Source organism: Acidobacteriota bacterium (assembly GCA_040752915.1).
GTDB lineage: Bacteria > Acidobacteriota > UBA4820 > UBA4820 > DSQY01 > JBFLVU01.
The window spans coordinates 1-45,707 of sequence record JBFMHB010000019.1; the positions used below are offsets into that span (position 1 = coordinate 1).

Here is a 45,707-nt window from a genome sequence, read left to right on the forward strand (position 1 = left end):
GCCGCCCCGGGCGGCCTCGACCGCTCCGCCCTCCGCCCCTCCAAGGGAAGAGCCCAAACCTACACCCGCAGAGCCTCCCAAGCCTCCGGCCCCCGTGCCCCCAGCGCCGCCCAAGGAGACCGCCAAGCCTGCGCCCGCCGAGCCCGCCAAGGCCGCCCCCCCGCCCGAGCCGCAGAAGGAGGCGCCCAAGCCCCCCGCCCAGGAAGGCGTGGCCTTCGGAAACTACATCCTCATGGACAAGATCGCCGTGGGCGGCATGGCCGAGCTCTTCAAGGCCCGCCAGAACGGGCTGGAAGGCTTCAAGCGGATCGTGGCCATCAAGCGGATCCTTCCCCACCTCGCCGCCAACCAGGAGTTTGTGACGATGTTCACGGACGAGGCCAAGCTGGCGGCCCAGCTCAACCATCCCAACATCGGCCACATTTACGATCTGGGCAAGCTCGAGGACTCCTACTTCATCGCGATGGAGTACGTGGACGGGCGCGACCTCCGCACCATCCTCAAGGAGCTCGACAACCATCAGGCCCGGATGCCCTACCGGGTGGCCGTGTTCATCGCCCAGAGGGTCTGCGCGGCTCTCCATTACGCCCACACCGCCAAGGACGTGGACGGAAAGCCCATGGACCTGGTCCACCGGGACGTGTCCCCGCAGAACATCATCATCTCCACCACCGGCGAGGCCAAGCTGGTGGACTTCGGGATCGCCAAGGCCGCCTCCAAGGCGAGCCACACGCAGTCCGGCGCGCTCAAGGGGAAGCTCCTCTACATGTCCCCGGAGCAGGCCTGGGGCAAGACCATCAACCACCAGGCCGACATTTTCGCGCTCGGCGTGGTGATGTGGGAGATGCTCACGGGCCGCAAGCTCTTCTACGGCGATTCCGAAATGAGCATCCTGGAAAAGGTCCGTGAGGCCAAGGTGGAGCCCCCGCAGAAGTACCGCGAGGACTTGCCCGAAGAGCTCGAGCGCATCGTGCTGAAGGCCCTGGGCAAGACCACCGAGGAGCGGTACCCCTCGTGCCAGGCCATGATGGCCGACCTGGAGCGGTTCGCGTACGACGAGTGGGAGACCCTTCCCTCGGCCTACGACGCCGCGGCCTTCCTGAACGGGTTCTTCCCGGACGTCTACAAGCGGGAGATCCTCGACAACCTCAAGAAGGAGCCCGAGGCCCAGGAGGGCAAGAGCGCCCGGGGAGGGAAGATCCCCAAGTCCCAGCGCGGCCGGCCGGCCCCCCTGAAAAAGGACAAGGCGCCGGCTCCCGAGCCTCCGCCGGCGCCCGTCAAGGCCGAGGAGCCCCCCAAGGCCGTCCCGGCCCCCAAGGCGGTCCCGTCCGAACCCAAGCCGGCCCCCGCTCCCGCGGAGCCGAAGCCGGCCCCGGCGGCACCGCCCACGCCCGCCAAGAGCCTCGACGAGACGACGGGAAGCCGGATGTTCGGGGACGTGGTGGAGAAGCCCTCCGGCGGGATGAACAAGAACCTCCTCATCGGCGGAGGGGTGGCCGCGGCCATCCTGGTCGTTGTCGTCGGGTTCTTCGCTCTCCGCGGGAAGAAGCCCGCCGCCCCGCCCGTGCCCGAACCGACGGGAAGCCCGGCAGCGGCCGCCCAGCCCGGGCCCTCCGGCGCCTCCCCGGCCACCCAGCCGGCGGCCCCGCCGCCCGTGGTGGCGACCCCCGTCCCGGCGACCCCAGCCGCCGGAGCGCCCCCCGCCACGGAAGCCGAGATCGCCGCGGCTCGCCGGAGCGCCACGGGCGCCGTGAACGCCTTCAACAAGGCCGTGTCCGACCTGGAGCAGGCCGGGGCCGGTCAGTACGTGGCCGATTCCCTCGCCTCGCTCAAGCAGAGCCAGCAGAACATCCAGAACCTCATGCGGCGGGCGAAGACGCCCGAGGAGTTCAAGGCCGCCGAGGATGGGGCCAGGCAGGCGGTGACCCTCGCGGGACAGGTCAAGACCCAATTCGAGCAGGCGAAGGCCGCCGCGGACCAGGAGGCGGCGAGAAAGGCCGCCGAGGCGGAGGCCGCGCGCAAGGCCCAGGAGGAGGCCGCCCGTAAGGCTCAGGAAGAGGAGGCCGAGCGGGCCGCCCAGGCCGGGAAGATCAAGGCCGGCGACTTCGTGGACCTCTGGGCCGTGGACGTGAAGCCGCGCGAAACCAAGAAGGTGCCGGTGGCCTACACGCCCATGGCAAGGCAGAACAAAGTCCAGGGAACGGTGTACGTGGAGGTCTCGATTTCCGAAACGGGTGACGTGACCGCCGCCAAGGTGGTGCGCGGGCTGACCCCCGACTACGGCCTCAACGACGCCTGCGTCCAGGCGGCCCTGCAAACCAAGTACTCCCCGGCCATCAAGGACGGGGTGCCCGTCAAGACGACGTTGACCTATCCTGTGGTCTTCAAGATCCAGAGCCCGTAGCGAAGAAGAGGGATGGAGGTGGCCGTGACCCTGACCGACAAGCAGAAGAAGTTCTACGAGGACGCGCACAAGCAGACGAAGGAAGAGATCAAGGAGATCGACGCCCAGATCGAGGACGAGCTGGCCAAGGTCAAGGAGCGTCTGGCGGCCCTCCAGGAGGCCAAGAAGGCGGCCCTCCAGATGCACGCCGCCGCCTGCATGCGCCTGAGCCTGAAGAACGAGTTCGAGGAGGAAGCGGACTGACGAAGCCGGGGACGCGGGAGAGGCGGCGGGACGATCCCGCCACCGAGGCCCCCCCCGCGAGCCCCACATCCTCCGTCCGAGGTGCCCCTCCGGGGTGAAAAGGGAAGGCCGTGAAAATCGGCCGCGGCCCAGCCACTGTGAGCGGCGACGAAAGCGGCACGACGCCACTGCCCGCGTGAGGGTGGGAAGGCGCCGCGAGTAGGAAGACCCGCGAGCCAGGAGACCTGCCTCCAGGACGCACGTTGGGTTCCCTCTCGGGAGGGGGCCTCGCCGCGCGCCCCGGGACCCCCCGGATTGAAGGGAAGGTCCCATGAGGCGCGCGCATTCGTTTTCCGATCCGGTCCCGCCGCAAAACCCGTCCACGGGGAGATCGCCCCTCGGGGCTCTCGCCGCGCGCCTCCTCCCGGCGCTTCTGGCCCTGCTCCTGGCCTGCGCCCCAGGCGGCGGAACTCCCGCCGGCTCCACCCGATGGGTGAGCCTGGCCCCCAGCATGACGGAGATCCTCTTCGCGATCGGGGCGGGCCAGCAGGTGGCGGGCGTCTGCGAGCCGGCGGACCGCCCCCCGGAGGCGGCCTCCCTTCCCCGTGTGGCTTCCTGGGAGCGCCTGGACGTGGAGGCCGTTGTGGCGCTGAGGCCCTCGGCGTGCTTCACGGTCACCGGCATGCAGACGCCCTCGGCCCTCGCGAGCCTGGAACGCTTCGGGATCCCGGTCTACGCCTACCAGATGGAGAGCCTGGAGGACGTGTTCTCGGCGGTGGAATCGGTGGGAAGGCGCACGGGCCGGGCGGGGGACGGCCGGAGGCTGGCGGAGGCGTATCGGGCGCGGGTGAGGGCGGCAGGCCGGAGGCTCCCCCCCGGTCCCCCCGAGCGCGCCCTCGCGGTGGTGGGTCTGAATCCTCTCGTGGTGGCGGGCGGCCCGAGCTTCTTGACGGGGGTCCTGAAGGCGGCCGGCTTCGAGAACGCCCTCGGAGGCCGCGGCGAGGGTTATCCCGTCGTCTCTCTTGAGGATGCGGCGGCGGCGGCGCCGGATGCCGTCGTGTTCCCCGAGGGCGAGATGTCCCCGGAGGCCGTCCGCCGCTTTCTCGAACGGCTCCAAGAGGCTTCGGGCCGTACGGCCCGGGCCATTCCGGTGCCTGCGGACCTTCTGGTCCGGCCCGGTCCCGGGTCCGTGGAGGCCGTGGAACGGCTGGCCCGGCAGCGCAGGGCGGGGGGCGCCCCGTGAACCGCCGGGAAGGCTTCGCGCTCGCCCTCTCGGCCTGCGCCCTGGCGGTTTCCCTGGCGCTGGCCCTGGGGCTTTCCCTTCCCGGCGGGGGGGCGGAGTCCGCGCGCATTCTGGTCCACGTGCGGGTGCCGGAGGCCGCCGTGGCGCTCCTCGTGGGCGGGAGCCTGGGCCTCTCCGGGCTCCTCTACCAACTGGTTCTCCGGAACCCCCTGGCCGACCCCTACGTGCTGGGCGTGGCGGGCGGCGCCACCTTCGCGACGGTCCTCGTCCTCTTGTTGAGCGCGGGCACCGCCGCCATGATGGGCCTCGGCCTCCAGGCCGGGGCGGCCTTCGCCGGAGGCATGGCGACGCTGGTGGTTCTGATGCGTCTCTCCGAGGGGCGGACCGAGTCCCTCCTGCTCTGCGGCGTGATCGCCAACACGGCCTTCGCCGCGGGGGCGCGCCTCCTCACCGTCTGGCTCTCGCCCTCCGAAATCGCCACCGTAACGGCCTACCTCGTGGGCTTCGTCCCCACCCCCCCCTGGGTGGCCCCCGTCCTGCTCGCCCCTCCGGCCGCGTACGCTTTCGTCCGCTTCTCCCGGGCAGGCCGGGGGCTGGACCTCTTGTTGCTCACGGACGAGGAGGCAACCTCCCTGGGCCTGGCCGTGCGCAAGGTGCGGCGGGAGGCCCTCGTTCTCGCCACCCTCCTCGCATCGGCCTCCGTGGCGCTGTGCGGAATGCTGGGATTCGTGGGGCTGGTGGTCCCCCACGTGGCGCGCCTTCTGGCGGGCCACCGCCACCGCGCGCTCGTGCCCGCGTCCTTCCTTCTCGGAGCCTCGTTTCTGCTTGCCGCCCACGCCGTGGGAAAGGCCCTGTCCGGCGTGTGGTTCCTGCCCGTGGGGGTCTACACGACCCTCGTGGGCGCGCCGCTCTTCCTGTACCTCCTGGTCCGCTCCACCCGGAGGGCCTGGCCGTGATCCGCCTGGAAGAGGTCCGCCACGGGTATGCGGAACGCCCCGACGTCCTGAGGGGGTGTTCGTTGGAGGTGGCGGCCGGGGAGGTGGCGGCCGTGGCGGGTCCGAACGGTTCGGGAAAGAGCACCCTCCTCCGGGTGGCCGCCGGGGTCCTGGCCCCGCAGGGGGGGCGTGTTCTCCTCGACGGCCGTCTTGTCCCGGCGTGGCACCGGCTGGAACGGGCCAAGCGCCTGGCCTACGTTCCCCAGAGCCCCGTGCTCCCGCCCGAATGGACCGTCGCGGACCTGGTGGCCCTGGGGGACTATCCCCACCGCGAAAGGCCTCCGGCGCCGAGGCCGCTCCAGGAAAGGCTCGGGGAGGTGAAGGACCTGCTGAGTCTTGGAGAGGTCTGGTTTCGACGGGCGGGAGCCCTCTCGGGCGGGGAGGCCCAGCGGGTGGCCCTGGGCCGCGCACTGGTTCAGGACACGCCGGTCCTGGTCTTGGACGAGCCCGCTAGCCACCTGGACCTGAGCGGGCAGATCGCCCTCTTCCGGCTCCTCAAGTCCCTGGCCGGGAGGGGCCGGGCCGTCCTCCTGGCCACCCACGACATCACCCTCTCCCTCCTCTTCGGCCACCGTCTGCTCATTCTGAACGGGGACGGGGTTCTGAAGCCCTTCCCCGAGGCGGAAGAGGCCCAGGGGCTCCTCCTTGAACGGGCCTTCGGCGTGCCCTTCGCGGGGATGGAGGTGGAAGGGGTGACCTGCTGGTATCCCAGGATCAACGCATGACCACGAACCGCCCGGGGACGCCCGGGCCCAGATCCGGCGCGAGAAGCGCGGAAGGAGAACAGACCATGGCGGGACGGAGGGGAATCGCGGCGGCTCTTCTTCTGGGCGGGCTCTGGGCGGCGGCCCAACAGCCTTCTCGGTTGTTGGAGAACTACCAGACGGAGATCACCGTGTACGGGGAGCGGCTTCCCGGGGAGGAGAGGCAGATCCTCGACACGGCGGCCCCCGTGGTGGTCGTTTCCCGGGAGGCCATCGAGGCCTCGGGAGCGCGCACCCTCCAGGAAGTCCTGTCCCAGATCCCCGGCGTCACCCTGCACAACCAGACGGGGAACGCCGCCGAGAGCACGGTGGACGTGCGCGGCTTTCCGCAGGGGACGAGCCTGGCCATCTTCCTCGACGGCGTGCGGCTGAACGACCTCCAGGACAACGCCGTCCGGTGGGACCTGATCCCGGTCGGGGACGTGGAGCGCATCGAAGTCTACTCCGGAGCGGCGGCGCCCCTGTACGGCGGGGGTGCTCTGGCGGGGGTCGTGAACGTCATCACGCGGCGCCGGCCCGGCTTCCCCCGCCTGGATCTTACGGCGGGGGCGGGGTCCTTCGGGGCCTGGGAGACCCTGGTGCGCGCCTCGGGAAGCCGGGGTCCGGTGGAACTCTACGCGGCGGGCTCCCGCCGGGGCGAGCAGGGCTGGCGCCAGAACGACGGCCACCGCCTCGACGACGGGATCCTTCGCCTGAACGTCCAGCCCTGGGATGAGCACGAGTTTTCCCTGCTCCTCAAGTACTCCGGGGGAGCCCAAAGCGCCCCGGGCGCCCTGACGGGGGAAGAGCTGAGCCGGGACCGGGAGCAGACCCCCTTCAACCTGTACGACGGCACGCGGGGACGCCACCGACTGGCGGCCCTCGGGTACCGGGGGAAGGCGGGCGGGTGGAGCGTGGCCGGGCAGGCGTACGGCCGGTTCCACGACCGGGACACCCTCACGACGGGCCGATTCGGCTCCGGCTTCCTCGCTTCGGGCCGCGAGCGGCTGAGAGGGGCCACGGTCCAGGCCTCGCGGTCCGCGAGCTGGGGCGAGGCGGCCTTTTCCTTCAGCGGGGGCGCCGAACTTTCGCGGGGCACCTTCGAAGGCCGCGGGTCCTTCACGGACATCTTCGGAAAGAACCCTTCGCCGGCTTCGGACACGAGGACCCGCCAGCGGTCAGAGGGGGTCTACGCCCAGGCCGAGGCGGCCCGTGGAGCGTGGCAGGCCCTCTGCGGAGTCCGGACGGACAGGGCCCGCTACGACTACACCGACCGGCGCGCTCCGTCCAACGACGTCCGCCGGACCTTCCGGGAGACCACGTGGCGGGCGGGGCTCCTCTACCGGACGGGGGAGGCCTCCTCGGCCTTTCTGACCCGCTCTCAGGGATACCGCATCCCCTCGGTGGTGGACCTCTTCGCCTATCCCGGCTTCTCCTCCAATCCCGACCTCGAGTCCACCCGTTCCTCCGATTGGGAGGCGGGATGGCGGTACCTCTCCCAGGGGCGCCGCTTCAAGGTGACCGTGTACCGGATGGAGATGCGCGACGAGGTGGTCTTCGTCCTGACGAACCCCCAGTGGTTCATCGGCCAGAACCGGAACGTGGGCCGCTCCTTCCGGCGAGGCGTGGAGGCCGAGGCGGAGTGGCCCCTCCCCGCCGGCTTCCGCGCCTTCGCCTCGGGTTCCTACCAGGACGCCGAGGTGACCGCGGGGCCCTACGCCGGAAAGCGCCTGCCCATGGTCCCGAGGGCCCAGGGCACGGCGGGCCTCCAGTGGAATGGCGGCGAATGGACCGTGCGCCTGGCGGCCACCTGGGTGGGCCCCCAGCTCCTCGACAACGACCTCACCAATCAACGAACTCCCCTCCCCGGCCATGCCGTGGCGGACCTTTCCGCCCGGTGGGCGCACCGGGCGCTCACGGTCGAGGCGGGGGCGTACAACTTCCTGGACAAGACGTACTCCGGACGCGGCATCACGAACGGGATGACCGACTACTTCACGCCCTCCGCGCCCCGCTCCTTCCGCCTCGCCCTGACCTGGAGCTTCTAGCGGATGAGGCCCCCCGCCGTGCCTCGCCTCGGGCCCGCACGCTCCTTGCGGTGGGTCCGCGGGGGCGTGCCAAGTGCCTGATGGGACTTCCGGCGCGATGGATGGCGGAGGTCGACCCTGCTACTGGTAGTCGGCCAGGCAGGTACGGTTCGTATCCACGAGCACGAGGTCCGGCTTGAAGGCCAGAGGGAATTCCTGGCGGGACCCTTCGGGCTTGAGAAAGAACAGGTACTCCCGAACCTTCTTCTTCCCTTCCGCGGTCTGGATGGGGATGGGCAGGGTGAGCTTCGAATCCTGGCTGCCTTGGACCACGAGCTTGTCCCCCTCCACCTTGGTGGTGACCTTGACCTTGGGCAGGACGCTGCTGTGGAGCCATTGATTGAAGTACCAGCCCAACTGGACCTTCAGGTGGCGCTCGAAGGCCTCCTGCACGTCCCGGGTGGAGAGGAGCTTGCCTTTGGAATGCGTCACGAGGTCCTTGAGGGCCTCGTTGAAGGACCCCTCGCCCCCAGGAGTAAAGCAGGCCATCTTGGAGAGGTTGAGCAAGGTCCAGGCTCCCTTGTAGTAGACGACGGCCCCGTAAGCCGAATCGGGATCCAGCGTCGTGTACAGACGGGGCCCCAGGCTGATGGGGCCAAAGGAGATGTAAGGTTTCTTGAGAACGTCGGAAAGCTTCGTAAAGGTGTGAAAATCGTGGGAGAGATACTTCTTCATCGTGTCCATGCCGGAGCGCTCCCTCAGACACACCAGGGAGGCGTACTCGGCCATGGATTCGGAGATCCATGCATCCCGATAGGTGAGGGGCGCCACTTGGTTGTACCACCACTGGTGGGCCACCTCGTGAGCCACGACCTGCTCGGGCCACGAGGAGCCGGACCTGTTGAACACACCGTACGAGAGCATGATCATGGAGGGGAAGCCCAGGTTCGTGTAGCCGCTGGTGAGGCCCGCCTTGAGCGTCTTGTAGGGAATGGGTCCGAACATCTTCGTGTACCGCTCCAAGGCGTCGGCGATCTCATCCGCCACCTCGTCCCGGTTGCGCGTGATGTAGGTCGTGTTGGCGTTATCGGGCAACGCCACGTCCACCTCGATTCCCGCGGCGGTTCTCTTGGAATGCTTGAACTTGCCGAAGAGGAAACTGGCGAGGCGCACCTTTTCCGGCATGTCGTAGGTGAAGACCTCCCTCTCGCCCTGAACGCGGTGGTCGGTCAGGTCTCCCACTCCCAGGCATTCGTAGTTCTTGGGGACGTCGGCGGAGAACCCGAAGGTAAACCCGTCGGCATCGGAGAGTGAGGGGAACCACCCCGAATCGTCGTGCAGGGCCACGATCCCGAACTCGGAGAAGCAGAGTTCGGCCGTGTACCGGACTTCCAGAGTCAAGTCTTCTGGGGTTCCTTCCGGGAGACCCACCAGGAGGTGCGACTCGTGGTAGAAGTCTTTCTTCGAAAAGGCTTCCTTGATGAAGGGGACTTCGGCGCCGCCCGCGAGATTCAACCGGGAAATCTCCAGGCGCGGACTGCACGTGAACAGCAGAGAGCGGACGGGCCGGAGGAGCTTCATGTGGATGCGCACGAGGGTCCCATCCATCGCCTCACAGGAGCCGTCCAGAACCATCGAAGCCTCGATTCGGCGAACATCGGCAGGGAACTTGGCCCCGACCTCCGAGGGCGTCTGCAGCGGAGTGAGGGCTCCGGCGGCGTTCCGGTGGAGGCTGACCGCCGCGTCCCACCACCACGCCTCCACATGGGGAGGGTGGCCAAGGCGCCGCAGGGACACTTCCTCGGTCTCGTTGGAATCGAGCACGTACGCCCAGACGTCCCCGTCCATCCGGAAGAGGACGGCCACGTCTCCCTCTCCGTGCAGGGCGCGATTCAAGACGGTGTCGAGCCAGGACATGCCACCCGCGTGGAAGGCGTTCTTGTACCTCCGGTAGTCCGCTTGCCCTTCCATGGAGTACCCGCCCACTCCAGGGAGCGGAAGATCCGGGCACGGACCCAGGGGCAGGATGAAGAGGCTCTCCACCGGCTGCCCCGACAGGGCCTCACGGCCGATGAACATCTTCAGGTGTTCCCGCTCGACGGGGTCCGAGACCGAGAAATCTATCCTCGCATCGCCCTCGAAGTAGAGTCCCCCCGGCTGGCCCGTGGAGCGGTCCTCCCCGAACAGCGTCCCGGGGCCAAGCGATGCCTTGAAGGCGGGCCTCGCGATGGTCAGGCCCTCGATGGCCTCCCGCGCCAGGGGTTGTGGCTCCGTGAGGAAGCGGTAGGATTTCAACAGGTCGGGGGAGGACCCCTTCTGGATGGCCCGGTTCCAGGTCATGTCCACCGCGTAGGAAGCCACCCAGGCCAGCGTAGCGAAAGCCGCGAACCAAGCTCGGATCATCGCGCCCCCTCCTTCATCCTCTTCTGTGACCCAAATCCCCCTTGCGAAGTGGCTCCCATCATGCCACAAGGAGAGACGAGGGGCTACTCCTCCGGGGCTTCGGAAGGGCTTGCACCAAGTGGCCCCGGGAACCTTTTTTCCCCTTCCGTCGTCATGTGAGGGTGTGGAGGAACGATGGAGAGCGCGACGCCCTCGCCGGACCTGTTTCTCGCGCGGCGCGCGGCCGCGGGGCACGAAGACGCCTGGGCGGACCTCGTGGACCGGCACGGCCGGCGCCTCTTCAACCTGGCCTTCCAGTTCACGGGAAACCGGGAGGAGGCGGAGGATCTCACCCAGGAGATCTTCGTCCGACTCTACCAGAACCTCCGCAGCTACCGCGGGGAAGTCCCCTTTCTGGGCTGGGCCCTGCGGCTCTCCCGCAACCTCTGCATCGACCATTACCGCCGCGCCCGCAGGGAGCGGCGCTGGCGCCAGGTGGCCGGGGCCGTCCTGGACCAGATCCCGGCAGGGCGGGACTTCGAGGCCGAAGCCCTTCAAAAGCAATACCTCGAGGCGGTGTACGGAGCCCTGGCCGACATCCCGGAAGAGCACGCCGAGGCGGTGCTCCTGTGCGATCTCCAGGGGCTCTCCCATGAGGAGGCCTCGGCGTACCTGGACGTTCCGCTCGGAACGGTCAAGTCGAGGCTGTTCCGAGGACGCCAGCACCTGACGGAACTCGTGCGCGGGCGGCTGGGCCTCGACAAGGAAAGCCCGAGAGCCGCACCGCGGGCCACGAAAGGGGGACCGCCGTGTTGAACCCCTCTTGCCGCGCCTACCGGGAGGGGCTGGCGCCGGGAGAAACCGGTGGCCACGGCCTCGAGTGCGCCGCGTGCGCCCGCTGGGCCGCCGACGTAGGGAGCCTGCGCAGGGCGGGCGCGGACCTGCCCCTTTCCCCCGCCCTGCGGGCCCGGCTCCGTGAGGTCCCGGCAAGGCCCGTTCCGGACTGGAGGTCCGGCGTTTCCGGTCCCCATCCCCAGATCCCCCTCCCGCCGGGCCTGAAGGCCTCCCTGATCCGGATCCCCTTCGACGGCGCGGGCAGACGCCGGCCGCCCGCTCCCCCGGTCCGCACGCGGGAAACCGTGGCCGCGAGCCTCCTCTTTGCGGCCTTTCTCACCCTCGGCCTCGGCGATAGGGTCCGGCTCCGTCGGGAAGAGTGGCCCCCCGTTCTCGCGTGGGCATGGGGAGCGGGCGGAGGCCTCCTCTCGGACGCCAGCCAGCGCGGGACGGACACGATCCTCGGAGCCGGGGCCACAATCCTCAGGGGGTGCGTGGCCGCCAACGGGACCTTGAGAAGGGCCTTGGGACGTCTGGCCGGTCCCGCGGAAGAGCCTCCCGCCTCCGTTCAACCTCCCCCAGCCGGCGCGGGAAAGCCCGTCCGGCCATCCGCAGAAGACAGGAAGGAGAACCCCGATGGAAGCCGCCCGACCCGCTGATTCCGCCCTTCCCGAGGTGAAGGCCCCGACCGCCCCGGACCGCCCGCCCCTTCTGAAGAAGCCCCTGCTGGCCGGGCTCCTCGCCCTCTTCCCCGGGGTGGGGAACCTGTACAACGGGCTCTACCTTCGGGGCGCCCTCTTCTTCGCCGTCGTCGCGACGCTCCTGGCCATCGGCTCCGAGGGGGAGCACCCGGTCCTCGGGTTCGTGGTGGCCTTCGCCTGGATCTTCAACGTCCTGGACTCCTACCGCCAGGCTCAGCTCATCAACTACGGGTACGCCCAGGACCTGGGACTGGAAGATCTTCCGGCCCTGCCCAAGGCCGGCCAGGGAGGTCTCGCCGCCGGAGTGCTCCTCTTCGTCCTTGGCGCGGCGGCGAGTCTCCAGATCTACTTCGACGTGGACCTGTCTTGGCTCCTGGAATTCTGGCCCCTCGGCCTCATGGCGGCGGGCGGCTGGCTGATCCTGTCCTGGTACCGCGAGAGGCGCCGCCGGCAGGATGCCGAGGAGAATCCCGCCTAGCCCATTTGCTCCCGATCCGTCCGCCAAGGGCCGCGGCGATCCCTTTCCCTCCCGCTGGGGTGAAATCGCTCACTTCCGGGACGGAAGCGTCCGCCGCGGTTCTACCTTTGACTCGCCCAAGGCCTTGTGTTAGATTCACATACCTTTACAGATGAGAGAGGCGGGGCCTTCACGGTGAGTACGTTCGGCGGTGTCGGGGAAACGGGACGGCATCCATGACCTTTCAGGGCTCCCTGAGGGAGTTGCACCTCCCGGATGTCATCCAACTCGTCGCGGTTTCGGGGAAGACGGGCGCCTTCCAGCTCGTGAAGGGCCGGGAGGAGGGCCTCATCTACCTGGAGGCCGGACGGATCGTCCACGCCACCCTCGGGGACCTGAGCGGCGAAGAGGCGGTGTATGCTCTGGCCACCTGGGGCGAGGGGAGCTTCCGGTTTCTCCCGGGAGAGGTGCCGCCCGAGCGCACCGTCACCAAGAACAACACCAACCTCCTCATGGAGGCGGCCCGCCGAATGGATGAGTGGCGGGTCCTCAACAAGAAGATCCCGTCCCTGGACCACGTGCCGCGCTTCCAGGTGCCCGAGGGCAAGCAGGGCCAGATCAACCTCAACACGCAGGAGTGGCTGGTCCTGAGCAAGATCGACGGAAAGACCGGGATCTCGGAAATCGCCCGCCGCGTGAATCTCCCCGCCTTCGAGGTGGCCAAGCTTCTGTACGGGCTCGTCACCATGGGGCTCATCACCCTGGAGGAGCCGGCTCTCGAACCCGCCGGGCCTTCCGGGGAGAACGCGGCCATGAGCGCCGTGGAGAACGGCGTCGCGGTGGATTCGGACGACCTCCGGAAAGAACTCCACGGCCTCCTCCGGAAGTTGAGGGAAGAGGCCCAGATCGCCATGGGAGAGGTGGGGTGGAGCGTGATCCTCCGGGCCTACCGGCGCGCCAAGTCCGACCTCGAGAGCGGCCGGGGCACGGAGGCCGTTCAGACCATGTGCCAGGAGATCCTCAGCCAGGCGGCCCACCTGGAAGGGCCCGAGTCCCAGCGCCACCTCGCCGAGCGCTTCCGGGACGTCCTGGCCGAATGGAACGCCAAGGTCTCCTGAGGCCGGCTCGGCGGGGCCTTTCTCCCCCTTACCCTTCAGAGGACCTCGCCCCATGAAACTCCTCGTGCTCGTCCGCCACGGTGAGACCGAATGGAACTCCGACAACCGCGTCCAGGGATCCGTGGACGTGCCCCTGTCCGAAAGGGGGAGATCCCAGGCCGCGGCCCTCGCGGTGGCCCTCGCCTCGAGGGGGGCGACCTTTCCCGTGGCCTACACCTCCGACCTGGGCCGGGCGCGGGAGACGGCCCGAACCGTCCAGGAGCGTCTCGGGGTTCCCAGGTTGGTGGTGGATCCGCTCCTGCGGGAGATGCACTGCGGGGAGTGGGAGGGGCGCTCCATCGACGAATTGAGGAGGGCCGAACCGGAGGCCTATGACGCCTGGATGGACGACCCGGTCTTTCGGATTCCGGGAGGGGAGTCGGTCCAGGACGTTCGGGAGCGGGTGGACCGCTTCTTCGAGGCCCGGGCTGAGGAACTCGCGGCGGCCGACCACGTCCTTCTCGTGGCCCACGGGCTCCTCAACCGGATGGTCCTCTCCCGCGTCATGGGGATCCCGCCCCAGCGCGCGAGGTACTTCGCCACGGACAACGCCTCCGTGAGCCTGTTCCGCTTCACCCGGGGGCGAGTGTTCTGCGACGGCTGGAACATGGGCTGTCATCTGGACGGGGAGTAATCAGGTAAGTGAGTAAGGGAGTAGGTGAGTAGGGGAGTAGGTGAGTAGGGGAGTGGGGGAGTAGGGGAGTACTCATCCGAGAGGGAAGGGGTTGGCCCCTTCCCTCTCGGCGCTCGGCCGGGCAAAGCCCACCGCGGCGGGCTGGTATCGTAAGGAGCCCCGCGGCATTGGCCTCGCTGCTCTCCCATCCCCGCTTCGAAGCTGCCCTTTGCGGAGCGTCAACCCTATTGGCGTCGGAGCAGTAAGGGAGCAGGGGAGCAGGGGAAGATGGTAGAGGGACCATCGCCGCCCGCCCCTCGCCCTCCGCGACGCTTCCCCACCCAGCCCTCCATCGAAAGGACCTGGGAACGCAGGGAGGGCCCCTTTCCGCGGGGCCCCCGCGTGTGCTTTAATTCTGAGCCATGCTGACAGCCCTCGCGATATGGCAGGAAGAACTGGCGGATGCCATCCGGGACCGGCTCGGAACGGCCTGGCGGCCTGACCGGATCCCCATCACCTTCCCTCCCAGGCCCGAAATGGGCGACGCGGCCTCGCCGGTGGCCTTCGCGCTGGCCAAGTCCCTCCGGCGCAACCCGGCGGATCTGGCGCGGGAGCTCGCGCCGGCCACCCTCACCGGTGTCCGGGAGATCCGTGCGGCCGGGGGGTACCTCAACCTGTACCTGGACCGGGCGGACGCCGTGGACCGCCTGCTTTCCGGGAAATTCCTCCCCTACACCTCGGGCGACAAGGTCATCGTGGAGCACACCAACATCAATCCCAACAAGGCCGCGCACGTGGGGCACCTGCGCAACGCCGTGCTGGGAGACACGCTCGTGCGCTGCCTCCAGTACCTGGGCCGCCGGGTGGAGGTGCAGAACTACATCGATGACACGGGCGTCCAGGTGGCCGACGTGGTCGTGGGCTTCCAGCGGATCCTCGGATGGGACCTCATGCGCTTGAAGGCGGCCCTGGCGGGCTCCCTCGACGTCCCCTTCGATTCCTTCTGCTGGGACCTCTACGCCCGCGTGGCTCCCTGGTACGAGGCCTCCGAGGAGAACAAGAAGGCCCGATACGAGACCCTCCACCAGATGGAGGAGGGGAACAACCCGACGGCGGAGATGGCCGCCCTGGTGGCGGAAGAAATGGTCCGGTGCCACCTGGCCACCATGGCGAGGCTCGGGGTCACCTACCAGGTCCTGCCCCACGAGAGCGACATCCTGAAGATCGGGTTCTGGCAGGCCTGCTTCGAGAAGCTCAAGACCTCGGGCGCCATCCACCGGGTTCCCGACCAGTCGGAGGACAAGAACCGCGGGTGCTGGGTCATGGCGCTCCAGGAATCGGAGGAGTTCAAGGGCCTGTCGGACGCCGACAAGGTCATCGTGCGCTCCAACGGCACCGTCACCTACATCGGCAAGGACATGGCGTACCAGCTCTGGAAGTTCGGCCTTCTCGGCAGGGACTTCCATTACCGGCGCTTCCGGACGCCCGTCGGGGAGGTGTGGCGGACCGACGCTTCCAAGTCCGACCCCGGCGCCCCCTCTTTCGGCGGCGGGGAGGCCGTCTACAACGTCATCGACGTGCGCCAGTCCTACCTCCAGAAGATCGTGAAGGAGGGCCTGCGGCAGATGGGCTACGAGGCCCAGGCCGATCGCTCGATCCATTTCGCCTACGAAATGGTGGCGCTCTCCACCGCTTTCGTGCGCTCCGAAATGGCGCGCGGGGCTTCTCTCCAGGTCTCCGAGGAGGACCTCCAGAAGCCCTTTGTGGAAATGTCCGGCCGCAAAGGCCTGGGGTTCCAGGCGAACCATCTCCTGGACCGTCTGGAGGAAAGGGCCCGGGAGGAGATTCTGAAGCGGGAGCCCGGCCTGTCCGAGGCCGAGGCGGGCGAACGCTCCCGCGCCCTGTCGGTGGGGGCGCTCCGGTACTACATGGTGCGTTATGGGAAAAACGTGATCATCCCCTTCGACCTGGACCAGGCGCTGGCCTTCGAGGGCGACACGGGGCCGTATCTCCAGTATGCCTGCGTGCGCGCCGAGAACATCCTCAGAAAGGCCCGGGAGGCGGGCCTGGAGGTGCCCGATCCGCGGGACCGGTCCGCCGCCAGAGAGGCCGTGGCCCATTTCGACGAAGAGGGGTGGGGGCTGGTTTCCCTCTTCCTGCGGGTGCCGATTCAGGTGCGGACCGCGGTAGACGGGTTGGACCTGAACATCGTGGCCCGCCAGTACTTCGACGCGGCCCAGGCCTTCCACGGCTACTATCACCAGTTTCCCGTGCTCCAGGAGGCGGATCCGAAGAAGCGGTTCGCCCGGCTCTACACGGTCGCGATCTTCGCGCGCCTTCTTCGGAGCGGCCTCGAAACCCTGCTGGGCATCCCGGTTCCCGAAAAAATGTAGGCGGGAGCGGAAACTCCGGCGCGGCAGGACCGATCCGCAGACGCCGTCCGGCGCCGCCCGATGCGGGGAGGGCGCAGGATTCCAAGAACCGCGTCTTTCGCTTCACCGTGCCCCCCTCCTCTCCTTCTCCACTTCGTGGTACTTTGTCTCCATGAAAAAGACGCTCATCATCGTGAATCCGGCGGCGGGCAGGGGGAAAGCGCTCAAGGCGCTTCCCGCCATCGAGGCGGGGTGCCGCGAGATGGGACTGAAGTACGACGTGGTCCGGACGGAGGGCCCGGACGACGCCACGCGGCTGGCCCAGGAGGGGGCCAACGCCTCCTACGACGTGGTGGCCTGCGTGGGGGGGGACGGCACGGTCAGCGAAACGGGCCGAGGACTCATCGGCACCGACTCGGCCCTGGCCCTCCTGCCCGCGGGAACGGGAAACGACTTTGCGCGCGCCCTGGGTGTCTACCGGAAAATGGACCTCGCGATCCGCACCCTGAGGGACGGCATCATGAAGCCCATCGACGTGGGCCGGTTCGGGCCCCACACGTTCCTCAATACCGTGGGCGTGGGTTTCGACGGCCAGGTGACGGCGGACAACCAGAAGGTCAAGACCCTGACGGGCATCCTTTCCTACCTGGTGGTGGTCCTCAAGAACCTCCCGACGTACAAGAACCCGCACTTCAAACTGAAGGGCCGCGACTGGGAGTTCCAGAGCAAGGGGGTCCTGGTGGAATTCGGGAACGGGCAGTGCGCCGGGGGCGGCTTCTTCCTCACGCCCCACGCCGACCTCCACGACGGCCTGATGGACGTGACCCTCCTGGGCGATTACGGGCCCATGGAGCGCTTCGTCGCGCTTCCCATGGTGCTTCTGAGGCGCATGGAGATGCTCAGCGGAGTCAAGACCTTCAAGACCGACATTCTGGAGATCTCGGTGGATCGGCCCACCTACATCCACGTGGATGGAAACCTGAAGACGCTGACGGAGCCAGCCACCGTGGAGATCCTCCCCCTGGCGCTCAAGGTGATGTTCCCGCCCGCCGCGTGACCCCTCTCCCCGGCGCGGGCCAGGGGGCAGGAGAGAGGGAAAGGAACCGCGAAACGGCCCCTTCCCCCACCAACTCACCTGCTTACCTACTCACTTCTTCATCCAGAGGCCGGGGCAGAGACGCCCCCGAGGCCACGGCCGTGCCGAGACAACCCGCCTCCCCGGGCCCCGCCACCCGCGCCGGGAAGCCTCCCCCGGCCCAGCCTTGTCCCTCAAGAACGGGGCGAATCGGGGGAGCGCGGAGCCTTGACAAGTGAGGGCTCGGGAGTTAAATTATATAACTAGTTGGTTAGACCAACTGGTCGGTTGAGTAGGAGGAGCCATGGAGGACGCGGTCAGGAAAGTGCGGAGGCCCATGAATCGGGACGTCCGGGGGGCCATTCTGGACGCCGCGGCGGGGGAGTTCGCCGCCCGGGGTTTCGAAGGGGCCCGGGTGGATTCGATCGCCCACGCGGCCGGCGTGAACAAGGCCATGCTCTACTACTACCACCGGAACAAGGAAGGCTTGTACGAGGATGTGCTTCTCCGGAACTTTGGCCGTGTCCAGGAGGCCCTCGATGCGGCGCTCCAGCGTCCCGGCACTCCCGAGGACCGCCTGCGGTCGGCCGTGGCGGCCTTGCTGCGGGTTCTGCGGGAGGTGCCCGAACATCCCGCGATCATGCTTCGGGAGGTAGCCTCGGGCGCGCCCCATCTGCCTCCGCCGGTGCTGGAGCAGATGGCCGGGCTGTTCCTCCGAATGCGCGGTCTCCTCCGGGAGGGGCAGGACCGCGGGGACTTCCGTCCGGTGCATCCCCTGGTGGCGCACCTTCAGATCGTGGGCGCCATCATCTTCCTTCAGGCCAGCGGCACCCTTAGGGAACGGTTCAGCGAGGTTTTGGGACAGCCAGGTCTCCTGGACGTGGGGATCGAGGACCTGTCCAGGGAACTGTCCGATCTCATCCTGTTCGGCGTCGGCATGCACGGGGCTCCCTCGAAGCCCTCCGCTTGGGAGAAGCGCCCATGAACAAGAAGAAGCTCATGGCCGCCGCGGCGGCCCTGGTCGTGTTGGCGGCGGCGGTGGCCCTTTGGAGGGCCTGCTCTTCGCCTCGCGAGGGGGTTCTGGTCCTCTCGGGGAACATCGAAGCCGTGGAGGTTCCGGTCGGCTTCCGGGTGGGCGGGCGCCTCGCCGAACGCCTCGTGGACGAAGGCCAGGGAGTGGAAAAGGGCCAACTGCTGGCCCGCCTGGAATCCGCCGATCTGGACGCCCTCCTCGCCCAGCGCGAGGCGGAGGCGGCCGCGGCGCGGGCCATCCTTCGGGAATTGGAAAGGGGCTTTCGCTCCGAGGAAGTGGCCCAGGGTCGGGCGGCCTACGCGGCCGCGGCGGCGGAGGCCGAAAGGCTCGAGAAGGACCTGGAGCGCCAGAGAGCCCTCTTCGAACGGGAGGTCATTTCCAGGCGCGAGTTCGATGCCGCCAGGGCCGTCTCCCAGGCCGCCTCGGCGCGGCGGAGCGAGGCGGAGGAGCGCCTCAAGCTGCTGGAGCGGGGGGCCCGGAGCGAGCAGGTGGAGGCGGCGAAGGCGCGACTCGCGGCGGCGGAAAAGGCCCTGGACCTGGCTCGCGTCCAGAGGGGATTCGCGGAGTTGTATTCGCCCCTTTCGGGTCTGGCGCTGGCCAAGCACGCCGAGCCGGGGGAGGTGCTGGCCGCCGGGTCGCCCGTGCTGACGGTTTCCGACCTCGGCCGGGTCTACCTCCGGGCCTATCTGGACGAATCCGACCTGGGGAAGGTCAAGCTGGGGCAGAGCGTCTCCGTCACCACCGATTCCTACCCGGGCAAGACCTACCCGGGCACCCTCGCCTTTCTGTCCGACGAGGCCGAGTTCACCCCGCGAACGGTCCAGACGCCCAAGGAGAGGGTCAAGCTCGTTTACCGGGTCAAGATCGATCTGGCCAACCCGGATCAGGAACTGAAGCCCGGCATGCCCGCCGAAGCGGAGGTCCTCCGCGAGGCGGGGAGAAACCGATAAGGTGCACAGGCCATGAGCGCTGGCGCGCCGCACGGCGCCCTATGCCCACTTCCGGTCCCGGTCCCGTTCCGGTCCTCCCAACCCGTCCGGGGGAGGAGGGGACCATGAACCGAATGGCCCCGCCCCAGGGAAGTCCTCGCGGGATGGATGGCCCCGCCATCGAAGTGGCGAACCTCCGCCGGACCTTCGGAGAAAACGAGGCGGTGGCCGGCGTCTCCTTCTCGGTGTCCAGGGGAGAAATCTTCGGGCTCGTGGGGCCCGACGGGGCGGGAAAGACCACCATCCTGCGGATGCTGACGGCGGTGCTCGCGCCCACCTCCGGGGAAGTCCGGGTCCTCGGGCTGGACGCGGTCCGCGATGGGGAGGCCATCAAGGACCGCATCGGCTACATGAGCCAGCGCTTCGGCCTCTACCCGGACCTATCGGTGGACGAGAACGCCGCCTTCTACGCCGATCTCTACGGCGTGGGCCGGGCCGAGCGCGACCGGCGGATGGCCGAACTGCTCCGCTTCTCCGGGCTGGCCCCCTTCCGTTGCCGGAGGGCGGGGAACCTCTCGGGGGGAATGAAGCAGAAACTGGGCCTCTGCTGCGCCCTGATCCACTCGCCCGAGGTCCTCTTTCTGGACGAGCCCACCAACGGCGTGGACCCCGTGTCCAGGCGCGACTTCTGGCGGATCCTGTACCGCCTTCTGGGGGACGGCGTCACCATCCTCGTCTCCACGGCCTACCTGGACGAGGCCGAACGCTGCTCCAGGGTGGCGCTTCTCCACGAGGGGCGCGTGATCGCCTGTTCGACGCCCGAGGGCGTGAAGGCCCTCTTTCCGGGAGTCCTCCTCTCCATCCGGACGCCCCACGCGCGCCGGGCCGCCGGGCTCCTGAGGGAAGCGGGCCTGAGCCACGTGGCGGCGTATGGCGACCGCATCCACGCCGCCGTCGGTGAAACGGGCGAGGGCGAGCGGATCGTGGCCGAAGTCCTCACCGCCGGAGGCGTGAGTTTCCAGGGCGTGCGCCCCGCCGAGCCCTCCCTGGAGGATGTTTTTATGGCCCAGGTGGCGCGGCGCGGGGTGGATGCCCGGGAAGGAGGGGCCTAGCCGTGGGGCACGCCGTGGCGGTACGTCTCGAGGGGCTCACGAGGCGGTTCGGGGAGTTCACGGCCGTCCGCGCCGTGAGCCTCGAGGTGGCGCAGGGGGAGATCTTCGGTTTCCTGGGCCCGAACGGAGCCGGAAAGTCCACGACTATCCGGATGCTTTGCGGCCTCCTCGCCCCGACCTCGGGGCGGGGGTCGGTGGCGGGCTTCGACGTCTCCGCCGAGGCCGAGAAGATCAAGGCCCACATCGGCTACATGAGCCAGAGGTTCTCTCTTTACGACGACCTGACGGTGGAGCAGAACATCGACTTCTTCTCCGGGATTTACCGCATTCCGAAAGGGAAGCGGGAGGATAGGAAGGCGTGGGTCCTGAACATGGCGGGTCTCGGTACGCTCCGGGGCCGCCTCACCGGTTCCCTGCCGGGAGGATGGAAACAGCGCCTGGCCCTGGGCTGCGCCCTCCTCCACGAGCCGGCCATCCTCTTTCTGGACGAGCCCACCTCGGGGGTGGACCCCGTCAGCCGGAGGAACTTCTGGGACATCATCCACGTGGAGGCCGATCGGGGGACCACCGTCTTCGTCACCACCCACTACATGGAGGAGGCCGAGTACTGCGACCGGCTGGGCCTCATCTATCGCGGGGAGCTCGTGGCGGCGGGAACCCCTTCCGAGATGAAGGAGCGCTTCATGGGCGACGCGGTCCTAGAGGTCCGGTGCGACCGGCCCCAGGAGGCCCTCGCCGTGATCGAGGGCGTCGAGGGCGTGAAGGACGCGGCCCTCTTCGGGCGGGACGTCCACGCCGTCGTCGCCAGCGCCCGGGACCTTGTCCCCCTGGTCCGCGGGCGGCTGGAGGCTTCCGGTTTCAGCGTTTCCTCCATCGAGCCGGTCCCGCCCTCCCTCGAGGACGTCTTCGTCTCCCTCATCGAACGGCGGGACCGGGAAGAGGCCTCACAGAAGGAGTTCTCGCAGTGACGCCGAAGCGCGGGACCACCCGACTCGGAGGCCATCCGTGAACTTGCGCCGCACATGGGCCGTGGCGAGGAAGGAGTTCCTCCACGTGATGCGGGACCCAAGGGCCCTCGGCATCAGCATCGCCCTCCCGATGGTCCTTCTCCTCCTCTTCGGGTACGCGCTCACGCTCGACGTGGACGATGTCCCCCTCGCGGTCTGGGACCAGAGCGGCACGCCCCAGAGCCGGGACCTCGTATCGAGGTTCGAAGCGTCGCGGTACTTCACCCTCGAGAGCCGCGCCTCCCGCTACGAGGATATCGAGAGCGCCCTGGACCGCGGCGAGGTCCTGGCGGCCCTCGTGATTCCGCGGAATTTCGCGGAGAACCTGGCGTCGGCGGCGGGGGCCGAGGTCGCGTTCCTGGCGGACGGCGCGGACGCCAACACGGCCACGCTCGTCCTCTCCTATGCGGACGCGGTCCTCTCCTCCTACGGCCGCGAGGTGAGGAGGAAGCAGTTCGAGAGGGCCACGGGCCTCGTCCAGGCACCGCCCATCGAGGTGCGGTCCCGGGTCTGGTACAACCCGGAGATGGAATCGAAGCACGCCATCATCCCGGGCCTCATCGCGGTCATCATGATGATCATCGCCGCTCTCCTGACCTCGCTGACGGTGGCGAGGGAGTGGGAGACGGGCACCATGGAGCAGCTCATCTCCACGCCCCTGAGGGGCCCGGAACTCGTCGTGGGGAAGCTCGTCCCCTACTTCGCCATCGGCATGGTGGACATGGCGCTTTCGGTGGCCGTGGGCCGGTACCTTTTCGGCGTGCCGTTCCGGGGCTTTCCGCCCCTCTTGGTGGCCATGTCCGCCGTATTCCTCGCCGGCGCCCTTTCCCTGGGGCTCGTCATCAGCATCCGGGCCAAGAACCAGCTCCTGGCGAGCCAGGTCGCGTTTGTCGTGACCTTCCTCCCCGCGTTTCTTCTCTCGGGCTTCATGTTCGACGTGGCCAACATGCCGAAGGCCCTTCAGGCGGTCAGCTACCTGATCCCCGCGCGGTATTTCATCAACCTGCTGCGGGGCCTGTTCCTGAAGGGAGTGGGCATCTCGGTCCTGTGGCGCGAAGGGGTCTTCCTGTTCCTCTTCGCGGTGGGGATGACCGTTCTGGCTCTCCGGGCGTTCCGGAAACGCCTGGAGTGACCTGAAGGAGATTCCGTGGGCGAGCGCCTGAAGCACATGCTCATCAAGGAGTTCATCCAGATCGCGAGGGATCCGCGGATGCGGGCCATCCTTCTGGTGATCCCCGTCGTGCAGGTGCTCATCTTCGGGTACGCGGTGACCACGGACGTCCGGAACGTCCGGACGGCGGTCTACGACCTAGACGAGACCCCCGCGAGCCGCGAACTCCTTTCGCGATTCGGGGGCTCCGGGTACTTCGATTTCGTCGTCCGCGTGCACAGCGAGTCGGAAGTGGCCGACCTCCTGGACCGGGGGGAGGTCAAGGCGGTCCTTCGGATGAATCGCGGTTTCGGGGGGGACCTTGGGGCGGGCCGCACGGCGCGCGTCCAGATTCTGTTGGACGGCACCGATTCGAATACGGCTTCGGTCATCCTGAGCTATGCGGCGCGCATCGCCGCGGACTTCGGCGCCGAGATCCTGTGGGAGCGCGCGCGCAGGACGCCGGGGGGAGCCGTGACTCCCTCGGCCGTGGCCATGGCGTCGCGCGCCTGGTTCAACCCCAATCTCGAGAGCCGCAACTTCTATGTGCCGGGCGTCATCGCCCTGCTGGTGATGGTCCTCTCCATTCTTCTCTCGAGCATGGCCGTTGTTCGGGAGAAGGAAATCGGCACCATCGAACAGATCATGGTGACCCCCATCGGCCGGGCGGAGTTCATTCTGGGCAAGACCGTTCCCTTCGTGCTGATCAGCCTGTTCGACGTGGTCTTGATCAGCGTGGTGGCGGTCTTCTGGTTCGACGTCCCCATCGTCGGCAATCCCCTCCTTCTCCTCGTTTCCACGGTCTTCTACCTGATGGGGACCCTGGGAGTGGGCCTCTTCATCTCCACGGTGAGCCTAACCCAGCAGCAGGCCATGATGACCGCCTTCTTCTTCATGCAGCCGGCCATCCTTCTCTCCGGATTCATCTATCCCATCGCCAACATGCCCGAGGCGGTCCAATGGCTCACGTTTCTCAACCCGCTCCGGTACTTCCTGGTCATTCTCCGAGGCGTCTTCCTCAAGGGGGTGGGCCTTGAGGTGCTCTGGCCCCAGATGGCGGCCCTGGCGGTGCTGGGGGCCTCGCTCCTCGCCCTGGCCGCGCAGAGGTTCAAGAAAACCCTCGCCTAAGGAGGCGTCCCATGCGTCACGTCCCTTCACGCGGTTCACTCGTCCTCTTCGTCCTCTTCTCCGCGGCGGCGGCGGCGCCCAACCCCTCGCCCGCCCAGGAGCCGCCGGCGGAGCCGATGGGCATCGAAGCCTGTGTTCAGGAGGCGCTGAGGGCGAATCCCCTCCTCGAGGCGGCTGGACACGGGCTCCTCGCGGCAAGGGAGGCGGAGAGCGCGGCCCGTTCCGCCTACCTTCCCCGCCTGGATTTTCAGGCCGCCTCCCGGCGCTTCGAGAGCCGGGCCTTCCTGCCCTCCGCCCTCACCGGCGAAGCGGCTCCCGCGGGGGGCATTTCACCCGTCATCGGCCCGGTCAACCAGCACTCCCTCGCGATGAAAGGCACGTACACGCTCTTCGACGGCGGACTGAGGCGGGCCGAGGCCGCCCACGCCGCGGCGGGGACTTGGGGCGCTCTGCACGCGCGCGAGGAGGCGAGGCAGAAGGTGGTCCTCTCGGTCCACAAAGCCTTCTACGGTGCGCTGGCGGCCCAGGAGTCCCTCGGCGTGGCGGAGAAGGTCCTGGAGCGCGCCTTGCAGCACGAGCGCATGGCCCTGGCCCGAAGGGAGACGGGGGACGCGCCCCTGGCCGACGTGCTGAGGGCACGGGTCCGGACCTCCGAGGCCAGGGTGGCCCTCCTGCGGGCTTCCTCCGACGTCTCCGTGGCCATGGGAGCGCTGAACGCGGCCATGGGCCGCCCTCCCCAGACGCCCCTTTCGATTCGGCACGATCCGCGGACACCGGCCGATGCCCCCCTTCCCTCGGTCGGAGAGGCCCTCGCCGCGGCCCTTTCGGAGAGGCCCGAACTGGACGGGGCCGTTCAGCGCGTGGAGGCCGGGCGGCGCCGCGTGGAGGCGGCTCGCAGCGCGTTCGTTCCGAAGGTCCGGCTGGAGGGTTCCTACGGACGCCTCGACCAGGGCTTCTTCCCGGGCGACAGGGACTGGTCCCTCGGGATCGCGCTGGCCGTTCCCGTCTTCACGGGCTTCGCCCGGGGTCACGACCTGGCTCGGGCGCGCGCCGAGCTGGCCCGATCCGAGAGCGAGGCGCTATGGGTCGTACTCGCGGTGGAACAGGAGGCCTTCGCCGCGCTGGCTCGGGCCGAGGAGTCCAGGGCCGCCGTGCTCGCGGTCCGGGATCTCGTGCGCGAGGCGGAAGAGAGCCTCCGAATGGCCAGGGAGCGGTACGCCGAGGGCGCCGGGACGATCACGGACCTGCTCGACGCCGAAACGGGCCTCAGCGAAGCGCGCCTCCGCGAAGTTCGCGCGGTGTACGAGGAGCGGATGGCGGCGGCCGAATTGCGGTGGGCCACCGGTCGGGCGGACGGTGAAACCAGCGGGACGGGGGAGCGATGAACGGCACGGACATCCAGGCGCGGAGCCGCGTGCAGGCGATCCTGGGCCACTACTGGACGCTCGCGCCGAGGATCGCCCACGGGCTGAGGCCCGAACGGGCGCCCGAAGCAGGGCCGTGGACCTCCCTTGTTCAAGATGCCCGTGCGGGCTCCGTGAGGCTGACGGGCCTGTACCGGAACCTCGGGGCGGGAACGCCCCTCCTCGTGGTCGTCCACGGGCTCGGGGGAACGGCGTCGAGCTACTACGCCTGCCGGGCGGCCCGGGCGGCGGAGGCCGCCGGCTTGTCCTGCCTTCGCCTCAACCTCCGGGGCGCGGCCCGGGACGGGGAGGACTTCTACCACGCCGGCCTCGTGGAGGACCTGGAGGCGGCCCTCGCTTCTACCGAGACGAGCGACCATCCGGACGTCTACGTCCTGGGCTATTCCCTCGGAGGCCACCTCGCGCTGAGGTACGGCTGTCTCCGGCCCGATCCCCGGGTCCGCGCCCTGGCGGCCGTCTCCGCTCCCCTCGATCTCTCCGCGTGCGCCGACTGGATCGACCGGCCGGGGGCCTTGATTTACCGGAGGTATCTGCTGAGGTCCCTTTTCGAGATGTACGACAGAACCGCATCGCGCCGCCCCCACCTGCTTCCGCCGGACGGCGTGCGAAACATTCGGTCCATTCGCGCCTTCGACGAGGCGGTGGTGGCCCCGCGGCATGGCTTTGCGGGCGCAGCGGATTACTACGAGCGGGCCAGCGCGGGCCCCCTCCTCCACCGCCTCGCGCGCCCCGCCCTTCTTCTTCTTTCTCCCTACGACCCCATGGTTCCCGCGGGCTCGGCCGTACCGTGGCTGATCAAGGCCTCGCCCCTCCTGACGGTCCGCTGGACCGCACGGGGCGGCCACGTGGGCATGCCCAGCGGCCTGAGGATCGGAGAAGGCGCGGAGCCCGGAGCCGAGAACCAGATTGTGGGGTGGTTCAGGCGCCAGGGACGGAAGGGGGCCCAAACCGCTGCGGCGTATCCTGGCCATGGTTGATGGCATCTGGATGAAAGGCTTCCAGTGGAGTGGGCGGCCGCAGGAGAAGGAAGTCCCCCATCGGAGGACCGGATGGACCGGAGAGCCCTGAAGCGGATCATCGAGGACCGCCTCGCGGCGCGGGATTGCGAATGGCTTCTCTCGGAAGGCCTCCCCGCCGGGCGGCTCCTTCGCCAGCTGGTCCAGCTCCTCCAGCGTCCGGACGATTTGTTGAAGTGGCGGGCGGTCGAGGCGCTGGGACGGGCCGCCAGAGCCCTTCCCCCTTCGGACCCGTCCCTCGCGGAAATCCTGCGCGGCCTCTTCTGGATGATGAACGACGAGTCGGGGAACCTCTGCCGCATGGCCCCGGAAGCCATCGGGGAAATCCTTTCGGCCCGCCCGGACCTCGGGCCGGCCTTTGCACCCCTCCTGGTTCCGTTCCTTCACGAGGAACCCTTCGAGGCGGGCACCCTCTGGGCCCTCTGCCGGATGATCTCGAGCGGCTGTCCCGAACCGGAAGGCGTGGACCCTTCTGACCTGTCCCTCGCCCTTTGCCACCCAGATCCCCGGCGAAGGGGGCTGGCGCGCAGGTTCTGCCGCCTGACCGGCCGGCCGCTCCCGCCGGGTCCCCCGGCGGTCTTCGAGGAGTACGACGCGGAGGGCGGGGGATTCACCCGGTCGGTGGAGGCGTGACGTTTTTCGGGGCTTCCGCGCGGACCCCGACGCCGTATTCGAAGACGAGCCGCCCTCCCTGCATGGCCGTGACCGCCACCAGGACCGCCGCGGCCAGCGCCAGGAAGGGGAGCCCCCACGGGCCCGAACGCACGGTCCGCTTCTTGGCGAGTTCCAGCCCGCTCAAGATCCCCAGGGCCACCAGGGCCCCCAGGGTCAGGAGGCCCAGGTCCTCGTGGAGGTCCGCCGCGGCTTCGGCGCGAAGGAACCGCTCCGAATCTTCCATGACGGCGCGCGCCACCTGACCCGTCAGGTAGGCGGGCACGGAGAGGGCGGAGCCCATCAGGAGGGCCGCAAGCCCGAAGCGCCACGCCTCTTCCCGGCCGCGGATCCGCCCATACAGGAGGAGGCCCGCCCCGACGGCGCTGAGGGAGATGGGGAAGTGTACGAACGCGGGGTGCAGGAGTTCGATGGCCATGGGGGGAGGATAGCACGGGGCCGCCCGCTACCGCCCCTGCGCCCCCCACGCGAGCATGGCGTCCCCGTAAGAGTAAAAGCGGTAGTTAAGGGCCACGGCCTCGCGGTAGGCCGACAGGACGCGCTCCCTTCCGGCGAGGGCCGAGACGAGCATGATCAGCGTGGAGCCCGGGAGGTGGAAATTCGTGACCAGGCCGGATACGGCACGGAAGCGGAATCCGGGCGTGATGAAAAGATCCGTCTCGTACTCCCCTGGAATCACGGTTCCATGGCGGCGCATCTGGTCCTCCAGGCTCCGCGTGACGGTGGTGCCCACCGCGACGACGCGGCGCCCTTCGGCCAGGGCGGCGTTCACCTCGCGGGCCGTCTCTTCCGGAACCGCGTAGGGCTCCGGGTCCATCCGGTGGTCTTCCACCCTTTCGGCGGTCACGGGCTTGAAGGTCCCCGGGCCCACGTCCAGGCGTAGGCGCACGACGCGCACGCCACCCGTTTCGAGGGCTCGGAGGACCCGCGGCGTGAAGTGGAGCCCCGCCGTGGGGGCCGCCACCGAACGCCCTTCGCGGGCGTAGACCGTCTGGTACCTCCGGGCGTCTTTTTCCTCCGGAGGGCGTGCGATGTACGGCGGCAGGGGCGTGGAGCCGAAGGCGCGGATCAGGGTCTCCATATTCGCCCCGCGGGCCCGGACCTTCCGGCGGCCCTCCCCGGCCGCGGCCAGGATTTCCAAACCCGCCGACCCGCCGGAAAGGGACACGAAGGCTCCCGCCTTCAACTTGCGCCCGGGCTTCACGAGAGCGTCCCAGGATTCCCCGTCCTCGGCGGGCTTCAGCAGGAACACCTCCGCCCGGCCGCCGCCGGGAAGCGCGCCGAGGAGCCTCGCCGGGATGACCTTCGTGTCGTTGAGGACCAGAACGTCCCCCGGAGAGAAGTGCGAGGGCAGGGCGCGGAAGCGGCCGTGGATCGGGTCCCCGGCGGGGGGAAGGACCAGCAGGCGGGAAGCGTCCCTCGGGCTCGCGGGATAGCGGGCGATGCGCTCGGAGGGAAGGTCGAATTCGAAGTCCCGGCGCCACATGGGTGGGAAGGGTACCACGGGGAGACGGCGGGGGAGGAGGGGGCCGGGTTCTCGGAGAGCGAAAGGACGAGCCATTGTCTGCGCTGCGGGCCGTCTTTTCGTTCAGCGCGGATCCCTCGACGGAGGGAGCCTACCTGGACTTGGGAGCCAGGTGCCGGTCGCGCCAATCCCGGAGGAAAGCCACCGCTCCCTCCCTCGTGGACACGGCGCCCTCCACTTGGCGCTCCAGGAGGGCGTCGAGGGCGCGCCCCAGGTCCGGTCCCGGGCGGGGCATGCCCAGGATCTCCAACGCCTCCAGGCCGTCCACGAACTTCGGGAGGTGGCGGATCTCCTCGCCTTCCCGGGCCGCCACGTCCAGGACCTCCCGGATCAGAGAGCCCAGTTCCTCCAGGTTCTCCCGGCGGTCCTTACCACGGGCGGCGGACTTGTCCGCGTAGGACAGGGCCAAAAGGAGCGGCAGGAGTTCCCCGAGGGAGTGGATCAGGCGGCGGACGGCGGTCTTTCTCGGAGAGGTCTTGAGGAGGGCCAGCGGCCGGAGGTGGTGGAGGCACAGGGTGGCGGCCTGCTCGGCGACGGCGTTGGGGAAGCGCAGGCGCCGAAGGATGTCCGAGGCCCGATCGGCCGAAGGTTTGGAGTGTCCGTAGAAGTGGACCTTTCCATCTTCGCCCACGGTGCGGGTGTCGGCCTTCCCGAGGTCGTGCAGGAGGAGGGAGAGGCGGAGGACTTCCTTCTGGCGCGCACCGAAGCGGGGGAGCCCGAGGCGCTCGGCCCAACGGGGCGGGCCGTCGAATTCCGCCAGGGCCTCCAAAGAGTGGCGGAGCACATCGGCGTGGTGGTAGTCGTTCTGCGCGAGCCCGTCCAGCCGCTTCAGTTCGGGGAAGAGCACGAAGAGGACGCCGGACTCGGCCATGGCCCGGCAGGCCCGTCCCGCCGCGTCGCCCTCGAAGAGACGCTCCAGCTCCAGGTGGAGCCTCTCGGGTGGCGCATCCAAGAGAGCGCCGGCCCGGAAGCCGAGGAGTCTCTCCGTGTCCGCCTCCAGCCGGAATTCCGGAAGCTGCGCCAGGAAGCGGTAGGCCCGGAGGACCCGGACGGGGTCGTCCTCCAGGGCCTGCTCCGAGACCAGCCGGATGAGTCCGGCGTCGAGGTCGCCGAGTCCGTTCGCCGGATCGAGGATCTCCCGGGTCCGGGGATCGTATCCGAGGGCGTTGAAGGTGAAGTCGCGCCGGAGGAGGTCGGTCTCGATGCCTCCGCCCTGCAAGGCCGTGAAGTCGAGAACCGCCGCGTCGAGGGGCACGCGATAGGTGGGGGCCGCCTCCTTTCCGAGGGAGACCACCCGCTTGCCCGCTCCATCGGCCAGGGAGGAGGCGAGTTCGTAAGGGTTGGGGGAAACGAAATCCACGTCCACGGGTTCGAGGCCCAGGGCCAGGTCCCTCAAGGCCCCCCCGACCAGGTAGACTCGCTCGCCGCGGGACGCCGCCTCTCCGAAGACGACGCGGGCAGGGGCCAGCGACTGCAGGGCAGTCCGGATGCGTTCTCTCACGACGTTGCCTCCCGCTGGTGAAAATATAGCGTCCCACACCCCGGACGTCGAAGGGCCCCTCTCAAGCGCCGCACCGGAGGGCGCGGGATCTGAACCGGGACATCGGCCGGCAACGATCCGAAACCAGTCCCTGGGGCATTGTTCTCGCGCTCTTCTCCTTCCCAAGGGGACAGGTTGACTTTCTCGAGATTCCCCCGTAGTCTGCCCTCAGACGGATTCACCGGCGTGTCCGCGACAAGTCAGGTTCCATGCGCTTCGCGGGGGAGGCCTTGGACCACGAGCACATCCGGCAACAGGAATGCAATCGAAGTGCGGTCATCCGGGGGGCCCGGGTCCGGGGGCTCCGGTTTTCGTCTGGCTTTCTTGGAAAGGGAGGGAACGGCATGAGAAGGACAGCATGGGTGGTGGTGTGTCTTGCCCTGGTCCTGACGGCGGTGGGCGCGATGGCGCAAGCCCCGCTCGCGGGCGCCGGCGAGACGCAGGTGTTCTATCCCCACGGGGTGGCGGTGTCGCCTCCCTTGAGGGACCTTCCGCCGGCCACGGAAATGGCGGCTCCCGGCGGGAACCGCGAAATCCCCAACCCCGCTCTCCAGAAGGGGACCATGACCGCCGCGCCGTCTTCCGAAGAGGGCGATCCGGCTGTCCAGTCCTCCCACGGCATGTACGCCATGCCGGGGACGGTGGCGGAGTTTGCGGGAATCGGGAACCTGGCGGGCGTGGCCCCGCCGGACACAGAGGGCGACATCGGCCCCGACCACTACGTCCAGTGGGTGAACCTCCACCTGGCGGCGTGGCAGATCAACCGCTCCACCGTTCCCTACACGGCCACGCAGGTCCTGGGGCCGATCGCGGGGAACACGATCTGGTCTTCCCTGGGCGGGCCGTGCGCGACGAACAACGACGGGGACCCCATCGTTTTGTGGGACCGCTTCCGGAACCGGTGGGTCATCAGCCAGTTCGCTCTGCCCGATCCGTACTACGTGGCCATCGCCGTCTCTCAGACGGCCGATCCCACGGGGGCGTGGTACCTCTATTGCTACGAGTACGACGCCACGAACATGAACGACTACCCGAAGTTCGGCATCTGGCCCGACGGCTACTACATGACGGTGAACCAGTTCGCCAACATGTCCTCCTGGGCGGGCGCGGGCGTGTGCGTCTTCGAGGCGGACCAGATGATCACGGGCAGCCCCACGGCCCGGATGCTGAAGGTGAACCTGGGCGCCGTGGACCTGAATTTCGGCGGCCAGTTGCCGGCCCACTTCGAAGGCATGACCAACCCTCCGGCCGGATCGCCCTGCTACATCATGCAGGTGGACGACTCCTCCTGGATCCCCCCGAACGACGCCCTCCGAATCTGGAAGGCCACCACGAACTGGTCCACCGGGACCCTGACCCTGGGCGTGGCGGGCCAGCCCGACCTCATCCTTCCGACGAACAACTGGGACATCCTCTGCTCCGGAACGCGAAACTGCATTCCCCAGCCCGGCACCACGCAGGCCGTGGACGCCATCGCGGACCGCCTGATGTACCGGCTGCAATACCGCAACTTCGGCTCCTACGAGTCCATGGTGGTGAACCACACGGTGAACGCTGGATCGAGCCGGGCCGGAGTGCGCTGGTACGAAGTGCGCAAGGACTCCACCCAGCCCGACTGGTACATTTACCAGCAGGGCACCTTCGCCCCGGCGGACACCTACCACCGCTGGATGGGCAGCGCGGCGCAGGACCACATGGGGAACCTGGCCGTGGGCTACAGCGTCTCCGACGCCTCCACCATGTATCCCTCCATTTACTACGCCGGCCGCCTGGCGGGCGACCCCCTGGGCGAACTGAGCCAGGGTGAAGCGTTGATGTACCTGGGTGCCGCCTCCCAGACGGGGGTGAACCGCTGGGGCGACTACTCCAGCATGAGCATCGACCCCTATGACGACTGCACGTTCTGGTACACCACCGAGTATTCGACGGGCGGTTGGGATTGGGAAACGCGGATCGGCGCCTTCAAGTTCGGCTCCTGCTCCGTCGGCCCGACGGGGACCCTGGCGGGCACGGTGACGGATGCGGCCACGGCTCTTCCACTCTCCGGCGCCACGGTGACGGCCACCAACGGGACCATCACCGTGAACACGACGACGGCGGCGGATGGCACCTACAGCATGACCCTGCCCGTCTCCCCGCCGAACTATGACGTGGGCGCGGCCCGGTACGGTTACGTGCCGGACGCTGTGACGGGTCTCGTCATCACCGACGGCATGACGACGACCCAGAACTTCGCCCTGGCCCCGGCCCCCAGCCACGTCGTCTCCGGAATAGTGACCGATTCCAACACGGGCTGGCCCCTTTACGCCGAGATCACCATCAACGCTCCGGGCTTCCCCACCACGACCCTCTTCACGGATCCCTTGACGGGCGGCTACAGCATCACTCTGGTGGACGGCATGGCCTACACCTTCGCCGTCTCCGCCTGGGTGTCCGGCTACGATCCGGGCGGCGCGGTGGTGGGTCCCTTCTCCACCGACGTGACGCAGGACTTCCCCCTGACCCCCAACCTGACGGACTGCAACGCCCCCGGCTACCATCCCGACTACGTGTGGATGGAGGACTTTGAGGCCGACAACGGCGGCTTCGCCGTGAGCGGGACCACCTCCTGGGCCTGGGGCGCTCCCACCAGCGGGCCGGGTGAGGCCCATTCGGGCGCCAACGTTTGGGCCACCAACCTGAGCGGAAACTACAACAACAGCGAGGACGGCTACATCACCTCCCCGGTCATCGACCTGAGCGCCTACGCGGGCCAGGTGCCCATCGTGGAGTGGTGGCAGTACCTGAACTCCGAGAGCGGGTACGACTACGGCAGTGTCGAGGTCACGAACAACGGGACGACGTGGACGCGCGTGTACGGCGAGGTCTCCGGCGCCGTGGACACGGCGTGGACGAAGCACACCGTGGTCCTCGACGCCACCTACGCCACGGCGGCCTTCCAGATCCGCTTCCGCTTCCGCTCCGACTCCAGCGTGGTCTACCCCGGATACTACGTGGACGACGTGGGCGTGGCCGTGGCCGCCATTCCTCCGGCGACCGTCCTTTACTCTCAGGACTTCGAGGCCAACAACGGCGGTTACGCCGTGAGCGGTACGACGTCCTTCGCCTGGGGCACGCCCACCTCCGGTCCCGGAGCCGCCCACTCGGGCGTCAACGTCTGGGCCACCAACCTCAGCGGCAACTACGGCAACGGCGAAAACGGATACCTGACTTCCCCCGTGATCGACCTCTCGGCAGGAGCCGGGAATTCCATCACCCTCGACTGGTGGCAGTATCTGCGCAGCGAATCCGGCTACGACTACGCCAGCGTGGAAGTCAGCAACGACTCGGGCACCAACTGGACGCGGGTTTACGGCGAGGTTTCCGGGAGCATCGACCTCGCCTGGGCCAAGAAGTCCGTGACTCTGGCCTCCACGTACGCCGTGTCCACCTTCCGGCTCCGCTTCCACTTCCGCTCCGATTCGAGCGTCACCTACCCCGGTTGGTACATCGATGACGTGAGCCTCAGCTACTCGAATGCCCCGCCGATTTCGGTCGGGTGTATCGCTCCGGAAACCGGTGGCCTGGTTGTGGGCAACGTTTACGACGCCAACACGAACAACCCGTTGAACGGCGCCGCGGTGATCTGCGCGGCTTCCGGCACGGCGGCCGCTACCGCGGCGACACCGGATGACCCGGCCCTGGACGACGGCTTCTACTGCCTCTACGCGGCGGACAACCCGAGCGACCTGACGGCCAGCATGACCGGCTACGGCCCCGACACGGCCACGGTGGCCGTCCCCACCTTCGGCGCCGTGTGGCAGGATTTCCACCTTCCCACGGGACGCCTGGAGGCCACTCCGTCTCCCATCGAAGTGACGGTAAGCCCCTCGGCCCCAACGACCAGCGTGACCCTGACCCTGAGCGAAACGGGCGGAGCCGACGCCACCTTCGATATCCGCGAGCGGGACGGCCACGTGCTGGCCCCGGCGCGGCGCTTCTCCGTCAAGGGGCAGGAGATGCTGGCCAGGAAGATGGAGAAGAAGTGGGAAGCGGGCAAGGAAGGCACCAGCATCGGACGCGCCCCGGCCATCCAATTCCAGGGCGAAAAGAAGCCCGGTACGGAGACCATGAGGCCGGTGGCCGCCCTTCTGGGCGAGCCCGCCTACGGCTGCAACATCTATCCAGGAACCAACCTCGTTCAGTGGCCCGACATCGATATCCCCGGCACCTGGACCGACCTCGGGAGCTACGGCAGCTACAGCTTCTTCGGCGGCGATTTCCTGAACGGCGACACGACGACGATGTACGCCGTGGACTACGACACCAACCAGCTCTGCGCCATCGACACGGCCACCCGCACCGTCACCGTCATCGGCCCTTGCACGCCCCTCGGCGGTGAAAGTTGGACGGGTCTGACTGGCTCCAACGACGGCACCCTCTACGGCTCGTCCACCGACATCACGCGTTCGACGCTCTACACCATTGATCCGTCCACGGGCGCCGCCACGGTAGTGGGGCAGATCACCAACGCTCCGGGCATCATCGACATCGCCATCAACGTGGCGGGCGAAATGTACGGCGTGGACATCGTGACCGACTCGCTCATTCACATCGACCCGGCCACGGGCGCCGGCACGGTGGTGGGCGGCCTGGGCGTGAACGCCAACTACGCGCAGGGAATGGACTTCGAGGACATCTCGGGCATCCTGTACTGGGCGGCCTACACCACCTCGGGCGAACTTCGCACCATCGACACGGCCACCGGCGCCAGCACCCTCGTGGGCGCCTTCCCCGGCGGGGCCGAGGTGGACTGCCTGGCCTTCACGACCTTCGGCTCCGGCGACGTGCCGTGGCTCTCGGAGACTCCCACCACGGGGACGGTGGCGGCGAACACGTCGGAGGCCATCACGGTGGACTTCGACGCCACAGGTCTGGCGCCGGGCGACTACCTGGCGACGCTGGTGGTGAACAACAACACGCTCTACGGCCGGATCAACGTTCCGGTGACGATGCACGTGGCGTACGACACGCTGGTGGCCACGGCGAGCTCCGACGTGAGCTTCGGCGAGGCGCCGCTGACGGTGAACTTCACGGGCGCGGCCACGGGCGGAGACGGGGTCTACACCTGGGCGTGGGACTTCGGCGACGGCGGGACCTCGACGGACCAGAACCCGACGCACGTGTACACGACGGCCGGCTTCTTCATGGCCGTGCTGACGGTGACGGACGGGCAGGGCTCAACGGCGACGGACACGGTGCTGATCCAGGTCACGATCCCCTTCGACATGAACTTCTACGACTACACGAACCGGGCCCAGCTGTGCGTGTGGAAGCAGACGGGCGCGTACCGGTGGATCGTCCTGTCCGGACCCTACGCGGGGATGACCTTCGAGGGGACGGGGGTGGTAGCCAACGGCGGCACGGCGTTCTGGACGAATCCGGCGGACCCGACCTACATCTACGCGACGTACGACAGCCGCCGCCACCGCGCGCGGGCGTACCTGACGAACACGACGATGGGCGTGTACTCGGCCATCGTGGACACCAACACCCTCGACAACCCGCCCTGCGGCGGAGGGGAGCCCGACGGGCCCTCCCAGAACTGACATTCGCTTCCTGAGGCACCTCGGGGCGCGGGGCTTCGGCTCCGCGCCCTTTTTCTTGTCCCACCCCTTGACGAAGCTCTCCCCTTGGGCATAAGGTCGTGGTACCGCATCATTGCGCGATCAACGGGGAGGGGAATCGGCCGTCGGGGCGGCTTTGGAGATTCTCACGGGGAATTCGCGTCAAGAACCCGTGGCGTGGCAGAAGGCTCCTGTGGGGCCAGGCGGGGATAGTGTGCGTCGCAGCAGATCTGCGGGAAAGAGGGAGGGACGAACCATGAGAGGGAAAGACGGGTGGATGGCGTGGCAAAGGGCGGTCCTGATCCTGATCGTCCTCATGCTGGCTATGCCCTGCGCGGCCCAGGTGGCCAAGCGCCGGGCGTCCAGCCTGGACGATCTCGCCTTCGTCAAGCCGGAACTCAGGGTCCAGCCGGCCGTGGCGGACCTCGACAGCCTTCGAGCCTTGGGTGCCGTCGAGGCCAAGGCCGTGGCCGAGGCCTACGACGCGTTTCTGAGCCGCGAGGGAGGCTCCTGGGTTCTCCTCGTGGATCGGAGCACGGGCCGGCCCCTGCTTTTGGAGGGCCAGGGCATCCCCTGGATCCCCGGCGCGAACTCGCTCACCTACGGGGATCTGGGCCTTCGGGGCCCTGACGTGTCGCTGGATTGGATGGAGGCCAGGGCGCTTTCGTTCTTGAACACCCATCCGGGCCTCTTTGGCGTGGAAGCGACCGACCTCGTGATCAACAAGGGAGCCTCGGGCCCCATCGGCGACTACCTCTACTTCCTCGATTTCGATTGGACCTACCACGGACTGCCCGTCGAGGGCGCCCACGTGATCTTCCGGGTGAATCACGGGAATCTCGTGCAGATAGGCGCCGAGGGCATCTCGGAGGCCATTCGTTCGCTGGATCCCCAGCCCTACCTTTCGGCACAGACGGCGACCGAGATCGCGGGAGGGTTCGTGGGCGGATTCCAGGAGGGAGATGAATTCCTGGGCCGGCCGGACCTGAAGGTCCTGCCCGTGGCGCTTCCGCCCGGGGACGAGACGGCGGCCTTCGACCGCCTCGCCTACCGGTTGGCATGGACCGTAGCGTTCCACCGGGAGGGCGTCATCGGCAACTGGCAGGTCCTGATAGACGCTCATACGGGGGAAGTCCTCTCCTTCCGCGACACCAACGACTACGGCAAGGTCCACGGCGGCGTCTATCCCAACGACCGGCCCGCCGCCGAAGTGGATCGCCCATTCCCCTTCGCGGATTTGGGCGGGGGACTCTTTTCCGATGCCGGGGGCCTTTTCACGGGGAACAACGCCACCTCCACCCTGAGCGGCCAGTACGTCCGGATTCAGGACGTCACCTGCGGCGCCGGGGGCGGGGCGGGCGTGATCAGCCTGACCACCACGACCGGCGACCTCGATTTCGGTTCGAGCGCCGGAAGAGACTGCGTGACGCCGGGGATCGGCGGTTCGGGCAACACCCACGCCGCCCGCACCCAGTTCTACCAGGTCAACCTCATCAAGATGAAGGCCCGCTCGTATCTCCCCGCCAACGCCTGGCTCGGCGCCCAGCTCACCGACCGGGTCAACATCAACGACGTCTGCAACGCCTACTGGTCGAGCGCATCCGGCACGGTCAACTTCTTCAAGTACGGTGTGTACGGCTCCTGGACCTGCGAGAACACGGGCGAACTTCCCGGTGTGTCCCTCCACGAATGGGGACACGGCATGGACTACAACGACGGGAACGGCGCCTCGCCGGAAAAGGGAACGGGGGAGACGTACGGCGATTTCACGGCCGTCCTGCAAACCCACAATTCCTGCGCGGGCAACGGCTTCTTCATTGGCGCCAACTGCTCGGGCTACGGAGACCCTTGCCTCTCCTGCTCGGGCATCCGGGACATCGATTACGCCGCCCACCAGAGCAACACGCCCGCCGTCCCGACCATGTTGAGCGGCTCCTCGGGCTTCCACTGCAACACTTCGGGCTCCTATTACGGCCCCTGCGGCTACGAGGGCCACTGCGAGTCGTACATTTCTTCCGAAGCCCTCTGGGATTTGGCCGTCCGGGACCTGGTGACCTGGGGGATGGACCTGAACACCTCCTGGCTCCACGTGGACAAACTCTGGTACAGGAGCCGGGGCACATCGGGTTCCGCGTACACGTGCCCCTCTCTGGCCACGACCCACGGGTGCGGCGCGACCAACTACTTCAGCACCTTCCGGGTCATCGACGACGACGACGGGAACCTGGCCAACGGGACACCCCACGCCACGGCCATTTTCGCCGCCTTCAACCGCCACGCCATCGCCTGCACGAGCGTCGTGAACACCGACTCCTCCGCGTGTCCTTCCATCGGCACGCCGGTCCTTGTGGGAACGGCGGGCAGCAATTCCAACGACCTGTCCTGGGGAGCGGTGACGAACGCGGCCACCTACGACGTGTACCGGAACGAGTCGGGGTGCGACGCCGGATTCACCCGTATCGCGACGGTCACGGCGCCCACCGTGACGTACACCGACAGCTCCGCCATCGACGGCCTGACCTACTACTACCGCATCCAGGCCGTGGGCTCCAACGTGTCGTGCTTCAGCGCCCTTTCGAATTGCATGACGCTCACCCCCTCCACGCCCAGCGGGATCCTTCAGGGGACCGTGACGGAGCAGGGAACGGGGCTTCCGCTGATGGGGGCCCTGGTGCACGCCGAATCGGGAGGGCTCATCTACGAGGCCACCACGGACCTCTCCGGGAATTACCAGATCAGCCCCATCGCCGTGGGCACCTACGACGTGACGGCGAGCCTCTTCGGCTACCTGCCGCAGACGGTGAACGGCGTGGCCATCGCCGAGGGCGCCACCACGACCCAGAACTTCGCGCTTGCGCCCGCGCCCAGCTCTGTTCTCTCGGGTCACGTTTACGACGGCGACACCGGATGGCCGCTCTATGCCTCCGTCCAGATCACCGGGCCGGGCTACCCGGGCACCACGATCTGGACCGACCCGGTGACCGGGTTCTACTCCATCACCCTCGTGGACGGGATCGCCTACACCCTGACGGTCACATCCTTTGTCACGGGCTACGACCCATTTTCTGATACGATGCTTCCCCTGAGCGGCGGCATGACATGGGACTTCGGTCTGGCGGCCACCGTCACGCCCTGCACCGCCCCCGGCTACGTGGGAACGGGCCTCTTCCAGAACTTCGACACGACGACCCCCCCGGCCCTTCCCGCCGGATGGGCCATGGTGCGTACGGGCGGCACGAACACGGCCACCGCCTGGGCCACACGGGCCGGAACTCGGTATCCGTCGGGCCAACCCTCCCACAGCGCCCCGAACCTGGTCTTCTTCAATTCCTTCTCGGTCACGACCGGAAACAACGCCCGCCTCTATTACACGGTTCCCCTGGACCTCACCGTGATCGGCGACCAGCTCTCCTTCTGGATGTACCACGATACCGGATACGCGACCTACAACGACAGGATTCAGGTCCAGGTCTCCACCGACGGCGGGACGATCTGGCAAGACGTGGGCGCGCCCATCTCCCGGTACCTGGCGGGCAGCAACTACTGGTCCCAGCACACCGTGACCCTCACGGGCTTCACTGGGAGCCCGACCAGCGTCCTCGTGGGAATCCACGGAATCAGCGCGTACGGGAACGACATCCACCTGGACGACATCCAGGTCGGTACGCCCAGTTGCAGTGCTCCCTCTTCGGGCGGCCTCATCGTGGGCAACGTTTTGGACCAGAACACGGGCCTGGGCATCACGGGGTCCACGGCGACCAACACGACCACGGGGGCCTCCATGACCACCGTGGGAACGGGGGGAGATCCCGCCGTGGAGGAGGGCTTCTTCTGGTTCTACGGCCCTGAAGGGACGAACGACTTGACGGCCACCCGAACGGGCTACTCCTCCGGTTCAACGTCCGCTTCAGTGCCTCACCTCTCTACGGTCCGGGCGGACATCCTCCTCGGGGCCGGCCAGATTACTCCAACCCCCGCGGCCGTCGATGTGACGCTCCCCGTGGACTCCACCGACACCTTGGTCCTGCGGCTGGACAATACCGGGACCTCGGACGCGAATTACATGATCAACGAGACCGGGTCGAGGACGCTCCTCCTGCCCTACGCCTGGACCGTTCTCCCCAATGCCCCTACGGGCGTTTCGCGCGCCGCGGGCGCCGCACTGGGCGGATACTTCTACATGATCGGCGGGGAATCCACCGGCGGCGGGCGCCTGGGCCTCGTCCAGCGATTCGACCTTTCGGCGAACGCCTGGGACACGGCTCTTCCCGCCATGCCCACGGGCGTCTCCAACATCACGGCGGCGGCACTGGGGAACGACATTTGCGTGGTGGGAGGAAGCGGGGCGTCGGCCAGCACCAACGCCCTCCAGGTCTTCCACACGGCCTCAGGGACCTGGGAGACGGTGACCTCGGACCCGTATCCCCAGACCGCCTACGGCGTCGTCGTGGCGGTCCACGGGAACAAGCTCTACGCCTTCGGCGGCTACACGACCACGTACATCAACAATGCCTACGTCTACGATCCGGCCGCCGCCGCCGGCTCCCGCTGGACCGCCCTCGCCGCCGCGCCGGTGAGCGGAGCGTGGGGCGGGGCCATGGCCATCGGGGACCGCATCTTCTGGGCCGGCATGCGAAACTCCACGGCGGACCTGGCCACCGTCGTCGCCTACGACGTCCCGTCCAACACGTGGGTCTCCTATCCGAATCTTCCCGCGGCCCGAGGAGGCGCCGGCGTCTGGACCAACGGGGCGAACCTCGTGGTGGGCGGCGGCGGTTGGTCCTCCTACAGCACGGCCGTCTACGAATACGACACGAATCAGGGGACGGGGGGGACCTGGTCCACCACCAACAGCCTCAACGCAGGGCGCCGGGCCTTCGCCTTTGCCACCGACCTCCTTGGTCAACTCTACGCGGCCGGCGGTTGGAACGGCTCCTACATGACGGCGGCCGAGATGACCCAGGCCTTCGCCGACTGTCCCTGGCTCACCGAATCCCCATTGACCGGGACGATTTCTCCGGGCCTTGGCCACGACATCGACCTGCACTTCGACACGACCGGCCTCGTCGCCGGCACCACCTACCAGACGGACCTTCTCATCACCAACGATACCCCCTACGGGAACCTCACCGTACCCGTCACCCTCCACGTGACCTATCCGCCCCTGGTGGCGGCGGCCTCGGCGGCGCCCACGAGCGGCACGGCGCCGCTGGCGGTGGCCTTCGCGGGAAGCGCCACGGGCGGCGACGGATCCTACACCTGGGAGTGGGACTTCGGGGACGGCTCGGCCCACGCCCTGACGCAGAACGCAAACCACACCTACATCGCCCCCGGCGTCTTTACAGCGACGCTCACCGTCACCGACGGCCAGGGATGGGTGGATACGGACACCGTGGACATCACCGTCACGGTGCCCTTCGACAGCAGTTTCTACGACGACGCGGGCCGGGCCCAGGTGTGCGTGTGGCGGCAGGCCGGCATCTACCAGTGGACGATTCTCACGGGACCCAGCGCCGGAACCACGTACACCGGCATCTGCGTCGTGGCCAACGGCGGCACGGCCTTCTGGAGCGCCGTGGGCGATCCGGTGAGCTTCTACGTCACTTACGATTCCAGGAGGAGAAGGGCCAGAGGCTACCTGACCGACACGGCCTCGGGGGTCTATTCGGCCATCGTGGATTCGAACACGACCAACAATCCTCCCTGCCCGTAAGGGACCGGAATGAGCCACCTCGGGGCGCGGGGCTTCGGCTCCGCGCCCTTTTCTTGTTCCGGGGAAAAGGGGTCCGGGGTTCGAACCGGGTGGAAAAGCCTGGCTCCGGATTCACCCGGTGGAGGAGGTCCAGCGTTCTTTCTGAAGGATGGGGCATCCCGCCCAGTGAGAACCTAGTTGCCGATTTCTGATTGATAGGAGTAGAAACCGAAGGTATACCTGTCACCAGGTTCACGGTGCGAGGGCCGGGGTGCTTCGCTCCACGCGGGGGAAACCGGGAGGCGAAGCACGACCAGACCATCAGAACGGGACGGATCATGAGGAGAAGAGCGCCATGACGGGAACCATTCGAAAGGCGGGTGCGTGTCTGATTCTGATTCTGGGGCTCATACCGGGCCTGTGGGCCTGGGCCGAGGATGGCCTGGAGGGGCGCCAGAATGCCCTCGAAGCTCCGGCACCGCCGGCTCCGGCCGCCGCCTATGAACGGGCCGCGAACTCGGTGGTCCCCGCGGCGGAGATCCTGATCTACGCCGACGATCCCTACCACGCGGCCTCCAATACCTTCCTGGACCAGGCCCTCCAATATTGGGGACTGCCCTACGAGGCCCACTACGACGGCGACTTCTCGGGCTTCGAGGCGGCCCTCGAGCTGGGCGGACCCTGGACCCTCGTCCTCTTCGGCAACGACAACTACGGCGCTCCCGAGTCGGTTTTCGACGCGCTGGAGGCCTACGTGGCGGGCGGCGGAAAACTGATCCTGAACACTTGGGTCATAAACAGTTATCCCGGGCATCCCCTCTGGGCCACGTTGGGTGTGGGCTATGCCGTAAACAACTACGACCCGCCGGCGCCCGTGTACTGGTGGGACCCGTCCCACCCCTTCTTTACGGACCCCATGGCCGTGCCCGAGCTGACGAGCCTCACGGGGTACCGCTACGGCACCTATGGCCAGTTCGTCGATCCCCTTCCCGGCTTCGAGGCCCTGGCGGGGTACGCGGCTTCGCCCGCCCCGGGCCAGGCGGCTCTCCTTCTCGGCAACGACGGGAGGACGGTCTACAAGGCCTTCCTCGACGGCCAGAACGACGCCGACCTGGACGGGGATTTGATCCTGGACGGGATAGAACTCTGGATCGACCTCGTCCGGGGAGTTCGAGAGGGGGTGGTCGTCTACGACGTCCTCTTCCAGGACGATCTGGGCCGGAGCCAGCTCTGCATCGCCAAGAAGACGGGCCACTACATCTGGAGCCTGAATAGCACGGGAGCCCTGTACACCGGCGTCGGCGAGGTGGCCAACGGCGGAACGGCCTTCTGGACGCTCCCCGAGGACCCCAACTACATCTACAGCGTGTACGACTCCCGGCGGAAGCGGGCCCGCGCCTACTTCAGCAACACGGAGGACGGAGTCTACTCGAGCCTTGTGGACCGCAACACGGCCAACAACGAGGGCGAGTGCTCCACCGAACCGCAGGAGCGATAAGGAAGAGCAACCCGGCGGTTGAGCACCGCCGAGAACTTTGTCGGAGGAAAGTGAGGAGGGACATCATGAAGTCGAGACGGGCCATTTCCATCCTGGTTCTGGCGGGTCTGGTTCTCTCGGGGGCGGTCCTGGCCTTCGATCCCAACGACGCGGGCGTCCCCGTGCCCGAACCGAACCCCGGAGAGGTCTACACCGTACCCAACGCCTGCGTCACGATCAACGGCGTCCTCGGCAGCGGGTCCGCCGATTGGGCTTGGACGACCGGGACCATCCCCGGGTACCGGATTTTCCGGGACGGCAACCCATCGTCCTGCGCCTCGCCGAAGTCGTGTCCGGGGACCTGTTGCACCACTTCGTGCGCCTTTGACGCCTACACGATCTACAACACGACGGGCGCCGAATTGTGCGTGGAGGCGGACCTGAACGTCGCCGCGGACTACCTCCATCTCGTCGCCTACGACGGTGTCTTCGACCCTGCCGACATTTGCATCAATTACCTCGGGGACAGCGGGAGCAGCGCCGGCAGCGGCTCCACGGAAGGCCTCTCCGTTACGTTGCCCGCGGGCGCCGGCATCGTGTTCGTGGTTCACGAGAACACGCCCGGGGCGGGGATCGGCGACTCCTACCTCCTCACCGTCAACGGCGCGTGCGGCGGCGCCTTCGCTCCCGACCTGACCTTACTGGACGACCTGGGGCGCTCGGAGCTGTGCATCCAGAAGTCCAACGGGATGTACCAGTGGACCAACGCCGACGGGTCGGTCTACGCGGGCACGGGCGTGGTGGCCAACGGGGGCACGGCCTTCTGGACGCTGCCCGAGGACCCGACGTACATCTACGCGACCTACGACAGCCGGCGCAAGCGCGCCCGGGCCTACTTCACGAACAGCGACGATGCCGTCTACAACAGCCTCGTGGACCGGAACACGACCAACAACCCCGAGTGCGGCAGCCTGATCGAAGTGGAGCCTCCGCCGGTCTACTGAGCCGCGAGGAGACCATAGCCATGGGACCATCGGGGCGCGGGGCAACCCGCGCCCCTTCCTCTTCGCGGTTACCCGTCCTTATCCTACTTGTGCAGTCGTACACATGGTTTCCGATCCATCGGAGTTCAGAATCTCCTTGTGAATGAGGCCGCTTCAGTGGGATTTCCACGCGAAATCCGACGCCCTCTTGAATGCCTTGACATGGCATCCGTACGGCCTCGCGCTAGGGGCGTGGACGTCGAATCGAACAGGTCGCTCCCTGCCCAAGAGGGCCCCAGAGTGATCGGTACACCAGGAGACAGCCGGTTCGTATGGAAATTCTGTGTAGAGAGTAATCGTCTCGTTCATGCGGCTGTAAGGACTTTCTAGTCAGGTCGATACATGCATCGGGAACGAAGTATCCGCCCCGGAGCGTGCTTCGGAAGCCCACAGCCGGCCCATGCGCCGGAGCAGACGGCGCCCGCAGTCCAGAAGCGCAGGGAGTGTATCCCTTGACTTTCCATCGGGACACATGGACACTGGGTTCGCATCTGGATCCTCAGTCACCGACGTGCAGGGATTGAGAAAGAGGAGGGAAGGGCCATGCGTTCATGCGGGAGGTGTGTTCTTGTAGCCGTCTTGCTGGGGACCCTGGGGCTATTCGCCTGGGCGGGGACGGGAGCCGTCCCCCAGGTCTCCAGCGGGAAGACGATCGTGAAACTGGCTCCGGCTGGGCCTGTGGCGCCTCCGGAGAACCTGGCCCAGGAAAACGTGGGCGACGTCCCGGAGGAGCCGCCGTCTCCGCCGGACCAATTCGCCCCCCATGCGGTCCTGTGGGACCAGCCCGTGTCCTCCGTGAACACGGGGGTTTACGTGGATCAGGACTTTATCGATTTTCCGACCTACAGTTCCTACCTGGCCGATGATTTCACCAATGCCGGGCCTTGGAGCATTACCTCCATCTTCGTTGCGGGAGGCGGTTGGAACGGCTTCTCCTCCCTCGCCAACGCCACGGCTTTGAACTGGGCCATCTACGCCGATGGCGGGGGGGTTCCCGACGGCGATCCCTCGGGGGGAGGCAACGCTCCGGTCTGGTCCCTCAGCCTCCTCCCATCCGACCCCCAGGTCGCCCTCACCATCAATCCCACCTACGGGATCCTGAGCGACACCCTGCTCACGCTTTCCGCGCCCGTGGCCCTTCCGCCGGGCACCTACTGGCTCGTTTTTTATCCCACGCTGGCCTTCGAGGGCGGCGGCCAGTTCGGCCGCTTCCCCTCCGACACGGCCAACGGCGCCACGGCCCAGTTCATCAACCCCGGAGGGGCCTTCGGATACGGAACCGCTTGGCAGAACTGGAACATCTTGGGGGCCGCGCAAACGGATCTGGCCTTCCGAATCGAGGGCGACCTGGCTTCCTGCACGGTCCTCTACGACAACGGGCCCCTGGTGACCCACGTCGCGGGGTGCTCCGGGCAGGACGCCAGCCGGCTTCAGACGGGGCTGGGCATGAACACCCTGGGCTTCGGCCACCAGGCCGACCTGGGCTACCGGATGGCCGACGACTTCACGCTCACGTCCACGGCGCAGATCGACCAGATCGACTTCTTCGCCTACCAGACGGGAGCGCCCACTACCTCGCCGATCACGGCCGTCTACTACCAGATATGGGACGGCCCGCCCAACGCAGGCGGGACGGTGATCTTCGGCGACCTCACGACAAACCGCCTCACGGCCACGGAGTTCTCCAACATCCAGCGGGACAGCGAAACGAGCTCCTGCGCCAACGACCGGTACATCTTCCGGAACACCTGCTCGGCGGGGGTCAGCCTCCCTGCCGGCACGTACTGGATCGACTGGATGACGGACGGGAGCCTCTCTTCGGGTCCCTGGGCGCCGCCCATCACCGTCCTGGGCCAGACAACCACCGGGAACGCCCTGCAGTACACCACGGCCTGGGCTTCGGCCAACGATTCGGGCACGCTGACCCAGCAGGGCATGCCCTTCGTGCTTTACACCTGCGCGGCGGGCTGTCCGACGATCACCATCGACCCGGCGGTTCTGCCGCCCATGCAGAGGGGCACGCCCTGGTCGGTGACCTTCACGGCGTCGGGCGGGACGGCGCCCTACTCCTTCTCGCTGACGGGGACGGTGCCTCCTGGGCTGATCTGGGACCAGGTGAGCGCGACGC

Annotated in this window: 31 protein-coding genes and 1 riboswitch; of the genes, 27 read left to right on the plus strand and 4 right to left on the minus strand. The window is 67.9% G+C overall.

Annotation, left to right across the window (positions count from 1 at the left end):
- The 6 genes from AB1824_05340 to AB1824_05365 all read left to right on the plus strand — a co-directional run.
- Positions 1 to 2,404 (plus strand): TonB family protein (locus tag AB1824_05340; GenBank protein MEW5764381.1); only part of this gene is annotated, 2,404 nt, incomplete at its 5' end.
- A gap of 24 nt (positions 2,405 to 2,428) precedes the next feature.
- Entirely contained in the window at positions 2,429 to 2,647 is a 219-nt protein-coding gene (locus AB1824_05345; protein ID MEW5764382.1) for a hypothetical protein, read from the plus strand.
- Between the two features lie 62 nt (positions 2,648 to 2,709).
- Positions 2,710 to 2,894: riboswitch (cobalamin riboswitch) on the plus strand.
- A 63-nt stretch (positions 2,895 to 2,957) separates the two neighbouring features.
- The gene (locus tag AB1824_05350) at positions 2,958 to 3,869 is read left to right on the plus strand and encodes a helical backbone metal receptor (protein MEW5764383.1); all 912 of its coding nucleotides are present in this window, start codon (positions 2,958 to 2,960) and stop codon (positions 3,867 to 3,869) included.
- Positions 3,866 to 4,825, plus strand: a complete 960-nt coding sequence (locus tag AB1824_05355) for an iron ABC transporter permease (protein MEW5764384.1) — start codon at positions 3,866 to 3,868, stop codon at positions 4,823 to 4,825. The genes AB1824_05350 and AB1824_05355 overlap by 4 nt, the downstream gene beginning before the upstream one ends.
- Positions 4,822 to 5,589 carry an ABC transporter ATP-binding protein gene (locus AB1824_05360; protein MEW5764385.1) on the plus strand — a complete coding sequence of 256 codons (768 nt, stop codon included), beginning with the start codon at positions 4,822 to 4,824 and terminating at the stop codon, positions 5,587 to 5,589. Before AB1824_05355 ends, AB1824_05360 begins: the two co-directional genes overlap by 4 nt.
- A 65-nt stretch (positions 5,590 to 5,654) precedes the next feature.
- Positions 5,655 to 7,655, plus strand: coding sequence for a TonB-dependent receptor (locus AB1824_05365; protein MEW5764386.1), 2,001 nt, complete (start codon positions 5,655 to 5,657; stop codon positions 7,653 to 7,655).
- Positions 7,656 to 7,775: 120 nt separating this feature from the next.
- On the opposite strand, the gene AB1824_05370 is transcribed toward AB1824_05365, so the two are convergent.
- Entirely contained in the window at positions 7,776 to 10,037 is a 2,262-nt protein-coding gene (locus tag AB1824_05370; GenBank protein MEW5764387.1) for a M1 family aminopeptidase, read from the minus strand.
- Positions 10,038 to 10,211: 174 nt separating this feature from the next.
- Between AB1824_05370 and AB1824_05375 the strand changes: the two genes are divergently transcribed.
- From AB1824_05375 to AB1824_05450, 16 genes are all read left to right on the plus strand, one after another.
- On the plus strand, positions 10,212 to 10,832 hold the full coding sequence (locus tag AB1824_05375; GenBank protein MEW5764388.1) for an RNA polymerase sigma factor: 621 nt from the start codon (positions 10,212 to 10,214) through the stop codon (positions 10,830 to 10,832).
- Positions 10,826 to 11,509, plus strand: a complete 684-nt coding sequence (locus AB1824_05380; GenBank protein MEW5764389.1) for a hypothetical protein — start codon at positions 10,826 to 10,828, stop codon at positions 11,507 to 11,509. The genes AB1824_05375 and AB1824_05380 overlap by 7 nt, the downstream gene beginning before the upstream one ends.
- On the plus strand, positions 11,487 to 12,029 hold the full coding sequence (locus AB1824_05385) for a hypothetical protein (GenBank protein ID MEW5764390.1): 543 nt from the start codon (positions 11,487 to 11,489) through the stop codon (positions 12,027 to 12,029). The genes AB1824_05380 and AB1824_05385 overlap by 23 nt, the downstream gene beginning before the upstream one ends.
- A 215-nt stretch (positions 12,030 to 12,244) precedes the next feature.
- Positions 12,245 to 13,126, plus strand: a complete 882-nt coding sequence (locus tag AB1824_05390; protein MEW5764391.1) for a DUF4388 domain-containing protein — start codon at positions 12,245 to 12,247, stop codon at positions 13,124 to 13,126.
- A 52-nt stretch (positions 13,127 to 13,178) separates the two neighbouring features.
- Complete coding sequence (locus AB1824_05395) at positions 13,179 to 13,799, plus strand: histidine phosphatase family protein (protein ID MEW5764392.1); 621 nt, start codon at positions 13,179 to 13,181, stop codon at positions 13,797 to 13,799.
- 401 nt (positions 13,800 to 14,200) lie between these two features.
- Positions 14,201 to 16,171 carry an arginine--tRNA ligase gene (gene argS / locus AB1824_05400; protein MEW5764393.1) on the plus strand — a complete coding sequence of 657 codons (1,971 nt, stop codon included), beginning with the start codon at positions 14,201 to 14,203 and terminating at the stop codon, positions 16,169 to 16,171.
- Between the two features lie 151 nt (positions 16,172 to 16,322).
- Complete coding sequence (locus tag AB1824_05405) at positions 16,323 to 17,207, plus strand: diacylglycerol kinase family protein (protein ID MEW5764394.1); 885 nt, start codon at positions 16,323 to 16,325, stop codon at positions 17,205 to 17,207.
- Between the two features lie 322 nt (positions 17,208 to 17,529).
- A complete protein-coding gene (locus AB1824_05410; protein ID MEW5764395.1) occupies positions 17,530 to 18,210 on the plus strand; it encodes a TetR/AcrR family transcriptional regulator in 681 nt (226 codons plus the stop codon).
- A complete protein-coding gene (locus AB1824_05415; protein ID MEW5764396.1) occupies positions 18,207 to 19,208 on the plus strand; it encodes an efflux RND transporter periplasmic adaptor subunit in 1,002 nt (333 codons plus the stop codon). Before AB1824_05410 ends, AB1824_05415 begins: the two co-directional genes overlap by 4 nt.
- A 143-nt stretch (positions 19,209 to 19,351) precedes the next feature.
- On the plus strand, positions 19,352 to 20,299 hold the full coding sequence (locus tag AB1824_05420) for an ABC transporter ATP-binding protein (protein ID MEW5764397.1): 948 nt from the start codon (positions 19,352 to 19,354) through the stop codon (positions 20,297 to 20,299).
- 2 nt (positions 20,300 to 20,301) lie between these two features.
- A complete protein-coding gene (locus AB1824_05425) occupies positions 20,302 to 21,267 on the plus strand; it encodes an ABC transporter ATP-binding protein (GenBank protein MEW5764398.1) in 966 nt (321 codons plus the stop codon).
- Positions 21,268 to 21,304: 37 nt separating this feature from the next.
- Positions 21,305 to 22,438, plus strand: a complete 1,134-nt coding sequence (locus AB1824_05430) for an ABC transporter permease (protein MEW5764399.1) — start codon at positions 21,305 to 21,307, stop codon at positions 22,436 to 22,438.
- A 15-nt stretch (positions 22,439 to 22,453) separates the two neighbouring features.
- On the plus strand, positions 22,454 to 23,584 hold the full coding sequence (locus AB1824_05435; protein ID MEW5764400.1) for an ABC transporter permease: 1,131 nt from the start codon (positions 22,454 to 22,456) through the stop codon (positions 23,582 to 23,584).
- An 11-nt stretch (positions 23,585 to 23,595) separates the two neighbouring features.
- Positions 23,596 to 24,969: a TolC family protein gene (locus AB1824_05440; protein ID MEW5764401.1), complete on the plus strand. Its 1,374-nt coding sequence runs from the start codon at positions 23,596 to 23,598 to the stop codon at positions 24,967 to 24,969.
- Positions 24,966 to 25,985 (plus strand): alpha/beta fold hydrolase, encoded by a 1,020-nt coding sequence (locus AB1824_05445; GenBank protein ID MEW5764402.1) that lies wholly within the window; start codon positions 24,966 to 24,968, stop codon positions 25,983 to 25,985. Before AB1824_05440 ends, AB1824_05445 begins: the two co-directional genes overlap by 4 nt.
- Positions 25,986 to 26,057: 72 nt before the next feature.
- Positions 26,058 to 26,657, plus strand: coding sequence for a DVU0298 family protein (locus tag AB1824_05450; GenBank protein ID MEW5764403.1), 600 nt, complete (start codon positions 26,058 to 26,060; stop codon positions 26,655 to 26,657).
- Here the strand turns inward: AB1824_05450 and AB1824_05455 are convergent.
- The 3 genes from AB1824_05455 to AB1824_05465 all read right to left on the minus strand — a co-directional run bounded on the left by AB1824_05455 (position 26,635) and on the right by AB1824_05465 (position 29,722).
- Complete coding sequence (locus AB1824_05455) at positions 26,635 to 27,114, minus strand: DUF2231 domain-containing protein (GenBank protein MEW5764404.1); 480 nt, start codon at positions 27,112 to 27,114, stop codon at positions 26,635 to 26,637. The two genes, AB1824_05450 and AB1824_05455, sit on opposite strands and share 23 nt — an antisense overlap.
- A gap of 27 nt (positions 27,115 to 27,141) precedes the next feature.
- A complete protein-coding gene (queA, locus tag AB1824_05460; GenBank protein ID MEW5764405.1) occupies positions 27,142 to 28,182 on the minus strand; it encodes a tRNA preQ1(34) S-adenosylmethionine ribosyltransferase-isomerase QueA in 1,041 nt (346 codons plus the stop codon).
- Between the two features lie 130 nt (positions 28,183 to 28,312).
- Positions 28,313 to 29,722, minus strand: a complete 1,410-nt coding sequence (locus AB1824_05465; GenBank protein MEW5764406.1) for an HD domain-containing protein — start codon at positions 29,720 to 29,722, stop codon at positions 28,313 to 28,315.
- A 383-nt stretch (positions 29,723 to 30,105) separates the two neighbouring features.
- Between AB1824_05465 and AB1824_05470 the strand changes: the two genes are divergently transcribed.
- The 5 genes from AB1824_05470 to AB1824_05490 form a co-directional block, all read left to right on the plus strand.
- On the plus strand, positions 30,106 to 35,349 hold the full coding sequence (locus tag AB1824_05470; protein ID MEW5764407.1) for a carboxypeptidase regulatory-like domain-containing protein: 5,244 nt from the start codon (positions 30,106 to 30,108) through the stop codon (positions 35,347 to 35,349).
- A 274-nt stretch (positions 35,350 to 35,623) separates the two neighbouring features.
- Complete coding sequence (locus AB1824_05475; protein ID MEW5764408.1) at positions 35,624 to 41,080, plus strand: carboxypeptidase regulatory-like domain-containing protein; 5,457 nt, start codon at positions 35,624 to 35,626, stop codon at positions 41,078 to 41,080.
- Positions 41,081 to 41,414: 334 nt separating this feature from the next.
- Positions 41,415 to 42,557 carry a hypothetical protein gene (locus AB1824_05480; protein ID MEW5764409.1) on the plus strand — a complete coding sequence of 381 codons (1,143 nt, stop codon included), beginning with the start codon at positions 41,415 to 41,417 and terminating at the stop codon, positions 42,555 to 42,557.
- 65 nt (positions 42,558 to 42,622) lie between these two features.
- A complete protein-coding gene (locus AB1824_05485) occupies positions 42,623 to 43,540 on the plus strand; it encodes a hypothetical protein (GenBank protein MEW5764410.1) in 918 nt (305 codons plus the stop codon).
- Positions 43,541 to 44,122: 582 nt separating this feature from the next.
- The coding region (locus AB1824_05490; GenBank protein MEW5764411.1) for a hypothetical protein at positions 44,123 to 45,707 on the plus strand (1,585 nt) is incomplete at its 3' end.

Excerpts from the sequence above, each read along its gene's own strand:
- AB1824_05350 (MEW5764383.1), top strand. The coding sequence starts at position 2,958 with ATGAGGCGCGCGCATTCGTTTTCCGATCCGGTCCCGCCGCAAAACCCG.
- AB1824_05365 (MEW5764386.1), top strand. The coding sequence starts at position 5,655 with ATGGCGGGACGGAGGGGAATCGCGGCGGCTCTTCTTCTGGGCGGGCTC.
- AB1824_05370 (MEW5764387.1), bottom strand. The coding sequence starts at position 10,037 with ATGATCCGAGCTTGGTTCGCGGCTTTCGCTACGCTGGCCTGGGTGGCT.
- AB1824_05375 (MEW5764388.1), top strand. The coding sequence starts at position 10,212 with ATGGAGAGCGCGACGCCCTCGCCGGACCTGTTTCTCGCGCGGCGCGCG.
- AB1824_05385 (MEW5764390.1), top strand. The coding sequence starts at position 11,487 with ATGGAAGCCGCCCGACCCGCTGATTCCGCCCTTCCCGAGGTGAAGGCC.
- AB1824_05390 (MEW5764391.1), top strand. The coding sequence starts at position 12,245 with ATGACCTTTCAGGGCTCCCTGAGGGAGTTGCACCTCCCGGATGTCATC.
- AB1824_05395 (MEW5764392.1), top strand. The coding sequence starts at position 13,179 with ATGAAACTCCTCGTGCTCGTCCGCCACGGTGAGACCGAATGGAACTCC.
- argS (MEW5764393.1), top strand. The coding sequence starts at position 14,201 with ATGCTGACAGCCCTCGCGATATGGCAGGAAGAACTGGCGGATGCCATC.
- AB1824_05405 (MEW5764394.1), top strand. The coding sequence starts at position 16,323 with ATGAAAAAGACGCTCATCATCGTGAATCCGGCGGCGGGCAGGGGGAAA.
- AB1824_05410 (MEW5764395.1), top strand. The coding sequence starts at position 17,530 with ATGGAGGACGCGGTCAGGAAAGTGCGGAGGCCCATGAATCGGGACGTC.
- AB1824_05415 (MEW5764396.1), top strand. The coding sequence starts at position 18,207 with ATGAACAAGAAGAAGCTCATGGCCGCCGCGGCGGCCCTGGTCGTGTTG.
- AB1824_05420 (MEW5764397.1), top strand. The coding sequence starts at position 19,352 with ATGGATGGCCCCGCCATCGAAGTGGCGAACCTCCGCCGGACCTTCGGA.
- AB1824_05440 (MEW5764401.1), top strand. The coding sequence starts at position 23,596 with ATGCGTCACGTCCCTTCACGCGGTTCACTCGTCCTCTTCGTCCTCTTC.
- AB1824_05445 (MEW5764402.1), top strand. The coding sequence starts at position 24,966 with ATGAACGGCACGGACATCCAGGCGCGGAGCCGCGTGCAGGCGATCCTG.
- AB1824_05450 (MEW5764403.1), top strand. The coding sequence starts at position 26,058 with ATGGACCGGAGAGCCCTGAAGCGGATCATCGAGGACCGCCTCGCGGCG.
- AB1824_05455 (MEW5764404.1), bottom strand. The coding sequence starts at position 27,114 with ATGGCCATCGAACTCCTGCACCCCGCGTTCGTACACTTCCCCATCTCC.
- queA (MEW5764405.1), bottom strand. The coding sequence starts at position 28,182 with ATGTGGCGCCGGGACTTCGAATTCGACCTTCCCTCCGAGCGCATCGCC.
- AB1824_05470 (MEW5764407.1), top strand. The coding sequence starts at position 30,106 with ATGAGAAGGACAGCATGGGTGGTGGTGTGTCTTGCCCTGGTCCTGACG.
- AB1824_05475 (MEW5764408.1), top strand. The coding sequence starts at position 35,624 with ATGAGAGGGAAAGACGGGTGGATGGCGTGGCAAAGGGCGGTCCTGATC.
- AB1824_05480 (MEW5764409.1), top strand. The coding sequence starts at position 41,415 with ATGACGGGAACCATTCGAAAGGCGGGTGCGTGTCTGATTCTGATTCTG.
- AB1824_05485 (MEW5764410.1), top strand. The coding sequence starts at position 42,623 with ATGAAGTCGAGACGGGCCATTTCCATCCTGGTTCTGGCGGGTCTGGTT.